The following is a 52,847-nucleotide window of genomic DNA, read 5'->3' as shown; positions in this document are numbered from 1 at the left end:
ATCGGTGAATTTAGTTATGGGAGTTCGAGGCGACAATTCTTCAATTTCCCTTGTCAAAATGTATCGTTCTACCGTTTGTTGCCATGTTTCCTCGGTGTGAAAAAGCCTTGCCACGTTTCCGGACATGCAGAATCCCTCCCATTGAAAGAGAATTCCTTAAAAATGTCAGGGTGGCTTTTGGGGGCTTAAAATTGTAGTGCGATTCTAGAACGACGGCCTACCCCTTTGCACGAGCTTTTCATCTCGAAGGAAATACGGTAAAATATCCCCTAAAAGGTTGCATGAATGCCTGTTCCGTGGTAATATTTCCTCCGTTCAAGATGTGCCAGTAGCTCAGTTGGATAGAGCGTCGGTCTACGGAACCGAAGGTCACGGGTTCGAATCCTGTCTGGCACGCCATTTAGATTCGTCAACCGCTCTTCATATGAAGAGCGGTTTTTTTATTGCAATGGCAGTTTGCCCGTAGATCTACAGAGCTTTCTTCACAGCGTTACGTAAGTTTTTATTGTGATTAAGCAGATTGCGCCCTTCTATCTTACTTCCCCCAATACGTAGTTCTTGCTTCTCAGATGGCAGGCATGGGGTTCTTGCTTGGCAGGCGACTCAGATAATAAGAGCTTTTCCTCATTCTTAAAGTGCCTCTTGTTAATAATATTTCAAAAACATAGTAAAATAGTCCTGCTTGTATGTGCCCATCAGAGTTCAGTGGAGGTGGTGAGGTGAGTAACTACTACGCAGAGAACCTGAGTTCGGCGAAGCTGTTTCAAGTTTACGATACTAATATTGATCGAGTTAAGCAGTATTTGCGGGAAGAAATAGATTTTGTTCGTCGCAATGTACATGGTCATGAGAAAGTATTGGAATTAGGGTGTGGTTATGGGCGAATCATGAAGGAATTGGCTCCTCATGTGGCTTCTATAATGGGAATAGATATATCTCCAGATTCTGTAAGGTTCGGCGAGGAGTATTTAAAAGGTTGCTCGAACTGCGAAATAAAAGTGATGGATGCCCATGTGCTCCAGTTCGGGCCAATTTTTGATGTTGTTCTTTGCCTCCAGAACGGTATTTCCGCCCTAAAAGGGAATGAAAGTAATCTTATTGCCCAGAGCCTTAAAGTTCTTGTTCCAGGAGGAAGAGCTTATTTTAGTACCTATAGCGCTAAATTTTGGAATCATAGACTAGCTTGGTTCCATGAGCAGGCAGATAAAGGGTTGCTCGGCGAGATTGATATGGAAAAAACCAAAGATGGACATATTGTATGTAAAGATGGTTTCGTAGCGCATACTTGTCGCCCGGAGGATTTTAAAGAATTAGCAGAACAGACTAGTTATACATATCTGATCCAAGAAGTAGATGACTCAAGCCTCTTTTTAGTTATAGAGAAAAAGAAAAGGGTTTCTTCATAAAGAACGTTAAAATCTCTTGGGAAGCTTCGGCTTTTATGGTCTGATTTCTCTCTCGTAGACATATTTAACATATTCCATTGGATTGCGTTTTGGAAAGCAGGTCGAACAGAGGGACCTTTCATGCTTCATAATCTTAAGAGGGGGAGTGGTGTTTAAATGTTGTTAACGATTGGTGATGCTCTGATCGTAGTGGATGTGCAGCAAGATTTTTGCGAAGGGGGGAGTCTCGCTGTTCGTGGGGCCAATGCTATAATTTCCGTTATTAATAGTCTTGTACAGCTTGCTCAGAATCGAAAAATTCCAGTTTTCTTCTCTCGCGATTGGCACCCTTCCGATCATATAAGTTTTAAAAAACAGGGTGGTCTTTGGCCTCCCCATTGTGTTCAAGAAGAGAAAGGGGCAGCTTTCCATCCTGGTCTCATTGTTCCCGACACGGCTTTTATTATAGATAAAGGAACATGTTGCGAGAAAGATGCTTATTCCGCTTTTGAGGGTACCGATTTATTGGAAAAACTTCATGCCCAGTCAATCCGGCGAATTTTTGTTTGTGGCTTAGCCACTGATTATTGTGTGAAGAGCACAGCCCTTGATGGCTTATCTCATGGATTTGATGTCTACCTTGTTACTGATGGCATGAAGGGTGTCAATGTAAAGGAAGACGATAGCTGTAAAGCCTTGGAAGAACTAAAAGCAAAGGGTGCACGGCTTGTTACAAGCCATGATGTGGTTGAATCATAATATAATTTTCAACACCTACGCCAATCATTTGCCAATAAGAAGCAATGCGCTTCATTGTTCGTGACCACTTGTGTTTGCTAACCACTTCTAGATAGAAGCGAACGGTTTGCATTCGGGGCGTACTCCCAAATGCAGTTGATTTTGTCTTTAGTCTGGAGCGAAAGGGCCCCTTTAGTAAGGAGCCCTTTCGCTGTGCTGGTTTTGAAGGGGAGGTACTGTATGAAAAAGGTCCTTTATCTACGACAGCCCAAACATACGGCCACCCTGATATATAAGGACAGCCAGTCCGTAAGCTACGATTGTTGTGTAGGCTACTAAGAAAAAGGTCCATTTCCAACTGTTTGTTTTCCTTTTAAAGGCAGCTATAGCTGCTACACATGGGATATAAAGTAATGTCATAACTAAGAATGCGTAAGCACTTAAAGGGGTGAAAAGAGTGGGTAAGACAGCTGCAAGGCCTTCTTCTCCCCCTAAAAGTACTCCAAAGGTCCCTACCACAACTTCCTTAGCAAGGAGGCCGAGGAGGAGCGCGACAGTGGCTTGCCAGAAGCCGAAGCCTGCTGGAGCGAAGAGGGGAGCCATAGCGCGCCCGACATGGCCGATAAGGCTGTTGTAAGAACCATATTCTACGCCGAAGGGAAGGCTGGCCAGAATCCATACAAGCACTACAGCGCTAAAAATTACAGTTCCTGCCTTTTTAAGAAAGAGGCTTGCTCGTTCCCACGCACTTCCCCAAACAGCACGTACCTGTGGCACGTGCTGTTTGGGGGCAACTCCATAACAAATTGGGAAGATTCCCCCTTGAACAGGGTTTTCCCCAAAAGTTTTGCAGATGTAACAGCAACAACAATACCAAGTACATAGAGAGAAAAAACAACAGTCCCGGCATTTCTGCCGAAAAAGGTTCCAGCAAACAAGAGGTAGATAGGGAGCCTGGCAGAACAACTCATAAAGGGTAAGACTAGAAGAGTGATCATTCGGTCTCTTGGGCGCTCTAAAACGCGAGTTGCCATAATAGAAGGAACGTTACACCCGAACCCCATAAGCATAGGGATAAAACTTTTTCCATGGAGGCCTACAGCCCTCATTATTCTGTCCATCACAAAAGCACCTCTGGCCATGTAACCGGAGTCTTCCAAGATGGCTATAAAGGCGAATAGAATGAAGATATGCGGGAAAAACACTATCACCGACCCTACACCGCCGATAACTCCGCCAGAGATAAAACTCCCTACTACTGTTGGGAGCCCCCATTTCTCTATGAATATTGAAGCATACTCACCTAAGATCCCTATCCAATGATCTAGATAGTCAGCAGCAGGGTCTCCTATTGCATAGGTGAGGCGGAACATGCACCATGTAATAAGGAAGAAAATGGGCAGTCCCCATATGCGATGGGTTACAATTCGGTCTACTTTATCTGACAAAGTTACATCTTCTTTTAGAGACAAATCTTTCTTCATTACTTTCCCGGTGAGAGTAGATATATAATTCCACCGTCTCTCTATAACAGCTGTGAGGAGATCATAACCAAGCGACATTTCCAGCTTTTCGTTCTCTTCTTCTAGAATTTTTTGGATAGTTTTGTCGTTATCAAGAGTTTCCAGAAGAGAGAATATAGCGGCATCTCCTTCAGCTATTCGAAGGGCTGCGATATCTTTTGATATTTCTATTTCTCTTGTTACTAATGGATTAACAGCTTCTGCTAACCGTTTCAAAGTGTCTTCTATGTTTTTACCGTAAGGAATAGTTATGCCGTGTTTTTCAACGGGAGTTTCCACGTATTTTTTTACAGCCTTTACTAACTCCTGAATGCCTTTGTTTTCTCGGGCTACGGTAGGAACTACAGGTACGCCAAGCTGTTTTTCCAGTTCCTCCACGTCTATATGAATACCCTTCTTTTGGGCTATGTCAGTCATATTGAGGGCGATAACCACAGGTTGTCCAGCCTCTAACATTTGCAGTACGAGATAAAGACTCCGCTCTAGATTAGAGGCGTCCACTACTGTGATAGTAACTTTTGGCTTTTCCCGCAAAAGAAATTCCGAAGCTACTTGTTCATCAATCGAAGAAGCTCCAAGGCTATAAATACCAGGAAGGTCCACAAGAGAGAACGCCGTGTCCCCCCATTTAAAGTGCCCTTCTTTCCGTTCTACTGTTACACCAGGCCAGTTTCCTACGTGTTGATGAGAGCCTGTAAGTACATTAAAGAGACTTGTTTTCCCTGTGTTAGGATTGCCGGCTAACGCCAGCGTAATACTCCCCATACTTAATGACACCCCCAGCATTTGCTGCACTCTCCATTACATCCACCGCAACTCACTTTTTTTACCATAACCGTTTCTGCCTCATATATGCGAAGGCTCAGTTCATAACCACGAAAAGCCACAGAAATCGGGTCGTTGAGAGGAGCTTTCCGCTGCACTACCAGAGGAGTGCCAGGAACAAGACCCATTTCTAAAACTTTCTTTTTTAATTCTGGATGTCCTTCTATTCGCATAACAATCGCAAGGCTCACTGCCGGTAATTCACTAAGAGGCAGTAATTCGGATTCACTCATATTTTCACCACCTCGAAAAAAATAGTTTGATTCATCAAACTATTTTTTACTAAGAAAAAAAGGAGCGTAGCTCCCAAAAGTGCCGCCTTTATTGATTCTCTATTTCTCGGACAAAAATTCTATCGCCTACTCCTTGCCCAAGGGCAAGGCGGCTTTCTCCTACTTTGAGCAAATAGGGGCCACCTCCCTTATGAAGTACAGTAAAGGACGCGCCAGGCAACAATCCAAGCTCAGCCATCCTTTTCCGGAAGGCTAATCCCCCAGTAAGCCTTTCTATCCTCACTTGCGCCCCTTCTTTAACGAGATGGAGTGGAACCACAAGCGTCATCCTCCTTTACACGCCGAATCCATACGGTGGCAGCCTCGCTTCGGCGCAAAGCCAAACGTGTGCCTCGTATTTCAAACTCAATAGGATCTCCGAGAGGAGAGGTTTGTATGTATGTAATAATAGATCCCGGGACGAGCCCCATTTCCAGTAAACGTTTGCGCAGAGGACCATCAGCAGTAATTCTATTGATAGTTCCCTTCATTCCAGGCCTTAGCATTACAAGAGGGCAGGGTAGTCGAGAAGGATCATCCATTTCTGCTTTCAGATCATTAAACCATGCAGCCCCTTCTCGTTGAGCTTGACAGAAAAAGTCTGTTAAAGCGAGAAGCCGACCATCTGTCTGTTCATCCATTTCGTGTTCCATAATACAAGCGAGAGCCCATGCTTTAGAACGTTCTATTCCTAGAATTTCGGAGAAAAGAAAATTAAGATGGTCATGCCGCCTGTAAACACGCAAGGCCCTCTCTCGCCCATTTTCAGTAAGAGCGACAGCCCCGTATTTTTCATGGTCGAGAAAGCCTGCTTCTACTAATTTTTTAATGGCAGAAACAACTGTCCCTTTTGTCACTTTCAGGCGTTCAGCTAAATCGGTTACAGTTGCTTCTTGTCCATGGATTTCCAAGGCAAAAATGGCCTCTAAGTAATCTTCTATTCGAGCCGATAGAATAGCAATCCCTTCCTTCATTTCCCTTTTTCTCTCTAAGAAAGTTTAGTGTATCAAACTATAGCTGTCAAGATGTTTTTATGGCTCAACACATTATTGTCATGTTGAAAATGATGTTGAATTAGGATACAATGCTTGTGAACGTGATATATATAACGAATATGGAAACTAACTCAAAGGAGTGATGGGTATGGTAAAGGTTCTGTTAGCGTTGATTGCACTTGTGAATGGATTTTACGCCGTACGTTTTGCTCGAGACTTCTTTCGTCACCGTGAAGAGGCGTGGGCTGAACCTGGAAATAATGTCTTTCTAGCTATTTGGGGGGCTATTATTTTCTTTCTTTCGACCTTTGGAATTTCTGATTTTGCTTTATCTACCATCATGTACAGGGCCAAGAAACTTGTAAGTGATACCAAATTACCAGGGACGTTGAATACTCAGTGTGCCATTCCTGTTGCTGTTATGGCGCTGGCATACATATCTGCTATCCATGTGGATCCCATAACGCTGGTAGCCTGCATAGTTGCTCAAATGTTAGGTGCCTATATAGGTCCTCGCTTTGTAGTAAAGCTTCCAGCGAAAACTATCCGTATCTTTATGGGAACAGGGCTTGTAGTTGCCGCCTTTTTTATTTTGGCAGGAAAGCTGAATATTGTTCCTTCTGGCGGAGAAGCAGTGGGTTTGAGTGGAGGGAAGCTCTACGTTGCGCTTGTTCTCCTTTTCATTTATGGAGCTCTTAACAACGTTGGCATAGGTTCATATGCTCCTACAATGGCTACTATTTATGCCTTAGGCGTAAACCCTGCAGTGGCTTTCCCGATCATGATGGGAGCCTGTACTTTTTCCGTTCCTATGGGAGCCATGGAGTTCGTTCGTCTTGGTCAATATGGCCGTAAAATTACGTTTTTCTCCAGTGTCTTTGGAATAGCAGGGGTCCTCGCGGCCGTTTTTATCGTTAAAAGTCTTAATCTCTCTATGCTTCAGTGGGTTATTGCGGCTGTAGTCCTTTATTCTGGAGCGTCCATGCTTTATGAAGAGTTCTTCAAGAGGAAAGCAGTAGCATAAAAATATTTATTAGGGAGGAATTATTATGTTATTAATTTCCAGGGAAGATATATTGAAAATTTTTTCTATGCGAGACGCTATAGAAGCTGATAAAAAAGCTTTTGTAATGCATTATCGAGGGCTAAGCGAGGTTCCTTTGCGTACGAATTTCACACTTCAGACAGGGCAAAGTCTTTTTATGTCGGCCTATGCGAAAGAAATAAATACGTGCGGAGTTAAAATTGTTTCTGTTTTCCCCCATAACCCGGCGAAAGGGTTGCCATCAGTTCCTGCAACAATGATTTTGCTTGATGGGGAGACTGGCGTCGTTTCGGCCATTATAGAAGGAACGACTCTTACACAAATACGCACCGGTGCCATTGCGGGAGCCGCCACAGAACTGCTTTCGAGAAAAGATGCCTCCATTGGCGCATTATTTGGCGCCGGAGGGCAGGCTGCCACTCAGCTGGAAGCTATGTTGACAGTTCGCGATCTAGAAGAAGTGAGGATCTTTGATGTAGATAGAGAACGAGTCCAACGCTTTGTCGAATCCCAAAAGCCCCTTTCCAAAAAATTTAATACGAGGATTATAGCAGCTCAAACTTCTGATGAAGCAGTCGAGGGTGCTCACATAATTACCTCTGTTACCACATCGAGGAAGCCGGTATTTAATGGCAAATTGGTTATGGATGGAGCCCACATAAATGGGGTTGGAGCATATACTCCTGAGATGCAGGAGCTTGATTCGTGTCTCTTAGAAAGAGCGGATAAAGTTTTCGTAGACAATAGAGAAGCTGTTTTGGCAGAGGCAGGAGACTTTATTATCCCTATAAAAGAAGGAAGATTTGCTCCCGAAAAAATTAGCGGAGAGTTGGGAGGTTTGATTGTAGGGGACATAGAGGGACGATCCACAGAAAAAGACGTTACACTGTTTAAAACTGTAGGATTTGCCACTCTCGATGTGGTCGCGGCTTTTACTATATATCAGAAGGCTCGGGAGGCTGGGGTAGGGAAAGAAGTTTCTTTGTAGTTTTTCTATTCCATCGACAGACTCTCTTTTCCTTTTATAGTATTATCTCAGTAGCTTTAAAAAGGCATGATACAATGTGAGGACGGGGTGCTTCCCCGCCCTCATTTATAGGGAGATGGATCAAGTGAAGCGAAAAAAATGCCATCCTTATTTAGTGCCTATTATTGCTATTGTAGAAACTTTAAGTGAAACATTAGGTCCTGACTATGAGGTTGTTCTTCATGACGTTTCCGGCGAAGAGCATCAAATTGTGGCGATGGCTCATGGGGAACTAACGGGACGGACAGAAGACTCTCCTTTAACAGATTTCGGTGAGTACCTGCTTCGTAGTGAAGAGGAATATAAAGGCGTTCATTATATAGCTAACTACCCTTCTTATGCCTCTGACGGGCGACCTTTACGATCAAGCGTAACTCTCTTAAGAGATGGGAACGAAAAGATTATTGGTTTTTTATGTATTAACTACGATATGACCCGAGCTCAAATTTTAAAGGATTTAGGAACAGAATTGACCTGTGTCGTCCCTTTAAAAGCATCTCAGGTTGCCGAAGAAACTTTTGTCCCTTCTTCGGGCTCTCTCTTGCAAAAAATCCTCGAGGAAACGCGCCAACAACGGGGCGGACGCCCTTTACGTTACACTACTAAAAGGGAAAAACTTGAGATTATGTCATTTTTGAAGTCTAAAGGGTTCTTTAGGTTGAAGGGAGCTGTAGAGGCTCTGTGTAAAGAGCTGGGGAAAAGTCGTTATACTGTTTACGGCTATTTAAGAGAGATACGAACTGGCGATAATGACAATAATAATGAAGATTCTTCTCAAGATTAAGGTGTTACATAAAAGGAGACTACTTTGTGCGAAGTGCACCCCAAAAGCTAGACATAAAGTCAAACATTTGGAGGTGCACTTCAGTTTTTCCTTCTTTTATTTTTTTATGCTCTGATCCGCTATGGTTAAGGATCGGGAAAGATTGTTTTTATCTATCTTAAACTGTGCAATCATCTCTCCCAGGCGATGGGCTCCTTCCGAGAGACTCTGTGATTCTACAGCAACTTGTTCACCTGCTTTGGCAGTGTCTTCAGATGCCTGACGTATCGTATCCACTGAGGCTACAACTTGAACGGTCGACTGGGTTACTTGGTCGATTCCAGCTGCCATCTCTTCCGATGATGCTGCTTGCTCTTCTGCTGTGGCGGCTATATTTTGCATAACATCGTTTACGTGCGATATTTCCTCCATGGCTTTTTGCAGCTGTTTTTTAGCTTTCTCTGATCGATTAATAGTTTGTTCTACGATTTCATCGACCTGGCCTATAGACGTCAAAGCGTTTTTAGTCTGGGTTTGTAGATTGTTAATAAGTGTCTCCACTTCACCAGCAGCAACGCCAGATTCTTCAGCAAGTTTTCGTACTTCTTCTGCTACTACAGCAAAGCCTCGACCGGCATCTCCTGCCCGTGCTGCTTCTATAGCGGCGTTTAAAGCCAGAAGATTGGTTTGGTCTGCTATAGTCTGGATGGTTGTTACAAAACGAGTAATAGTTTCAACTGCATTTGCAACAGCTTTCATGCTCTGGGCTGTTTCCTTCGAGCGCTTCCCTACATTTGTGATTTCTTCAACAACTGTAGAAACTTCCAAAGTAGCGGCATTGCTGATTTGCGTGGTTCGAGCAGTTGCTTCGGCACCTTCTGTAGCAGACTTGGCTGCGTTTGTCGCGCTGGAACTTACTTCTTCTACTCCGGCATTCGTCTCTTCTACTGCTGCGCTTGTTGTTTCTGCCAAGGTAGCTACTTGATCTACAGAGGCTTTTATTTCTTCCATGGAAGCTACCGATTCTTCAGAAAGAGCTGCGAGAGATTCAGCGCTGGAGCTGAAACGCTGAGATTCTTCCTGAAGCCCATTTATTATTCCCGAGAGATGTTCTTGTAGATTCAACATGGCATGAAGCATTTGTGCAATCTCGTCTTTTGATTTCATATATTGCTTCATCCATGACAGAGATTGGTTAGAAGAAAAATCAAGATGGGAAAATTGTTGCAACATTTGAGATACGCCATTAATTGGGCGAACAAGAGTGCGGGTGATAAGGATAATGATGAGGCTCAAAATGATAAGCCCAACAAGAGAGGCCGCAATAGTATTGCGAGCCATGATGATGGCGTCTTCTTTTATCTTTGACATGGGAACCTGGATATTGAGGCTCCAGGGGGTTTCCGTATTGCCTAATTGTACAGGAGAATAAATTTTATAGGCTTCCCCGCTGAGGGCATTAGAGAAATCAATAATATTATAAATCTCACCTTTTTGAATATGCGTTAAAATGGTTCCAACATCTTTTAAATCATCAGTACGTTCTGTTAAGTTCTTACCAATAAGCGCTTCATTATCATGATAGATGGTAGTTCCATTATTGGAATAGAGAGAGGCCGTACTTCCTTCCACAACGCTGATGTTTTTCACTATCTCTTGCACTGTAGCTAAATCAATATCTATACCGACGACCCCGGCTATTCCCCCATTTAAAAAAATAGGGGTGCATATACTTGTAATAAACTCAAAATCATCTTTTTGCCCAGAATAATTATAAAGATAGGGGTTCATAACAACAGTTTTTCCAGTTTTTTTAGGAAGGATATAGAAATCTCCTTCCCCATTTTTGCTTAACAAAGATTCTGTTATGTCAAAAGAACGTTGAATATGTCCGTTTTTCTTGACAAAATCTACAATAAAACGGCCAGTTTCCTGATACCCGTCGCGTTCCACATACATAGAATCTTTCCCATCAAATGCGTTTGGTTCAAAGGCGACCCATGCGGTAAAAGCGAGGGGCGTTTCTTTTAAAACATTTTCAAGCATCCCTAACACATTTTGTCGGGCCTGGCTATCTTGTCGGTCTATGCCAGATATGCTTTTGGCGAGAGCTTCTGCGGTAATAAGTCCCTTGTCAATTTCTGAGGCGATAGCGTAGGCTGACGAACGAGCTGTTTCCGTTACAAGAACCTTTGTTGCCTTCAATGTTTTTCCATGCACGGAAAAAGCAATAAAACCAATTAAAAATGCGAGTATGATCGTGACTGTGGAGAGAAAATAGAGGAGCATTTTGCCCTGAAGTTTGAGTTTCAATAGACTACCTCCTTATAGAATAGCGTTATTTAATATTGAACATGTATATTATGCTAGGTATTGTTATTATTGTTAGGAGCGTAGTGCTTAATAAAACATTATTAGTTTTTATTGTTTGGCTATATTTTGAGTGCTATACACAGTTATAAATTAAGCGAATTATTGTATATGAGTATTGAGACTTATTGTTAACTGGGAAATCATCCTTACTTATATGGGGAAATAGGTGCCGTCATTACTATGTCCAGAAAGAAGCATAACTTGTGAAAAAGTGAAATAAATGCTACTCTACTGTTGTTTTTTGGTAATTAAAAAAACGTATTTTTTACTAAAAGAGATCATTTTTAAGGGGGAGGAGGGATATTTTGAGGAGCCCAACGTGGGGTCGCCTTAGTTTATGCCAAGCTATAAATAAGGTTATGGATTTCGTATCAGGTGATAAGAGTAAAACATACCGTTTCATTATCGGGACAGATTCTCAGGTGCATCGCGAGAGGAGAACAGTTTTTGTCTCCACTATTATTGTGCATCGAGTTGGTTACGGTGCAATTTGTTTTTATGAATCTCGAGGAGAGGTGAAGAAGTACTCGCTTCGGGAACGTATGTTTACTGAAGTGTTTTTGAGTCTTGATTTAGCGACCCGTTTTCTTGATGAGCTTAAAGTGAAGGATTATAGTTTCTTTCAACATATGGGGAGTATTGAAATTCATGTTGATGTGGGAGAAAATGGCGCTACGAGAGATTTAGTAAGCGCTGTAACAGGTATGGTCAAAGGGTGCGGCTTTATTTGTAGAACCAAACCAGAAGCGTGCGGCGCCAGTACTGTGGCAGATCGCCTTACTAAAGTTCCTCTTGTTCAGAAAAACAATGTTTTTGAAGTAACAGCGAGTTGATTAAACAGCGGGAGGCGCAGGAGTGAACAATCTTAGTTTGGATGAAAAATATAAAGAAAAAGGTTTCCATTCTTTTTCTAGTGCTTGGTCGGTATTAAAAGATGCAGAAAAATCCCATGTCTTTTCTTTGGCAGAGGAGTATAAGCAATTTTTGGATAAGGGGAAGATAGAACGGGAGTGTGTAGAACAAATAGTGGCGACGGCTCGAATAGCCGGTTTTGTAGATCTGAACAACGTAATAGAAGCAGGAAAAAAGCTTGAGCCAGGTATGAAAGTAATGGCGGTAAACCGAGGAAAGGCCGTGGCGCTTTTTGTTTTAGGCAGTAAATCCCTGTCAGAAGGACTCCGCATAGTCGGCAGTCATATAGATTCTCCCCGCCTGGATTTAAAACCACAGCCTCTTTATGAAGAGGGCGGATTAGCTCTTCTGAAAACTCATTACTACGGTGGTATTAAGAAATATCAATGGGCGACATTGCCTCTTGCTATTCATGGTGTCTTTGTTAAAAAAGACGGAACAGTTGTCTCTGTCAATATAGGGGAGAAAGAGGACGATCCTCTTTTTGTTATTAGCGATATACTGCCTCACCTTGGTAAGGTTCAGGCCGAGAAAAATATGAATGAGGGCATTACAGGTGAAAATCTGAATGTTATTTTAGGCCATATCCCTGTGGAAGACGGGGATATCAAAGAGAAAGTAAAACTTGGCGTATTGCAAATACTGGGGAAAGTTTTTGGCATTGATGAGGCCGATTTTACCTCTGCTGAAGTTGAAATAGTACCTGCAGGAAGAGCTCGTGACGCAGGGCTTGATCGTGGACTTATATTGGGATATGGGCACGACGATCGATCTTGTTCTTTCTCTGCTTTACGGGCATTGTTTGATGTAGAATCCCCCCTTTACACTGCGTCTGCTCTTTTTGTCGATAAGGAAGAAATTGGGAGTATGGGAAGCACCGGCATGGAATCTGTTTTTTATGAGAATGTTGTGGCAGAACTTCTGGCTCTGGAGAACGAGCACTATTCAGAACTCTTGCTCCGCCGTGCTTTTAGTAATAGTAAGGTTCTTTCTGCTGATGTGGACGGAGCTTTCGACCCTACATATCCCGAGCCTTTTGATAAACGAAACGCTTCTTTGATGGGGAATGGCGTAGTTGTGCAGAAATATACAGGAAGTCGGGGAAAATATGGATCTAACGACGCCAGCGCGGAATTTATGGCTCATATTCGTTCCCTTTTCGACGAGAACAATGTTGTGTGGCAAACTGGTGAACTTGGAAAGGTAGATGAAGGCGGCGGCGGAACCATCGCCTATATTTTGGCAAATCGCGGGGCTGACGTTATCGATTGCGGCGTGCCGGTACTTTCTATGCACGCTCCATGGGAGCTTATTAGCAAAGTTGACTTATATATGGCATGGAAAGGGTACAGAGCCTTTCTTCAATCAAGGTAACGTCGGAATATCTTTGGCCATATAAGACAACTTGTTTCGTACAGAGCCTTTCTTCAATATAAAATAAGGTTTTTGAGCCCGGTGAAAAGCCGGGCTTTTTTGTAACCCCTTGATATACCCCAGATAGGTATGTTAAAATTAATATACAATCATTGCGGAGGTGGAGTTATGCTGACATTAAAGAAAAGAGTACTCATTATCGGAGGGGGCCCGGGGGGAAGGTTTTCGTATATAGCACTTCGACGCATGGGTGAAAAGAGCCTTTCCATTGTGATGAACGAGGATCCTACTGTCATTTGCTCGCTTCCTTATAGCGTTGGGAGAAAACTTATTCCAGGCGGTCCCGAAGAAGAAGTTGTTGACTTGGCGAACTCGGATCGCTTGCCTCCTGAGATCGTTGAGGATGCTATTCGTGGCGTTGTAACTGAGCTAGATGCAGAGAATCATATTGCAAGGGGAATGAGCACAGAAGGTCCCTTTGAAATTTATTTTGAAAAAGTATTACTCGCGCCTGGTGCGGTTCCCTGGATCCCTCCCGTAAAGGGTCTTTTATCAGATAAGGAAGGGTATAAACAAGACCTGACGGAAGTTATGGTTGGACGCGAATATGTTTCTAAAGAGAAATTAGCTGAAAATATTTTTGTTATGCGTGGGGCAGACGATGCCCGTGCACTTGATGCTTTTGCAGAAAAGAGTGGGCGAGCCGTTGTAGTAGGCAGTGGGGCTATAGGGCTAGAAGTTGTGGAAGCCCTTCACGATAGAGGGCTCACTGTCACTTTAGTTGAGGCTTTGCCTCATCTTATTGCAGCCATGGATCAAGATATGGCAGAAAAGGTCAACGACCGTCTTTCTGAATGGGGAGTCTCTGTTTATAAAAATATTCAGCTGACAGAAGTCAAACCAGACAGGGTAATCCTCTCTGATGGTAGGGAGATAGAGACTGATGGCGTTGTTTTCGCAACAGGCGTTCGTCCCAACGTTACACTAGCTCAAAGTGCTGGACTCTCTGTTGAGCGAGGTATAGTGGTCAATGAAAGAATGCAGTCATCCCATCCTGATATATATGTTGTTGGCGACGCTGCTCAAATCAGGGATGCTGTTACGGGACGCCCTATTTTGCCTCTTATAGGCACTCTTGCTATGCGTCAGGGACTTGTTGCATCTTTCAATATTATGGGGCAAACCATGTCTTTGCCGCCTGCAACAGTTTGGGGTCTGAGCGCCATCCTCGACCTTCATTGGGGGAGCGTAGGGTGGACGGAGGAATTGGCAAATGCATCAGATATCCAGGCCTTTTCCCTTACATTGCCCTATTATACCCGTGAAAAAGCTATGCCGAACGGGAAGGAGGGGCTCTGGAAAATTATTGTCTCTGCAACTGACGAAAAAGGACTGAAAAAGGGGCAGATTATAGGATTCCAAGTTGTCATTGATGGAGAATCTCCTCTCTTCTTAACGGAACGTTTTATCGATATTATTACGCGAAGGGAAACTGTTTTTGAGTTATTCTCTCATTATTTTGTCCATTCTCCCTACCATAATACTGTTGAAGATCCGTATCTTATGCTTCTCTTTGCAGCGCAGGAAGCAATGACTCATTAAAAAAGAGTATAATACATAATAGTTTGACTTTTAAATAAAGTGAGGGGGATTCACATGCCAATAGTGAACGTGCATATTCTGGAGGGAAGAACAGTAGAGCAAAAACGACGACTTGTGCATGAAATGACCCAGACTATATGTTCATGTCTCGATGTACCGGCCGAAAAGGTTCGTATCATAATAACAGACATGAAGAAATCTGACTTTGCTGTAGCAGGAGTATTGGCCTCAGATAGAGATAAGTAATCTTTAATCAAGCAGAGGTGTCTACAATGTTTAGCGAAGAAGACGAAAGGAAAGGAGAAAATTTTCTTTCGAAAGTTCTTTTTTGGTCAAAAGCTTTTACACATGGAACTTTTGTAAATAAAAGAATGGCAGTGGTTCGAAAAGAGGCTTTCGATGTTAACGACAACCTCATGCTCTTGCTTTTTGGAGATTTTTTGGGAATTCCCAACCCGATTTCATACTACATGTTAGAAGTTCTCCCCTATTTCGCTGAAGATCTAATCCCTTGGGAACGAAGAATGCAAAACCGAAAATTTATTGTCGCGGAGAAAGCGGCTCAATACGATTTTGATTAAGGGGGCTTCTTTTTATGACAGATGTGGTGAAGCGACAGTTCTCCTTTTTTGGAGGGAAAGGTGGAACGGGCAAAACAACATGTGCTGCAGCCTATGCTTTGGCATTATCTCAGCGAGGCATTAAAACATTAGTAGTCTCCACTGATCCTGCCCACTCCCTTGCAGATGCTTTTAACAGGCCTATTGGTTTGGAAGTCGTTCCTATAGGTAAAAACCTTTGGGGCATAGAGATTGATGCTGAAGAAGAAGCTAAAAAGTATATGAAAGCTATTCAAGACAAGATGTTGAATATAGTAAGTGCTGCTATTGTAGATGAAATTAAACGTCAAATAGAGATAGCCTATATGTCGCCAGGTGCGGAAGAAGCGGCAATTTTCGATAAGTTCATCGAACTTATGGAGACCATAGGAAACCCCTACGATGTTATTGTTTTTGATACAGCCCCTACGGGGCACACCCTTCGACTTCTTACTCTCCCGGAAATTCTTGGAATATGGATTGAACATCTCATCCAAAAGCGAGCTCAAGCAATGGAGCTTATGAAAGCTGCTGCACGATACGATAAAGACCTTCAGGAAAAAATAAAAGAAGATCCTATCATAGAAACGCTCCAACTAAGGCGAGACAAATTTGCTCTTGCCCGAAAAATCCTGACAGATCGTGAGCATACAGCCTTTTATTTCGTATTAAACGCAGAAAAGCTACCTATTATCGAAACGAAAAGGGCCATAGAAATACTAAAGAAGCACAACATTACAATCGGAGGTGTTGTTGTAAATAAAATAATACCTCAAGAAGCAGGTTCTTTTTTTGAAAAGCGCAGAAAAAAACAAGAAGAGTACCTCCGCCAGATTAACGAATTATTTGGGGGCCTCGGAGTAACATATATACCGTTACTTGACTCGGATATACAGGGAATAGAGCAATTGGAACAAATAGCGCCTCTTATTTTAAAACTCGACGAGCTAAAATAAATCTTTTGCTGCTTGCCATGAAACGACGCACCGCTCGGCAGTTCATAAAGCAGCGGTTTCAATGAGTATAACTCTTTAGAGCTGACAATGAGCCTCATATTGTGTAAGTGCTAAGTGCTAAGTGCAACAATGTATAAATACAATCATTACTGACAGTCGTTGGCTGTTTCTTTAATGTAGGGAATAATATGGAGAGCCCATGTCTTGTCAATTTCCTCGCTGAAGGAGTCTACGTGAATAACTCGTCCCCAATGATAGGGCTTGTTTGTAGCGGGAAGCATGGGGCCATTGTAAATGATGTAGTCTTGGTAAATGAGCCACGTGAGTTCTTGGGTCTCTATAAAACCCCTGTCAATTACATTGAGATCATCGTCATATTTTTCCCATCTGTAGGGGCCATAAGCGTTTCCGTAAAAAACGAAAGCCGAGTGATCCTGTTTGACGCAGATCATTCCATGTTGAAGTTTGTGATCGATGAAAATATGGTGGATGCCCCAAAAAGGCGGATTAAATATAGTGAGTTTTTTCCCTCGGCTCCATTCTAAAACGTGATTGGCCTCTCGAGAACGTTGCACAATATCAGCAGCAGACAAGGGTACCAGCTTTTTAGGGTGAATCCCAAATATATTTAGTATTTTGGAAAGCACAGATAACGCTCCTTTCCTGCTTTTTTACATAGAGTATTGTATCATTTCCAATATAAGGGCAAAGCAAGCCACCTCTACGCCAGAGTACGAAATTCCACAGCAGAGGTGCGGTCTACACAGCCCAGCAAAGGGAGCCACCTACGCGTTAGAGTACGCTATCATGGTTTGGATTGTATCATTAAATATAACAACGAAGGGAAAGTGGTGAAATTGATATTCGATACTTTGGGGAATGCAAGCACATACTATTGCATGGGGGAGAGGATACGGCGAGCTTTTGAGTTTCTTAAAACCTTTGATCCATCCGCAATGGAGGATGGGAAATATGAAATAGAAGGATCATCTGTTTTTGCTATACTCCAGTCAGCTACTACAAAGCCGAAGGAGGCCCAGGTTTGGGAAGCTCACTGTAAATATATTGATATTCAATGCCTTCTTTCTGGTCAAGAGTGGCTTGGATATGCCCCTCTCGAGAGCATGCATCTTGTCCTTCCCTACGACGAAATCAGAGATTTTGCCCTCTATGATGGACATGAAGGGCTCTACTTCCAGAATTATCCAGGACGTTTCGTTATTTTCTATCCTCAGGACGTCCATAAAGGATGTGTTTCTTGTAGAGAACCTAGCTATATACGAAAGATAGTTATAAAAGTGCAACTGTAGAAAGGGGGAAGGGCTATGTTCCGTGTCGCCTGTGTACAAATGGAGGCAAGGAATGTGAGTCAGTACCTGCAAACAGAGCAAGAAATTTTAGACTCTATTGATACAGTATGCGAAAAGGATGATATAGATCTCATAGTTTTTCCCGAATGCACCTGGCCAGCCTACTATCTGGGGGAAAATCCTGAAGCGGCAGAATTGGCTCATGAAAGAACCCCCCAACTTATGGAGCATATAGGTGAGAAAGCAGCGTTATACGGTGTTTATGTCGCCATGGGGCTTTACCTTTTCCAGGGGAGATCGCTTCGTAATGCTGGAGTTTTATGGAACCCACAAGGCCAGATAGCAGGAAGAGTATATAAGTCTAATTTGTGGCATTTCGACTCTAAATATGTGGCTCCAGGAGAAGAATTCCCTGTAATTGAAACGCCTCTAGGAAAGATAGGGCTCATGATTTGTGCTGATGGCCGTGCCCCTGAAATAGCCAGGATACTGTCCCTTAAAGGGGCGGAGGTCATTATAGATATGACGAATCTCGTAACTTCAGGTTCAGATCCGACCGTATTAAATAACCCCCAGATTGAATACATGCTCCCTGTCAGGGCCTATGAAAATGGTGTGTGGATTATTGTATGCGATAAAATTGGTCTGGAAGCATACACCGTTCTGAACACGGGGCGGAGCTGTATCATTAACCCTTATGGCCACATTGTAGCGGAAGCATCTCCTAATCAAGAGGAAGTAATAACAGCAGCTATAGATACGTCTATAACCCTACCTCCTCACCGTCTGTATCCGGAACACTGCTTTTTCTCCAGACTTGGAAGCTCCTTGGAGTCGCTACCTATTCTTTCTTTTACAAAAGAGCTCACGGCTTTTACAGGTCTGCTTTGTTCGGTAGCACAGTTCTCCTGGTACGACGAAGAGCATTATTTTGCCTCAGCGTCTCGAATGATTCGCATTCTTCAGGATCAGGATTCATCTCTTATCCTTTTACCAGATAGCGGAGAGGCAGAGATTTTGGATCGTCTCGTACATTATTTGCAGCCTCTTCTTTCCTCCGGTACAGTTGTATGTCTTTCAGGTAAAACTCGCTTAAATGGAGAAGAGAGGAAAGCCATGGTCGGTTTCTCGAAAGATAATTTTTACGGGCCTGCCTTGTATCAGGATGATCATGATCCCATGGTTTTTCAAACAGAAGCTGGTCGCTTGGGATTCATAGTAGATGACGAAATGTCTCTTCCCGAAAAAGCCCGTTGTCTTATGCTGGAAGGAGCCCAAGTTTTTCTTTGGTCTGATTCCTTCCCAAAAAGAATTTCTCGAAACGTGGCTCAATGTCGCGGAGCTGAAAATAAGGTTTTCCTCATGCGGAATATTGTGGCGGATGAAGATAGCTCCCTTATTATTTCTCCTTCAGGGGCTATACTCGCCGCCGCTCTGCCCGGGAAAGATCAGTGTATTTCTTCATATATTGTGCCTGTGGAGGCCTATAACAAAACAGTTATACCTGGAACGAATGTTGTGACAGGACGCCAGCCGAATTTCTATAAAAACGCATTGAATGCACTTAAAGAAAGGCAGGATAGAGAGATTGATGGATGAAGATTTATTTTTTATGAAGAAAGCCTTGGATGAAGCTAAAGAGGCTATGGCGAGGGGAGAAGTTCCGGTAGGGGCCATTGTCGTTAAAGCAGGGAAGATTATAGGGCATGGTGGAAATGTAAAAGATACAGACCCTACGGCTCACGCCGAAATTGTAGCTATTCGTCAGGCAGCTTCTCATCTAGGTGCTTGGAACCTGAAAGGGTGTACACTCTATGTTACTCTTGAACCTTGCCCTATGTGTGCTGGCGCCATGGTGTTAGCCCGAATTGATCGTTTGGTTTATGGAGCTTCGGATCCTCGAACAGGTGCGTGTGGAACTCTTTATAACATTGTACAGGACCAGCGGCTCAACCATCGTTGTGAAATAAGAAAAGGGCTTCTTGCCCAAGAAAGCGCTCGACTTCTCTGGGATTTTTTTGAGAAACGCCGATCTTAGCGCTGCGCCTGAGAGACGATAGATTTTATCTCGAGAGCGCTCACAGAGCGGATATTTGCACAGTTCCTGTATCCCAAATAGCCAAGGGAGTGTATCTGCACAATATTAAGGTTCCTTAATACGTTTAAAATCTCAAAAAGCGCTATGATATAATTCTTTACGGTTTCCTTACAGGTGTCGGAATCTAGACATCTATAGTTAAAATGGCTATAATGCTCACGTTTGCTTATTCGGAGGGGTGGCCGAGTGGTCGAAGGCGGTCGACTCGAAATCGATTAGGCGGCTCATACCCGTCTCGTGGGTTCAAATCCCACCCTCTCCGCCATTTGATAGCCTAGCCGGTTACAAGGAAGTCTAAAAACCCGCTCATGAAGCGGGTTTTTCTTCTTTTGACAGTCCAGCCCAGACCATCTACAATTAAGGGAAGCTAAGTACTAACCGTGCACATAACAGTACACAGGCATAAAAAGCGACCGTACACAAAGGAGTGGCTGGCAATGCTTACAGATACTGGGATTCGGAGGGCTAGGGCAAAAGAGAAGAGATATATGATTTCAGATGGCAATGGACTTTATATCGAGGTCATGCCTTCTGGGAAAAAATATTGGAGACTTCGATATTGGCTTAATAAAAAAGAATATAAAAAATCTCTGGGACCGTACCCTGAGATCTCGCTGAAAGAGGCCCGAGATCTTCGAGATCAAATAAAAAGATCTATAGTGCGCACTGGCCAACCTGTCATTGCTACGAATACCTTTGAAGCTGTTGCCAACGAATGGCTTGAGAAACAGGTATTACCCATCAGAACGCAAAGACATATTGAAACCGTTACTTCGAGACTGCGAAGATTTGTTTTCCCTCATATCGGGCAAAAACCTATTGGTGACATAACCCCTCCTGAGATACTCGCACTCCTGAGAGAAATGGAAGACAGAGAAATATATGAAAGCGCGCATAGGGTAAGGCAAATTATTGGCCAGGTTTTTCGATATGGCATTGCCACTGGTGTAACAGAGCGCGATATTACCGCAGACCTCAAAGGAGCTCTCATCCCTGTAAATTCCAATAGATACCCTACCATTACTGATCCTGTTGAAATAGGTGCCCTTATGCGAGCTATAGAGAGCCTTGACACTCTTGTTGTGCGTTGTGCTTTACTGTTACAAGCGTACACGTTTGTGAGGCCAGGGGAGCTGAGAAAAGCCGAGTGGGTGGAATTTGATCTGCAGGGGCAAGAGTGGAGAATACCTGGCGAGAAAATGAAGATGAAGAGGCTGCATATCGTTCCATTGTCAGATCAGGCTATCAGTGTCTTAAAAGAAATTTATCCGGTTACGGGCTTGCGTTCGAAGTACGTTTTTCCTACAGTGAGAGACCCTAATCGGCCTATGAGTGACGCAACTGCAAATGCTGCTTTGCGACGGCTTGGATACGAAAAAGAGAAATTTACAGGGCATGGATTTCGCAGCATGGCATCCACGATTCTCAACGAGCACGGGTGGCCGGCAGATGTTATAGAAAGACAGCTGGCCCATATAGAACGGAATGCGGTGCGGGCCGCGTACAATCATGCCGAGTACTTGGATCAGCGCCGAGAAATGATGGGCTGGTGGGGGAGTTGGCTGGAGGGGTTGAAGTAGAAAAGAAGCGAAGGAATGATTAAATAATTCGATGAGTTTTCAAATGAATGGACGAAGGGTATAGCCGTTTGATTCTTTGATAGTGCTATTTTATGACATTAATGTTAATAGCTTGTTTCCCTTTTTTCGTTTCTTTAACCTCAAATCGTATTTTAGCGCCATCATATAATTCTCCATGGTTAGATTTAGAAGTATGGACAAAAATACGTTGATGGTTTATGTAAACAAAGCCAAACCCCTTTTTGTTGTTATATTGGACAATCGTGCCAGTGTAAAAGGAAGCACTATTAATATTTTCAAGGGAAGCAATGAGTTGAGTATCTTCAACATATCCAGGAGGAACAACGGAAATAATTTGTTCACGTAGTTCCACGCATTCTCTATAACTACTATTGTATTTTTTCTTTTTTAAGCTTTCAGCTTTGACTATCGCTTCGAGTGCTTTTTTTAGCAGTCCAAGTTTGAAATAAGTTTGGGCAAGCACGTAATAGTTTTTATGATTTTTAGCATCATACGCTACAGCTTTTTGAACATATTGATACGCCTCTAGGTAATTCCCGGTTTCTAATTTTATATAGGCTACAAAGCAAAGGAGATAATCCTTGGGCCTTTTTTGCAACAATTTTAAAGCTATCGCTAATGATTCTTCAATGTTGCCCAATTTATGTTCAATATATGCAGAAAGTTCCACTACGTAATATTTTTGGCTATCAGGAAGTACTTGTTTGGCTTGTACATACTGCTTGTCATAATAAAGAGCTTTAGCAAGATTATACTGACAATTAGGATCGTCCTTCAAAGCCAATGCTTGTTTAAATAGCCGAATTGCTTCGCTATTATGATTGGGGATTGACATTAATGCTTTTCCATGGAGAAAGTTAATATCATAATAAGTACTCTTTTGGGTATTTTTCTTTTCCGATGAAGATGACTCCCAAATCTGATGTGCTTTCTTTAGGTATCCTATTGCTTTCCAGTATTCTGATTTGGTAAGTTTAAGAAAATCACCGGCCAATTGTAAATAAGCATATGCGATTCTATAAAGAACAATAAAATATTCAGGATTATATTTTAAGGCTTTTTCAAAATATGTTACAGCTTCTGCCCAATTCTTCTCTATATAAAATTGATAACCATACAGATATAACCATCTGGGATTTTGGGGGTCTTTTTCAATCAATTTGGCACATTCGGCTTTGGCTGCTTCGAAATCGTTATTTCTGGAATAACACCATGCTAACTTTGAAATTACAGCCAATGTAGGGGTTTGGTCATATATTTGCTTATAAGCAGCTATTGCGAAAGGCCAGTCACACTTATTTTCATATTCAGCTGCATTATCCATCAATTCTTTATATGTCAAATTACACAACCCGCTAAAATCAAGGAGATTTGTTTTGGTGAAAGGATCGAATTATCAAGCAAACCTTTATCCCTTTTTAACTCAGAAGAAGTTAATTGGTGGTAGAAGTGGTCTGCTCTTACATTTTGGGCAGAAGTTAAAACAAAAGTACCATCGTCAATGTTTATCGACAGAAAACGATTTTTTCCGTTTCCTGAGATTAATAATTGATCGATCAATACTTTTCCTTTTCGAATGCCTTTGCTATTAAGCTCATCTTGTAAAGCATCAATATAGGTGAAAATGCTTTCATAAGATAAGCAGACCACCAGACAATCATAAACTCCTGAAGACAAATAATAAGTTTTATAATAATTGATTGCATTTTCCATTTTTGACCACCCTTAATATACCGTATTGTTTATTAATTCCAACGTGTCACGTATTATAGTATTTATCTCATCTTTAGATGTTATCATCATAGTGTTGTCTGTATCCTTGAATACGTCGCCGAAGTGAAAAATTTGATGCCGAGTTTTATTGTAGAAATTATAACATTTCTCAATGTTTGTACTATATGGGGCGGGAATCCCAATTTCTCCGTTTAATACATAACCTCTTGTAGGGTTGCCGTCAAATTGTTCAAAACGTTTGGTTATACGAATGTTATATTTCGCAAACAAGTATTTGAGATGTCCCTCTAGTGCTCTTAATGCAGGAAAAGCATACTGCCCATATTCCTCAGCTTCAAACCATCCATTTAGATTAATAATGGCTTGTCTAATTAACGTTTTTATATTATCGTTATAGCCACTTGGAATGTTGGGGCATAACTGACCATAGTGGAAATTCACTATGTCTGGGTCGACTTTAATTCTATAAGCTTGTTTGACAAGCGGAATGATTTTTTTCTCGCCTAGCAATTCGGAAATATACGTTAAAACAATTTGATATGCCATATTGGGTTTACCTTGGACAAGTAATCTTTTGTTATTGTACATTTTTATCATAACAGACTCATGCTCAATGCTGAGCTTGATCTGCTTACCACCTAAAATGTCTTTTCGTTCGCTTTGAATCCCTTCGTTCTCCTCTTCGATAAGTTGTATTATTGATTCCAAATCGCCCTTTTCGAAATTGAGGACTGAAAAGGAATTTGCACCTTTGATTATTTCACGTTTGCCTTTTAACGCATTGGAAGCTAACGTATCAGCCTTTTCATTATATGGGTTATTGCTATGAGCTTTCACTTTTATAAATTCATACTTTATATATTCTTTAAATTGTTTTTCCAACTTTGATACATAGAATTTTGCTATTTTGCTCTTGGCATCGTATTCACCAGTAGCCCATTTCCCGATGTTTTCAAGATCATAATAAATTTTAATTTTATCGTAACCATTTGATACTGCCCAATCCAGGGCTGTAATAACGGCAAATACTTCGCCTGCGATATTACGACTAGCTGCAAAGTCTTTATAGCCAATCTTGTTACACAAAGCTATCTCGTTACATTCATGATCAAAGATACATACACCGTACGCATAATTATTACTTGCCTCATCGTAACTACCGTCAGTGTAAGCTACAACATATCCGTTGGCTAAATCATCTTTAATCTGTTCTAGGTATATATCCTCATCAGCCAAATAAGCTAAAGCTTCTTTTTCGGTTTGAAATCCTTTATAGTCTGGACTTGAATATCCTTCGACAGCTACCTTGCATTCTGGCCAAGAAGTAAATATTCCAGTTTCATGCCCAGTTTTAACCGCATAAAAGTTGTTCTTTGCCATAATACTCGCCTCCAATAAATATTTTGAATGTTGCGTAGTAATACGCAATTTAAATTTGACTTCCAATAGACTTTATTGTGCCTCAATCTATGTATTTATTCCAAGTGATTAATTTTTTCGATGCATTCTGGATATATATTTAACAAAACACATTATTCTCTCTATCCAATATAGAGCTTCTTCGTCTGTAATAGTCGATTCTTTAGGGTTGCCATGTCTAACATCAGGGTAAGTTTTATGCATGAGTTCCCAAATCGAAAGACCATCATTTACTATCTTGCCTTGTCCCCATATTCCTTCGCTCAGCATTTTTTTTGTTGCATCGCCGATATTGTTTTTATTTGCCAGTTTTTTTAATAGTGTTTCCATGGCAGATAAACAATCTCTTATCGCATCCTTGTCATCCCGGGAACTACCTTTGTTCAGCAGATGTTCTTGTGCTTGTTTCAAATGGTCAAGTGTTTGAGAACAAATATCTTTTACAAGAGGTAACACCGTTTCAATACTTTCTGTGTTAGAAGAAACTTCCTCGCGTATTTCCCAAATAAAATTTTTACTATAGAAACTAGAACCTTCCAACGTTAGGGTATAGCCAAATTTGAGCTCATCAAATAACGCATTTAAACTGTCTATGGAGAAATTAAGTTCTTGAGATGAGCAAATGCTAGTAAAGAAATCCATTACCTTATGTAAAGGTAAATTACATAGTTTGTTCGTGCGGCAGGGTAATTCATCACAAAGGAAATCCCACCCCCAGTTGGTGGTTAGATCGTCTAGAGTGAAGCTTGCTATTTCGTTAATAGCCATCTTAAGAAGTTTTTCGTTACGTTTGCTTTGAGTTAGAATATATCCTTGAAGTGCAGAGCCCATGTTAGGGGGTAGTTCAGAAACATAAAAATCAGAACTGCTGTAACCTTTGTAATTTGGATGTTGAGATATGAAATCCATTACAATCCCCTTCCTTTTCTATGTGAAGATTCTTTTTCACCTTGGCGGACGGCACCTTGAGCATGGCGTATGGCCAACCGTTTATAAGGGAGCCGAAGAGAAGTAGGGCGGGGATGAGTGGGAGGAGATATCGTTGCCTCATTAAGACCACCAGCCTGAAGAGTACAGCTTTTCTTTAGGTGTTTTAAACCACCACCAAGAGAAAATAACAAGGGATATAACTTGAGCGATATAGCAAAAGGGGTGGGCTTCGCTTGTAGGGTAATGTGTATTAGCGCCAGAAGCCATTAAAAAAACTGGGGTTATATCTAATATAATCCAAATTATTGACAGGACGATAGGTATGATTTTCTTTCCTAGCGGTATCGTCCTCCCTATGGAGTACATCACAAAAACAGCGTTAACTAAAAAGCTAAGATTGTAACTTAACCCGTTGTCGTTTTGAAAGGTTACAAAAAAACCAAAAAGAACGAGACGGATAAAGGTTACAGGCAAGAATAAAATCCATCGTAAAAAGCTACTAAGTTCTTGGTAGCCACCGTCTATCCATTTTTCTGAAAAATATAGCAAAATCCCGGATAGGATTCGTCCTCCCACCATTATTGCTGTCGTTAACATAGGTTAAATCCCTCCTAGAATACAGGTTCTTTATCCCAGTCGTAACGTAACACTGCCTCAGATGGGAAGTTCTTATTGATTTCTAAAGCATCAATGTCAATAATTCCATTAGCTAATTCAAAATAACCAGGAAGTCTATCACGATTTACTGTGATAGTTTGAGGACTAGCATTCCTCTGTCGGGAATCTATCACTAAAAAAAGAATGTCCTCCGTGTTGGGGTTATATCCTTCGTAGGTTATTACTATTACCTTGGCATTTTTTTGCCAAACTACCGTTTTTCGTTTATCAAATTTAAAGAATTCACTTTCTTTAAAGGCTCTTGTCCATATAGTGTACATTCCACCGTTATAATTGGAATTGTCCACAAACCACCCGAATCCATCCGTTTCGGGGTCACGGAAAAAACCTACCGTGTCGCCTTTGCAAATAACACTGATGCCTGTAAAAGTAGCTTTTGCTACTCCTTCAGGGGGAAGATATATTTCTACCCCATCTTGGTCATATGCGTAATTAAAAGAACATGGCTCTGTAAATTCAAACCAGAAATGAACCCCCAGGGAACCTGGTAGAGTGCTCTTAAAGGGAGCCTTAAGCTTGTATGAATAGGTGTCTTTACAATCCCCTGCCCTGTAGAGGATGTCTCCCTTTACAGCACTAAGGTATATTTTGGGAGCTTCTTTCCGTTTTGCAAGCTCTATGTCACGGTCTGTTTTATTAGGGCGTGTTTTTAAAAATTCTATGATTGCAGTTTTGGTGAGCGCAAAATTCAGGTTTTGCGCTTGAGTCATTTGTGCTGTAACTATTCCTATGACCTGTCCGTTTTTATCGAATAGAGGACTGCCGCTAGAACCAGGAGAAACAGGTGCTGTAAATTGGACAATATCTCTATCTTTTCCCCTTTTTACTGAAGATAAGATGCCATTAGAGAGCGTATGGGAAAATCCTTCAGGGGTTCCTATAGTAACAATTTCTGAACCAGTTGGGGGGACGCTAGGAGCGAATGAAACGGGAACAATCTTGTTAGATGGGGTGGCTGTACCTAAGAGAGCAAGGTCTTTTTCAGCATCCTGGGCTATAATTGCCCGAACTATGTAGAACTCGCCATCTTCTGTTTCGACAGCTATTTCTTGAGAGTCATGAATTACATGATAGTTAGTGAGAAGAAGCCCGCTTTTTTCTAGGAAAAAGCCACTGCCTTGGTGAATTTTTTCTCCGTTATCTAAAGAATACACTGTTGCTACAGACTTCGAATATTTTTGAAATATCTCTATTGGTGTTAATGCTTCCGCCCTCTGTGCTACGAACACTAAGAGAAATATGAGCCATAATAATTTTATGTTCCTTCTCATGGCTCTTTGTCCCCCCCTTGTTTTAGGACTGTGAGCGATTAGAACCTCCCATGCCCCGGCCTGCTATGGATTGCGATTACTTTTCCTCTAATTTCAAAGAGTCCACCATCAAACTCTTCTTTGGAAATTTCCCGATTGTCGTCTTCCAAATCAGAAAAAATCTCGAAACTTCCATCTGGTTTAAAAATAATTTTTTTGATGGCTAGCCGGCCATAATAGCAGATCAGACAAATATCAAAGGAATTCAATTCCTCCCGTGGATTAATGAAAACGATAGAACCGCTAGGGATGCCAAACCCTTCCATAGAAATTCCGTCTGTATGAATCGCATAGGGCGGGCAACTGGGATCGTATTCCCCAAGTTCCCGCCTGGATAAGACAAGAATTTTTTCAGGTTCATAAGTAGTGTCCATATCAATTAGTCCCGCTCCACAACAAGCCGTTTGTTCTGGGGAGATCAAAGCAACAGGGATTAAGTCGTAGTCTTTAAAAATGTTGTCTTTTCCTATTTGGATTGGATTGTCTGTTTCCCCCATAAGGTACGCAAGGGATGTCCCAAGAATAGAGGCTAAGCGTTTTTTGTCTTCATCAGATGGAGTGTTCATGTCGGCTTCCCAACGATACATAGTATTCTCAGAAATGCCGAGAACTTTTGCTAAATCTCTTTGTTTAAAGCCTCTTGCCTTCCTCAGGGCCTTTAATCTTTTCCCTAACGACATTTTAATCACCCACATTACTCTACACACAATTAAGGCAAACTTCAATCTGACTAAAGTTCATGCCAAAGAAGCAGGAACCATTAATATATTGTAGATATAGGGCTTTTGTCCTGTTGGTTAATAATTATATTAAGTGTAATATCTGCACTATGTTAAGGGTATGAAGAAAATTAAAGAGGGGGGCGATCCTTTGAAAGGTATCTCAGTTCAAAGAAAAAAGAAAAAAATGACGCAGATTCAGCTTGCTGCAGCTATGGGCGTTACAGAAAACACGATTTATAGATGGGAATCCGATAATCTTGCACATGAAGTAGACCCAGGAATTAAGAATCTCAAAAAAATGGCAGATTTATTTAACTGCACCGTCGACGAACTGATAAACCCTACTCAGCCCCGGCGAGAGGAGACTCAGGCCGGGGAAACGGAGACTATCTAGAAGAAGCCAGCAGGGTTGTAGAAATACTAAAAGAAGCCGCTAAAAGATACGACCCAGAGGGCGTGAAAGAAATCATGAAAGATATTGGCGACAACGGCAGGGCAGATGATCCAGATCTCAGAAATTTCTTTTCAGAGATTGCTAGAGCTGCAACAGAAGCACTGATGTAACAGCGAGGCGTAAAGAAAGGAGGCGACAACGTGGAAGGAGATGTAACTATGCCCGAGTTCGGATTCTTGCGGTTGCCAGACGTACTTAAAATCATTCCGGTCTCGTCAGCCACTTGGTACAACGGAATTCGTGACGGACGATTCCCGAAGGGCATACGGATCACAGGCAACACAGTAGGGTGGCGGGTTCAGGATATTAAGGCTCTCGTAAGAAAAATAGAAGAGGAGGCATCTGAAAATGCTTAAAAAGATAGGGCAATCGCTCGCGAGGTTGCTCGCGCAGAACGGGGCAGTCCGCGGGCCCTATTACGGGCGAGGCTTCTGGATGGTGAAAACGGAACTCAGGTCTTATCGGGACAGCCTTTGCGGTGCCGACGAGCGGTCGAGGCTCGATCCACGGTACAGCCACGAGGTGTCTGTGGGTGAGATGGAACGTCTCTCCGCCAGAAAAACGAAGCGGCTCTTGTTATGGTGTTCAGCACCTCTAGATGTTGGATTCCTCGTCCAACTTTCGGGGTGTATTCCATGGCAAGAGCCGCTTTTTCATTAGAGAGTTTGTTTTTTATGATCAAGTCTATAGAGGATGGGAAATATCTTTCTTGCCTGGTAATAAAATACATATAGTAGGTTTTGACAAGATAAGCAAGGCTTATTACTGTTACTTTCCGGAACGTAATAAAATATACATGGCAGATCTTGACGGATATATGGAAAAATGGTAATCTTCCATACCATGAAGAACAGAGAGAAAATTCATGAAATACTAAAGAGCCAGCTGATTGTTCAGCAGGCAACGAATAGAGACGGTTTCTTTTATTTTTATTTTAGCGTGGGTCCCTCTCCTGGGATCGACGCCTAGTTGCGTTGATCTTTTAGGGCGGGGCCCCTTTCCTTACACGGGAGGGGCTCCGCCTTTTTTTATACCTTTAGAGCGAGAAAGAGGTGACGGGTATATAGCTCTTATTAGCACTTTAATAATATAAGATGACCGTACCTGAGACGGCTCCCGGGACAGAATGTAGCTTTTTTAATAAGTTATTACTGAAAAGGATGGTGAGAAAGATGAAAGAGGATGCCCAGAAGGGAACTATCCTTTCGCAACTTCTTGATATCACGCAGGTTAAATGGTTTAGCCGATGGCTCATGATTGGTTTTTTATGTCAATCTGTGCTTATTGGCGGAGGTTATGCTACGGGACGAGAACTCGTCGAGTTTTTTATGATGCATGGACTGTTACAGGGATTATATGGTATGGCAGTTTCCACATTCTGCTTTGCCCTTATAGGTATCCTGACTTTTGATTACGCTCGTCAATTTCATCTTTATAACTATCGCAGCTTTTTCCAAAGCTTGCTTCCAGGTTCTAGTTGGCTTGTTTTTGAAGTTGGTTATATTTTCCTTGTGGTGCTTGTAGGTGGTATTTTGTCTTCTGCTGCAGGCACTATTCTTCAACAGTGGTTTGGCGTTTCTTATTGGGTAGGGGTAACGATTCTTCTTGTGGGGACTTCTGCGCTTCTTTTCGCTGGTGGAAAAGCGATTTCCACTATTCTTTCATATTGGTCTTTCTATCTCTATGCAGTAATGTTTATTTTTCTCGCTGTTGCAATTCGTCATTTTGGAATGGACGGGGTCTTTGGAAATATGCTTCGAAATCACGACATTACAGAAAACACCAATTGGGTTATGGGAGGCATAAAATATACACTTTATAACATGGTGTCTTTTTTGCTTGTCCTTTATGCGTTGAAAGATACAATTAAAACGAGGCGCGATGCTGTTATAAATGGCATTGTTTCGTCCATCGTAATGATGATTCCTGCCAGTATTGAGTATCTAGCTATGGTTCCTGCCTATCCTTCAATTTTACAGGATCCGGTTCCTGTCTTCAGCATCCTCAAAAATGATCTTGGTGGAGGCGTTCTTCTTTCTGCCTATGTATTAATGCTTTTCGGAACGAGCATAGAAACAATTACAGGCTTCGTACATGGCCTCAACGAGCGTATCAATTCGGTCTATCAGGAGAAAGGTCGGGAAATGTCTCCTCGAAAGAGAGGCCTTGTGGGTTTTTTCGTATTAGTTGTATGTTTTATCAGTGCTAAGGTTGGGCTCGTGGCACTTATTGCGCGTGGATATTCCTTTATGGCCTGGTACTTTCTTTTTGTTATGGTTTTGCCTCTGGTGACAGTTGGTCTTATGCGTTTGAGAGGAAAAGAAATAGCACCTGTATCTATTTCCCAAAACCTAGAGGAGGTGAAGGTTCATGTGGAGCCCTAAAGTTCGGCATCATTTAAGAGATTTTGAACGTGGAAGCTACATTCATGAAGACGGAGTGCATTCTATAAAATTGAATTGCAATGGTCTTGAATCGACGTTGCCACACGCTCCTGAAGTTGAAGCGTTTATCCGTGGCTACGATTGGATAACAAACATGTGGGAAACGGGGGATACTTCGTATAAAGCTTTGTCAGAAGAAATTTGTCGCTACTGGAAAGAGTATGCAGATATCAAAGAAGAGCAGGTAAAAATTGGTTGCGGATCAATGCAAGTTCTGGAAAGAATCAATAAAATCTTTCTTGATGAAAGCGCGACTGTTTTAGGGTATACGCCGCAGTTCGTTGAATATATTACAGAGGTTCGAGTGTCTGGGGCTCGTTTTGAAGCTGTTCCGATGAAACGAGAAGAGAACTTCCTTTTCCACGTGAACTCTTTACTTGATGCACTAAAAAAGGAACAGACCTTACTTTACATAGATAACCCTAATAATCCGACGGGGCAGCTTATTCCTCTTGATCAAATAGAAGCACTTGTAGCTCGAGCTCGTGACCTTGGGGTTGTGGTGGTAGTCGACGAAGCCTATGGAGATTATGCTCCTAAAGATGCTTCAGCCATGCAACTTATATCAAAATATAAAAATCTCATTGTAACCAGAACCCTTACAAAAGGCTTCCATTTTGCAGGAACTCGTGTCGGTTATGGAGTTTTTAGTGAGGACCTCTGGAAATACTACGATAAAGTGAACCTCCCTTTCCCTGTCTCTTCTGTAAGCACCCTTTTAGCGAGGGAAGCCTTGCGAGGTGGAGCTGTCTTGGAGCAAGTCCGAAAGTTGGTAGGAGAGGAGAAGGTGAAGCTGATTGCAGGACTTAAAGAGAGAGGATATTCTGTGGCAAACACGTATAATCATTGCCCCATATTGCTCGTGTCTCTGAATTCCCCCTGCATACATCTGGCTTCCTCTCTCGCTATGAAAGGAATTGGTGTACGATCAGGGGAAGATTATCCCAATTTGGGGAAAAACTATGTACGAATAGCAACGCCGTCAAAGGCCTCAGACTTCTTTGAATGTCTTGATAGAGGGAATCACTAATGTCACTAATATAACAATGTTCTGTTCAACTATCTTTAATTTGATAGAAGTTTCTTTCTGTTTTGTCCTTTACAAAAACTCGAAGCTTTGATAACATCGCGAACCAATACAATGTAAATACAAATCTACACAAAGAGGAGGGACCATATGTAAAATGTTGATGCTAATTGTATTTCTTCTACACGTCGGTCCTACCCTCAAGTGGTAGCGTAATAACTCTATAAGTAGAGCGGCCGAGACCTTGTATAGGGTTTCGGCTTTTTTATATCTGAATATCCAAAGCAGGTAAAGCGTTCCAGAACACGATAGGAGGTGACCATTGTTCCAAATCCTGGATGAGCTATAGGCGACATAACATATACGCAGCGCTGGACTTACTTTATACATATCTTGCTTTTCAGCATAAGGAGGATTTTAAATGTATTCATACGCCATGAATTATGGGAAGAAAAGTGTGGAATTTTCTATTCCCTCCAACAATCTACTCGGAGTAATAGATAGCGAATCACTTGCCTCAGAGGGCTCCGAAGAGGAAATTATACGTCGTGCCCTCGAAAATCCTATTGGCTCACCCCGATTGGGAGAACTGGTAAAACCTGGCGATTCAGTATGCATAATAGTGTCAGATATAACCAGGGCGTGGCAGCGAATGTGGGTCTATTTGCCTTTTATAGTTGATGAACTGAACAAAGCAGGGATACGAGACGAAGATATTCTCTTTCTAAGTGCTACGGGAACTCATAGAGAACAAACGCCTGAAGAGCATAGCCAGCTTTTGGGGGAAGAATTGTCAAAAAGATTTACTGTAGTGGATCATAAATGTCTTGCACATGAAGACATGGTTTATATTGGGACTACATCCTACGGTACGCCTGTTAAAGTCAATAAAAAAGCTCTTGAATGTGACCACATTGTTATAACGGGAGCTATCGGGTATCACTTTATGGCGGGATGGGGAGGTGGCCGTAAAGGAATTTTGCCGGGTATTTCTTCCTATGAAACTGTCATGTCGAACCATGCTCGAGTTTTAGATCCTGAACCTGGGAAGGGGCGCAACATGGACTGTCGGCCTGGGAATTTTGAGAATAACTACATACATTTGGATATGCTGGAAGCAGCAGAGATGGTGAAGCCCACTTTCTTGTTCAATGTTATACCAGGAAACGACGGGAAAATAGCTTTTGCCATAGCTGGAGATTGGAAACAAGCTTTTTATGAGGGAACCAAAATCGTTGATCGGAAAGATGGCGTCATTATTCCAGAGCTAGGTGAGCTTGTTATTGCCACAGCAGGAGGCTACCCGAAAGACATTAACTTCTATCAATCATCAAAAGTGATTGTTAACGCTATGGAAGCGGCTCCCCACGGTGGCTCGCTTGTCATATTAAGTGCTTGTAATGAAGGGTATGGCAACGATGAAGTCCAATATATGCTTCAACAATTCCCGAACACAGTAGAGCGGGAAAAAGAGATACGCCGCGAGTTTACGATCGCTAAATATATAGGGTACATAGTTGGATATGTGGCAGAGAACTGGGATTTCTATTTAGTCACAGAAATGTCCCCTGACGATTTCAAGGGAACGGGCATTACGGTAGTGAAAAACCTCGATGAGGCCTTAAAGATGGTTTACCAAAAAAAGGGGACTCAGCTGAAAACATGGCTTATGCCCCATGGTGCTAATACATTACCTAAACTAAAAAAATAGGAGGGCGAAAGCCCTCCTAAATATTATCGCGCCAGAGGGGCATAGTGGAACATCGAGGTCCGCCGCCGCCTTTAACAAGTTCGTCGGCCTCAATAGTAACCACATCAATACCGCCTTTTTCCAGAGCTTTTATTGTGGCCACATTGCGATCCCAAATACAGAGTTTCCCTGGCTCTAAATTGAAAGTGTTCCCTCCTGACCCCGCTCTTTGCTCTGCAAATGCAATGGCTTCACTTTCGTCTCCACCTACTTTTATAATTCGCAAAGAGTCTAACTTCAGCACTTTCTTAATAGCCCCAAAGAGGGAATTTTCTCTCTTAATCCGAAGGCGTCCCTGCTTCCCCCGGGTAATATGAAGCACAGTGAGCTTCTTTTCTATGTAGGGGAAGAAAAGAAATGCATCGTGATCGATCATGTTCAGGAACATATCCACGTGTACAGAAAGCCCAATAGAATCGGTAGAGCTGAGCCGCGGATTTTCGAACATAAGTGCTAGAACATCTGTAATCTCGCCATTTTGCATTGTCCTTTGGGCAATTTTTTCTATAGAAGCTGGATGGGTACGTTCATTGATGCCGATAATAAAAACGTTTCGGCTATAGCAGTGAATATTCCCACCCTCCACAGGTGTAGTATCTCCTTGGTCTTCTCCATACCATACTTTATAATCGAGATCTTTAAAATCTGGATGATTCCTAAGAATAGATCGAATGCAATAGGGCTCCTTAATGCGATCCCGATTGAACATTTTACAGAAAACGACGCCATCCCCCAGCACGGCAGCAGAATCTCGGGAATAAAGGATATTTGACATAGGGAATAGGCTCCACATGTGTGTTCCCATATCCACGAGATCTACAAGAGAAACTTCGTGAGTCGCCTTATTCAGTTCTTCTTTTGTCATTCCAAAGAAAAGTTGATCTACTAGCTTTGCGGGAGGAAGGCTCAACAAATATTCTTGCAGTACACTCATCGTTTGCTGCGTTATAAAAGATTGTTCGGTTTTAACTATCTGAGCAATGAGGTCTTTTTTCACGGCTGGGATAGCAAGAACATCTCGAAGCAAATCCTCGAAAAGGTAAACTTTGGCTCCAAAGCGTTCTACTACTTCTACCCACTTCTGATGCTCTTCTGCGGCTTTATGAGGACTTGGTACAGAATCCCAGGCCAAAGATCCTATATTAAGAGGGGTACATCGTTCAATGCCCTTACCGGGAGATTGCATCATCACCGCTCTGAGCTTTCCAATTTCTGAATTCACTTGAATTTTCATCCGAGATATCTCCATCCCTTCCTGTAGTCAAAAAATAATCCGGGGAAAGACTATCACCCTTTGCCTTTTTCAGCAATCTGAATTTTGGGTCTAACAAATTATTTTTTTATTCTCTTTCTTCTTAGACATAATACGAATAAAACATGTGTATGAAATAATGTCCTCCATCTGCTAATCGGAAGAAACGAGCGGTCTCTCTGCCCCAAGAAGAAGCTTACAGCCAATTGCGCGTTTCCACCAGTCGGAAACGAACGGTACCTCTGTCTCACGAAGAAGCTTACAGTAAATAACATATCAGTAAGATTCCTTGCAGCATCATGTCCCCCATCTCCTCAATAAAAGGAGGTCTTTGTAGTGAGATTCTTTATAACAGTGCGCATAAAGTTTAGGTATACTTAATTGCAAAATTGAATATATTTGATCTATAATAAAGTCACACGAAGGGAGGGGATGAGAGTATGAAAAAAGCGTTAGTAGCAATTGACCAGAGTCAGAATAGTCAGCTCCTCATTAGTTATGCCTTTCGTTTTGCAGAGAAAAACAGTATTGAGCGTTTAGATTTTATTCACGTGTTAACCCGTATAGACCTTACGATACCTGGATATGTTGATTATCCACCTCACTATAATGAAGAATCCATACGGCAATCTTTTTTGAACATGATAGAAAAAGGGTTAAGAGACGCTGGAGTTTCAGCAACGCCTTTTGAATTTGTTCTCACTACAGGCACTCCGTACGAAGAGATTTTAAAAATGGCAGAAAAGAATAAATATGAACTTATTCTTATCGGCCATAGAGGATTGAGCAACCTGGAGCGCTTCTTTATTGGAAGCGTTGCCGCCAAAGTTGTACGTCACGCACCATGCACAATTCTAGTACATCTGCCAAAAAGTGAAGAGGCGCCTAAAACATGATCATTCGATCAAGCCAAATAGAGGGGCTTGAAAGCCATCCTTTATTTGGAGTCCTCGAAGGAGTGGAAAGCCGCTCTATTCATCCAGATGATTTCTACGAGGAGAGTATGTTTCATGAAATAAGCTGGGTGGAAATGGAACCTGGCGCATCTATTCCTATCCATGAACACGAAGGATGCGAAGAGGTAAAAATTATTGTGTATGGTATTGGCATGTACACGGAAGGGAGACAGAAAGAAAGAATAGGTGCAGGAGATGTAATTTTGACAGAGCGAGGTCTAGAGCATTCTCTTGAGAACATAGGAAGCTACCCCTTAGTTTATATAGCCATTACGTCCCGTTGTAATAAATAAGACTTTTATGGGTTTTTCTTAAGAAAGGGGTGGCAAAAATCTAGGGAAGTTGTTATAATACCCAGCGTTGCTGGTAAGGAGAAGTGGCCGAGTGGTCGAAGGCGGGCGCTTGGAGAGCGTCTGAACCGAGAGGTTCCGTGAGTTCGAATCTCACCTTCTCCGCCATGAATATATAAGGTTGCCTCATAAGGGCAACCTTTTTTGTTCTTGCCAAGCAGTAACAATCTTTTCTTTAAGATAATGCATTCTCAAGCCAATATATTCCAACGTTACCACGATATTTGGTCTTTCCCTAAATTCTTCGCATTGTAAAGAAGAATATCTGCTTTATGTATAAATGCCTCGAGGGTATCTTCACCATTAAATTTTACGATCCCCCCACTGACGGAAATAGACGTATAGGTTCCTTGGCTGTTTGGTGTCGTTAAAACTTGTCGAAATCTTTCTGCGGCAATGACGGCATCTTCCACCTCTGTTTCTGGGAATATAACAAGAAATTCATCCCCTCCATACCTTCCAATGAGGTCGGTATCTCGAAAGGTTTCTCTCATCTGCTGTGCTACGTAAATAAGAATAGCGTCACCTTCTTGATGACCATGAGTGTCGTTAACGTTTTTAAAACCATCGAGGTCAAAGATCCCGATGGAGAGGGGGGTTTTATATCGCTTGGTACGCCGTATTTCCTCTTCCAGCCGCGTACAGATGTAATTGTGATTAAAAAGGCCGGTCATCCCATCTTTTATGGAAATTTCTCTCAGTGCTTCCATTTGCTCTTCAATAGTTTTACTATTTATAAACGCTGCCATTTTCTGATTATACGTAAGCCTGGAAATGAAAAAAGCGAGGCAGAGGGCCGCCGTTGAATTGACAACGTGGTCCTGAAGAAGTAGGTAGTGGGAATGTATATGAAGCAGAGTGTAAACAAAGAAAAGATGCGAACCAATAAATATGAACAGTGACGGTAAAAAGGGGATATAAAAAAAAGAAGCAAGGCTAAACATTACAATAATGTATTCAGAAATAGCGCCTGTATAGTATTGGTTCATAATGCTGAGAAAAGAGGCATAGATAAGGATAGCGAAAAGAAAAAAACATCCAAACACATTCCCCCCACGAGGCATAAAATCCATTCTTCTTTTATTCAGGTATATTAAAAGGGGAATGATTCCAAGAGCTGCGAGAAAAAGAGTGATGTAAAAAGGAAAGTAGCGAGTCAATTTAGCTTTTAAAACATAACCAAAGGCCATACTTTCTATAAAAAGCCCTATAGAACTAAAAACAAGAGAATGATGAATATTTTGGTTCCAGAGAAAGTGTTTGAATTCTTCTTGCTTCATTCTTAAATCGATTCCACGTATAAAATTCATATTCTACCTCGCTGGCGCGAATATCCGAAACCTAGCCGGCCTCCGATACTGCTTATATATTTCATATCCTACACACTCCCTTATAAATATGAAATATATTGTTATTTCCTTAATATTATTCTACACGATTATTTGAAGAAAGCCTACAGAATGAAGGCACATTCATTTACGTGTTTTCCCCCTTGACCGCTTAATAAAATCCTTTATAATGACTCAAGTTGACTATCAAGTCATTTTTTTGGCCTCAGAGTCAAATGTATTGGGGGAATTTAATGTCTCGACTTCATTCTAAGAAAAAGGCAGTAGTAGGAGAATTAATGCGTGACCTCTTATACAGATCTGCGCGAAAAGTTTTAGAAGATTACGGTTGGAAAGGCACGACTATGGATAGGGTAGCCCAGCAGGCTGGCGTTGCCAAAGGAACTGTCTATAACTACTTTAAAAATAAGCGCGAGCTTATGGCTTTTGTGCTAGACAAGAATGTAGAACCTCTAAACCAGAAAGTGGCTTCTGTAATAGACGATTCGCCGTCAAGTATGAAAGAAGCACTAGCTGATATTATACAAACCGTCTTAAACGGCATGAAACAAAATCGTAAAATAAATTCAGCAATGATATTGGCTTTTCATGAGGATGTAGAGCTCCGCCGCAGCTATAACCCAGAAGAGCATCCGCTTCAGTTTATACGAAATGGTGTTCGTCAAATTATTGCGGAGGGAATTTCTAGCGGCGAGTTTCGCCTCGTTAATCCACTTCTTGCTGAAGCCATGATCCATTCCCTTATTACTGGTCTCTCACGACAAATAGCTTTTGGCTATCTCGATATAACGGAAAAAAATATGGACAATGATATAGTTTCTATTATTTTAGATGGATTAGCAGCTCCAATTAGAGGAGGAAACCTATGAAAGTTACCGATATTTCTTTACGAAGACCTGTTACTGTTTTAATTGGAACTTTTGCTCTTATTTTCTTTGGTCTTTTGGCCATGAGAAATATGGGTATGGAGCGAATTCCAGACGTAGATTTCCCATTAGTCGTGGTTTCTACCACAATGGAGGGTGCTAGCCCTACCGTTATGGATAATGACGTAACAGATGTGTTGGAGGAACAGCTCAACACCATTTCTGGAATAGAGAGTATTCGCTCTAGCAGCTATGAAGGGCGTTCTCTTGTAATAGTGGAATTCGAGCTTGGTCGAGACATAGACGCGGCAGCGGCAGATGTTCGGGATAAGGTAAATTTGGCCATTGCTGATTTGCCGGTAGAAGCTGATACTCCCATTGTTCAGAAGTTCTCAGCTGCCGATAGTCCGGTTATCACTTTAGGTGTTGTAGGGACAGCTCCTTATCGGGTCATGTCTCACTATGCTGATAAAGTTGTAAAAGAGCGGCTCCAGGCCGTTAATGGAGTAGGAAATGTAGACACTATCGGTCTGCGAAATAGGGAGATACGTGTGTGGCTGAATCCAGCACTTCTTGAGGCCCGAAATTTAACGGTACAGGATGTTCGGGACGCCATTAAAGATAAACACGTAGAACTCCCTGCCGGGCGCCTTGAATCTGAACGCCGAGAACTCAGTATCAGGCTTGAAGGAGAATATGGCTCTGTTGCAGAACTCAAGAGCCTCCCTATTGTTTCTCGGGACGGCGCCGTTATACGCCTTCAAGACGTGGCGAAGGTAGAAGACGGCTTCGAAGATGTTCGGTCTGTGGCCACCTATAATGGAGAGCCGGTTATCCTTCTCGATATTTTGAAGCAACGTGGAGCTAACGAAGTTTCATTGGCAGATGATGTAATGAAGCAACTCGACGGCCTAAAGAAATTGGCTCCAGAAGGTGTAAAGCTTCTGGTACTTTCAGATACTTCTGACTTCGTTCGAAAATCGATGACTGGTGTAGGGTGGGATATGCTTGCCGGAATCGGGCTTTGTTCTTTGATCATGCTCTTTTTCCTTCAAACATTCCGAGCGACCTTCGTAACGGTAGTAACAATCCCTGTCTGTCTTTTAGGGAGCCTGATCGTATTGCGAGGTTTGGGAATAACCATTAACAACTTGAGCATGATGGGCCTTTCTCTGGCGGTAGGCATGGTTGTTGACGCAACTACAGTGGTTCTTGAGAATATCCATCGCCACATGGAACAAGGGAAAACGGCATTTCTGGCAGCATCTGAAGGCACAAGCGAAGTAGGTTTCTCCGTTATAGCCGGAGCTGCAACTACAGTATGTGTTTTTGCTCCAGTGGCATCTATGGGTGGAATTATTGGGCGATTTTTCTATGCCTTTGGAATAACAGTCGTTATGACGATCATTATTTCTTTGGTTCTTTCTGTCACTTTATCTCCTTTCCTTTGCTCTCGAATTCTGAAGAGAGATAACCCAGGGAGAATAGCTTCTAAAATCGAGAATTTTCTTAGAGGAATGGAAAACTCTTATAAGAAGGCATTACATGTCTGTCTGCGTCATCGCTTTCTCGTTCTCGGAGCGGCGAGCGTTTTCTTTATAGTAGGTCTTATCATCGCCAGCAGATTGGGAACGGGCTTTTTCCCTAACGAGGACCGGGGAGACTTTACCATTAGCTTTGAGCTTCCAGCAGGAACGTCTCTTGAAGAGTCGAAACAATTCCTTCTCGAGCTAGGTGAATCTGTTCGTTTATATCCTGAAGTGGCTTATACCTACGCCACCATCGGTTCTGGTATGGGGAAGGAAGTGAATAAAGGTAAGCTGAATGTAACCCTCATTCCTCGTAAACAGCGGGCCCCTTCGAAGGCTATTATGGGACAGATGAGAAAACAGTTTTCTTCGTACAAAGATGCGGAACTTACCTTTGGAACGTGGGGCTCCGACATTACTCTGACCCTTGTTGGTCAAGACACGGAGCAGCTTTCCCGTATAGGAGAAGCGATGAAAAAGGATCTTGAGAAAGATGATCGTCTAGCTGACATTACCACAGACGTACGTCTCGATAGCCCCCGAATAAATGTGAGTATTAATCGTGGATTGGCCGATGAAATGGATATTAACGTACGAGATCTTTCCAAAGATATTCAGGCGTATTTTGGTGGTGTCAAGGCTGGAGTTTTCAAAGACGGCGGATATCGATATGACATTAGAGTGAAGGCCGAGGAAGGATATCGCCGAAGTTTGGCAGATATAGAAAGTCTTACTTTCAAAGATGGGAGCAAGAAATTAGTGAAGGCCCCCGGACTCATTAACGTAGAGGAAGGGCGCGGACCAACTCTGGTAAAACGCTATAATCGACAGCGCTCCCTTACTGTAAGTGCCAATACTGCCGGAATATCTTCAGGAGAGGGAATGGCCCTTGTTATGAATGCCTTTAAGCAGAATGCTCCGGTAGATGGCAGTGTACGGCTTATACCAACCGGCTCATCGAAACATATGCAAGAGAACTTCAGAGAACTCTTAATGGCCTTAGCTATTGCTATCGTTCTGGTCTATATGGTTATGGCTGTCCAGTTTGAATCATTCCTCTATCCTTTGATGGTCATGTTCTCGTTACCTCTTGCGACATCAGGTGTGTTTTTTATTTTGTTGTTAACAGGAATGGAAATAGATATGATGAGCATGATGGGAATTATCCTTCTTGTCGGAATAGTTGTTAACAACGCTATTATCCTGGTGGACTTCGCCAACCAACGTCGCGCGGCAGGATATGACGGGCTCACTGCTATGGAAGAATCAGCTCCCCTTCGGTTACGGCCTATATTAATGACGGCCCTATCCACAGTTATTGCAGCTGTTCCTATAGCGTTGGGGCTGAGCGAAGGCGGCGAAATTCGGCAGCCCATGTCTACTGCCGTTATTGGTGGAATGCTGACCTCGACTTTCTTGACCCTCTTCGTTATCCCTGCAGTTTACGTTATTCTTGGAGATGGGAAGGAAAAAGTAAAGGCGTTGTTCTTTCGCATCAGAGGAGGAGAAAAAACAGTAGTTCAGGCTGGCAATCCTGGTACGAGTATGGGTGGAGGGGAAAAATGAGGAGAATAAGAAAAACCATATACAGTGTTGCTGTTTTATGTGGGGTGCTCTGGGGGTGTGCGGGAACATATTCCAGTGCTCTTGCTTCTGATGAAAAGCCATTAACTCTCAAAATGGCACTGGAACTGTCAGAAGAGAGAAACCTGGATATCCTTTCTGCCAGAGAAGAACTTGTTCGAGCCAAGGGAAAGATAGTTGAAGCTGATGCAGAAGGTCTTCCCACCTTCAATGCTGGAGCCAGCTATACACGCCGTGAGGCAGGGAAAGAAGACATCCTTGAAGAAGATGTTTATAGTGCTGGCGTGACCCTCACTCAGCCTCTTTACAAAGGGGGACAAATCAGGGCGGGGAAGCGGCAAGCCTCCTATGGCCTTTTACAAGCCGAAAACTTTTACAAGGAAACCAGAGAACAAATAGCTCTTGATGTTTATAATCGTTTCTATGCTGTTTTGCTGGAAAAAGAAAATGTAGCTACTGCTGAAGACGCGTTAGCTTTTGCAGAAAAATATCTGGAAGAAGTTAAGAAAAAACGGGTGCTGGGCCTGGCTACAGGGCTTGAAATTACCCGCGCTGAGAAACAACTTGCAGAAAATAGATCGGCATTGATCAGGGCAACGAATAACCTTAAAACTGCCCACCTTGATCTTTTTGAACTATTGAATCTTGCTCCTGACGCTTCGTATATGATACAGGGGAAAATAGCGTATGTTCCTATAGATGGAGGAGATCCGGCTCTCTCTTTAGCGAAGGCGCTTGAACTCCGCCCAGAATTGTTGAGAGCTAAAAACCTGGTTAAGGAGCGGGAGCAGTCGGTAGAGATAGCTAAAAGTGGATTAAGGCCTTCTGTATCTGTGTCAGGATCGTATCGTTACGATGATCCGAACCAGACAGGATACGATAAAAAAGATACGTGGCTCGCTCGTCTAAATGTAGATATTCCCATTATTGATAGCGGTGCCACCCATGGGCGAGTGGTTCAGCAAACAGCCTTGTTGGAACAGGCAAAAAGAGGGGTAGAAAAAAAAGAAGAGGCTATTCGAACAGAAGTACAGTCTGTATATTTAGATTTAGATACGGCTGCTCAAGTTTTAAAAGAGGCTAAAGTGAATTTGGATTTGGCAAAAGAAACCCTTCGTCTTGCGGAAGTTGGATATAGGGAGGGCGTGGGTATTCAGCTTGATGTTTTAAATGCCCGGGCCTCGTTAACCCAAGCTATGCAGGAACACTCTGCAGCCCTTCGAAACTATGCGTATACAATTGTCCGTCTCAAAAAGGCGGAAGGAAATTTAGTAGACGAACCAGTTCTTTCTTCCATAGAGGAGTGATGGCGTAGTGAAATTCAAAAAGAAAATTATTATTCCTTTCATCTTTGTAGTCGCTGCACTTGCATGGCTTATCTGGGGGCCATTAAAAGACAAACCGGAAGCTTCACAGAACGTTCCTTCTCATCTTCCGGAAGTGGCCAAAGTTGTTGCTGTACCTGTAAAGGAAATGCCACTGCTACGCCAGGGGTTTGAGGAGACATGTTCTATTGAAGCTATAGAGCGTGTTACCCTCTACCCAAAAGTAACGGGGCGTCTTGAGGAACTCCGAGCCCATCAGGGCGATAAAGTTCAAAAAGGGCACGTCATAGCCGTTCTTGATCATCGGGACATAGATGCCCAAATTGCTTCATTAAAGGCGGGTATTGTTGTATCTGAAGCTCAGGTAGCGGAAGCGCGAGCAGCTCTTAACAACGCGAAGGTAGAGTGGGAACGCTATCAGCGCCTCGTTAAAGAGGGGTATGCAACGCAACAGCAACTAGACAACAAAGAGACCGCCTATCTCCAGGCTGAAGCTCGCTCTCAACTGGCGAAGGCTTCGGTAGATCAGACACGGGCGCAGCTTCAAAACTTGGAAGTTTCCTTGTCTGAGTACTCCATAAAGGCCTCTATTAATGGAATTGTATTGAACGACTATGCTCATACGGTAGGCACAATGATGACACCCTCTACTGCCGTTGCCGAGATCGCGAATGTAGATACTCTTAAGGCTGTGGTTCGGGTTCCTGAATCGAGAGCTTTCTCTCTCTCTAAAGGTATGGTGGGCCTTATAAAAGCAGATGGGCTGGGAGATGGGGTTTTTGAGGGCAAAATAGCACGAATGAGCCCCTTCGTAAAAGAGGACACTCGCACTGTTCAAGTGGAGTTCTTCATTGATAACAGAAAGAGCGGCTATCAATTGCGTCCAGGAATGTTTGCGAGGGTTTTCATGGTTCAAGAGGAGCGGCCTGAAGCCCTTGTTGTTCCTCCAGAGGCTCTTTTTACGAACAGTGAAAGTCCATCTGTCCTCTTAGTTGAGGATGGGAAAGTAAAACATACACCAGTCACCTTGGGATTAAAAACTGACACGGCGGTACAGATTACGGAGGGAGTAAAAGAAGGAGATCTCGTTGTTATCTCTGGTGGAAACCACCTCCAGACTGGGAACTCGGTAGAGGTCTCTGTCCGGAAATAACCACATCCCTTGAAACATGTTCGTTCATTACTGTACACATAGGTTTCTTCTCCCTGGAGAGGGCTTCCTCCTTTTCAGGGAGTTTTTTATGGTAATGTATATGAATCATGATTCTATTGGAGGCAAAAAATATACAATGAAGCGCATTCTTGCAATATGTATTTTATGTACTCTTGCGTTCGGCTGGATAGCTGTTTCCCCTTCAAGAGCAGAAGTGACCCTCCATGAGGAGAAAAAATACGACCCTATGGAAGTGGTGCAAGCCCTGAATTACTGCACCTATTCGTTAAGTAAAATAGTTTCGTACAACGACAAGGTAGTACTTACCTTCGAGTATGACAACATCATTAATAATCTTAATCTCAATGCTATTCCTGATGAGGAGATTGTTAAACTTCTTGCGAAGTTAATGGACACATTGAAAGATGAGATTATCTCTGATCGGAAAAGGGAACGCCTGCAGAGAAGTTATCAAAAGAAGATGGAGCGCACTTTTTTTAATCTGTTAGCAGGGGTAAAAGTTTCTCCCTCTGATGTGGTTTCAGCGGCAGTAACCGCGGTCTCTTCTATGGGCTCCATGTATGTCAACTATCAACGGCAGCTTGAAGAATATAAGACAGAAAATGAACTTATGATCGAGTCGCTTGATGACGAAAAACTCAACTCTCTCAACGTCATTCGCAAAGATCTTCTAACGGCCTCCTGGTCTATTATCAAGAAGTACAATCTTGACGATCACTATCGTCTAACTGAAAAACAAATTAATGAATTTGTAGAGAGCGTAAAGGCAGGGAACTCTGATATTCAGCACCGTAGGTTAGAGCGTCTGCTTCGCGATAACACGGCTTTTGAAGCATTTCCGCCTTTTTGGTATCACTTTGCTCTCTCTAAGCAAAATGATGCCGATTTTGTGCACTCATGCCTCGATAAATTTCTATCGACACATCGTCCCATTTTCCGTAAAGATCCTCTGTGGGCGAGTGTATTAATGGAAAAAATCCGCCTCAATGAAACCCGTGACCATCAACAAGTTCTTTCGGACCTTGAAGAAATTATTCGACAGTCACACAATGCAGACTGGCAAAATTTCCTGTTTGCAGGTGTAACCTACGCTCAGCTCAATAAGATGGACGAGGCAAAAGATTGTTTGCAGAGAAATATAGATAACGGATACGAAGTCTCCCTTAATAGCAGAATTCTTGCGGAAACTTTGTATGAAGGGGGAGCACAAAGTGAGTTTGAAAATATTTTGAAAAAAGCTATTACCGATAATCGGATAAGCAATAGTGATAAGCTCTACCTTATCGGACGCTGTAAAAACGTAACGTACCTGAATCGTTTCCGCGAGGAAATTGGCGAAATTCGCTTGATTGCCATGAATGAAGCGGGAGTTACTGAAATTATGAGCCCGACATATTTGCTTACAATCCCAATTAAATGGCTTATAGAAGATGCCCCCTTCGATGTGCGGCTCTTCAACGAAACCATCGATCGCTCCCATCACTTCGAGTCTTTAGATGATAAAGATTTAGTGGTAAGCGAGAAAAAAAAGAGGGTAGCCATTAAATTTCCAGAACCTGACCACACTGTGGCTCGTAAACCTGAAAAGGTTTTATCTGTAAATATACGGCACCCTATGATCGATATGACCCTCTGCTATGCGCTGGAAAAGAAAGATATTGGTAGGGCGGCTAAAACAACTTTGGAAGCCTTTATCCCTTTCTACTCTGAAGTTTTAGGAACGTACCGCCTCACAGAAGTTCTCTTTATGGGGGATCGATATATTTTTACTCAAAAGGGATTTACTCTGGAACAGAGTGACGGAACGCAAGACAAAACAACGCAGGAGAAAGGAACTCAAAATCAGTAGACATCCCTTCCAATCGGAATAATAAAGATGATGATCAACAGAGCTGTTTTTTAGAGCAGCTCTGTTTTTTGTTGCAATTGACAAAAGAGATTGAAGATTCTATTATTGATGAAGGAAAAACTTCATAAAAATAGAATATAAGTAGCGTATACTTCTTTTTGTGCACAACGAAATTATTCTTCAGCTTTCTCTCCGTTTTTTCCACTTTAAGGCTTTTTCTCTGTAAGTTCCGGCCAGGTTGTTACAGAGAGAGTATGTTATCAAAATACAGAGAGGGGATGATTTGTGTGCCGGAGTATGGAGCTATGATTCCTCGTAGTTATAAAACGGCTTTAAAAAAGGCGGTCAGGGGGGAAGGAATTTATATTTTTGATGAAGATAAGAAGCCCTATATTGACGGTTGTAGCGGGGCCTTACTTTCCAGTGTGGGGCATGGGAACAAAGAGATAGCTGATGCTATCTATAAACAGCTTACAACTCTTGAATTTGCTCACCCTTCGCGATGGTATAACGAAGCAACTATGGAAGCGTCAAAAGAAGTGGCATCCATGTCCCCAGAGGAACTGAACTACGTATGGCTTGTAAGTGGCGGGAGCGAGGCCATAGAATCGGCTCTCAAGCTGGCCAGACAGTACTTTGTAGAACGAGATGGGGTTAGTTCCGCTAAATATGTAATGATTGCGCGATGGAACTCCTATCATGGAAGCACAATTGGTACCATGGGCTTAGCCGGCAGTATGGCTCGGCGGCGAACCTTCTATCCTCTCTATCAAGATTATCCTAAAATAGCTTCTCATTATTGTTACCGTTGTCCCTTCGGATTATCGTATCCTTCCTGTGATATTCGTTGTGCCTATGATCTCGAACATGAAATTCGGAAAATCGGTGCTCAATATATTGCTGCCTTTGTAGCTGAACCGATTGTTGGTTCTACTGTTGGAGGACTCCATCCACCTAAGGAATATTGGCCGATAGTACGGGATATTTGCTCAAAATATGATGTGCTTCTCATTGCTGATGAAATCATGACAGGCATTGGTCGAACAGGGAAAAACTTTTGTTTGAACCATTGGAACGTTGTGCCCGATATGATTTGTTCAGCAAAAGCTCTGTCTGGTGGCTATTCTCCAGTAGGTGCTCTCATCGTGAAGGATGAAATTATTGAAACTCTAAAGGAAGGTAGCGGAGCTTTTCAGCATGGTCACACGTATAACGCAAATCCAGTAACTGCCGCAGCTGTTACGGCAACTCTCCGATTAATCAAACGAGAAGGATTGGTAGAAAATGCTTATATTCAAGGAGAGAGACTTGGTAAAAAACTACAGAGCCTCTACGAGATACCTATTGTAGGTGATGTTCGGGGAATGGGGCTCATGAGGGGTATTGAAATAGTAGCGGATCCTGCCACTCGCCAAGCCTTCCCATCTCCAGTCAATGCTGCAGGTGTGGTAACAAACGAATGCTTAAAGCAAGGGCTTGTTGTTTACCCCGGTCGAGGCCAAATAGATGGCATAGAGGGAGATCAGTTTTTAGTAGCGCCTCCCTTAATAGTAACAGAGCAAGATGTAGACGAAATCTTTACTCGTTTAGAGAAAGGGCTGAGGGCAGCGAGAGACATATTGCTGCCTAGACAATAAGAGTAGGGTAACTCGCAAAAGGAGGGTCTAAGTATGAAGAAAAAATGGATAGCCCTGATAGCGGTTCTAGCTCTCATTGCTTTGGGCGCTACAGCAGCAGCCGTAACCTTTATCACCATAGGGTCTGGTGGGGTTGGCGGAACCTACTATCCCTTGGGTGGAGCTATGGCAGAGATACTCACCAAAGCGGATATTGGCGTGAAAGCTACTTCGCGCTCAACAGCTGCCTCGAAAGAAAATTGTCGTCTTGTAGCATCTGGAAAAGCCCAGATAGGAATGTCTATGGGGTCTACTTTGTACCAAGCTTATACAGGTACCGAAGCCTTTGAACAAGATGGAAAACTGCCGTTGAGAATTCTTATGCATATGTACCCTGCCCCCCAGCATCTTGTAACTACAACAAAAACAGGCATTAAATCTTTTGGAGATATTAAAGGTAAAAAGGTGTCTGTGGGAGCCCCTGGCGGAGGAGATCAAATATTAAGCAATATTATCCTTAATGCTGCTGGAATTGATCCGGATAAAGACATTCAAAAACAGCAACTTACACAGCCTGAGGGCGTTATGGCTCTGAAAGATGGCAATATAGACGCCGTATTTTGGAACTTTGCAGCTCCAGGGTCGGCAGTACTGGAGGTAGCGGCTGTTCGGGATATAGTATTGATTCCTCTCCCTCAAGATGTAGTGAATAACATCGTGGAGAAAAATCCATTCCTCTTCTCGTACAACATAGCGAAAGGGACATATCCAGGTATTGACGAAGACATCCTCACTGTCGCCGATGGCAACTTTCTTGTTGTGCGCGAAGATATGCCAGAAGAGCTTGGATATAACCTCGTAAAAACAATTATTGAAAAAGCGAAAGCTTTTATGGATGTAACCCAGCAGGCATCTCATTTTGTCCCCAAAGAAGCGAGTGTAGGAATAATCCCCTTTACGTCAGGATCCATTAAATATTTTAAAGAACAAGGCATAGATATGAAATAAGTCTCCCTTTATTAAGCGGGAGAGCTCAGACTCTCCCGCTTAAGGGGGGATTAGACTGGGGGGAAGCTCAATGACAGATCCTTCAACACTTTCACCGAAGGATGTACAGCCAGTAGAAGTGGAAATGGATTCAAAAAAACGGGATCTCCACGGTTGGCGATATTTGGTAGTAGCTTTCCTAGCCTTATCTGCATCTATTTTTCATCTTTATACAGCTGTATCCGGATTGCGTTCGGCTATGTATCAGCGAAGCATACATTGGCTCTTTATGGGGGCTCTTATGTTTCTTCTTTATCCCGTGTCGAGAAAAAGGCCTAAAAACAGTATTGATTGGTGGGATTGGATATTAGCAGGGCTCCTTATAGCGGGATGTCTCAATATTATTCTTAATTGGGAAGCAATTACCATACGGGAAGGGGCACCTATCCCCTCCGATATTTATTGGGGCACAGTCATGGTTCTTCTCGTTCTAGAAGGAACACGAAGATCTATGGGGCTTCCTTTGCCTATTATGGCTACTATAGCCCTGCTGTACGCCTTTTTAGGGCCCTACTTCCCTGGTATTCTAGCCCATGGAGGTTTTGCCCTTGAAGAAATAGCACCTTTCCAATATTTGCGTACAGACGGCATATTTGGAGTCCCCTTGGGAGTTTCTGCCTCCTTTATATTTCTATTCGTCTTGTTCGGAGCGGTTCTTAACGTTTCTGGAGCGGGACAATTTTTTATCGATCTCTCCATAGCTTTAACAGGAAAAAGTCGCGGCGGTCCCGCAAAAGCGGCGGTTGTTGCCAGTGCCCTTATGGGAACTGTCTCTGGTAGTTCTGTGGCGAATACAGTTACGACAGGGGCTTTTACAATCCCTCTTATGAAAAGTGCGGGGTACAAATCTGAATTTGCCGGTGCTGTTGTAGCGGCAGCCTCTACAGGCGGGCAGGTTATGCCACCTGTAATGGGGGCGGCAGCTTTTATTATGGCCCAGTTTTTAGGAATCTCTTATTGGGACATTGTTGTAGCGGCCGCTATTCCAGCAGCCCTGTATTTCTTTTCCATATGGGCCATGGTTCATTTCAGGGCCGGGAAGAGGGGTATTCGCGCCATGACAAACGAAGAAGTGCCTAAAATCGGCCCAGTACTCCGAGAGGGATGGCATCTTTTAATACCTATCATTACTCTTATTGCTTTTCTTGCTACGGGATATTCGGCTGTAAAAGCGGTCTTTTGGTCGATCCTTTGTCTTATAGGGGCATCGTGGTTGGGAGAGAAGAAATATCGGATGACGCCCCAACGCGTCCTCGACGCTCTTATTAATGGAGCTATTGGCGCTGTAGATGTGGCAGCGGCATGTGCCTGTTCCGGCATCGTTATTGGCATTATCGGCATTACTGGCGTTGGCCTTGCTTTCTCTTCTTTTGTCATGAGCCTTTCTTACGGAATCCTCCCCTTAGCTCTTGTTTTGACCATGATCGGATCTATTATCCTCGGCATGGGAGTCCCTACCACAGCTCAATATATCATTACGTCTACACTGGCAGCGCCAGCGCTGGCTCAGATGGGAGTCCCCATGATGTCCGCCCATCTTTTTTGCCTTTACTTTGGCGTTTTAGCAGACGTAACCCCCCCTGTGGCACTCGCTACCTACGCAGCAGCCGGAATAGCTCGTTCTAACGCAATGAAAACTGGATTTACAGCGTTAGTGGTTGCTGTGGCAGGGTTTATTGTCCCCTACATGTTTGTGTACAACAGCTACCTCCTATTTCAAGGCAGCATCGTCAAAATTATTATCGGATGTGTCACTGCATTCCTGGGGATTATTGGACTGGCAGCAGGAGTTCAGGGCTATTTTGTTACCCATCTCCCTCTCTGGGGAAGGGCTGCATTACTTGCAGTTCCTTTTTTGCTCATCCACCCAGCCCTTATATCTAATTGCATAGCCGTGGGAATCATTGGGTCTATGTACTTTATTCAGAGACGAAGAGCTTCTCGTATCGTCTCTCCTGTATTTGAAAAGACAGAACAACAATAAAAGGGAGGTTCTGCATATGCCCAAAAAAACTATTAAACCAGTTATGTCGGCAGAAGAGGCAGTGCGATACGTTAAGCCTGGAGCCTCGTTGATGGTAGGTGGTTTTAATTACGGTGGGGTTCCCTACACCCTGGTAGACGCATTAGCTTCTACTGACATCAATAACTTGCATCTTATTGCGAATGACACTGTATATGCGAATGAAAAATATCCCAAAGGGGTTGGTCATGGGAAGCTCGTTGTAAATGGGCAGATTCGTAAGGTAACAGCCTCTCATATCGGTCTGAATAAAGAGACTCAGCGTTTGTTCAACGAAAGCAAACTTGAGCTTGAACTTGTTCCTCAGGGCAGCTTTGTTGAACGTATTCGGGCCGGAGGCTTTGGGTTAGGAGGAATTTTAACGCCCACTGGCGTTGGTACGTGTTATGAGGAAGGAAAACAAATTATAGAGGTTGAGGGGGAAAGATATATTTTAGAGCTACCGTTACGGGCAGATGTAGCCTTCATTCGTGCCTATCGAGCCGATCGGTGTGGAAACTTAACTTACTTTGGAACCAACAGAAACTTCAATCCCATAATGGCTACTGCAGCCGATATTGTTATCGCCGAAGTAGACTCCATTCTTAGAGAGGGAGAAATAGATCCCAACGACGTTGTAACTCCTGGAATTCTTGTGGATATTCTTGTTCTGAAAGGAGATGGATACTATGCTTCCAGAACTTGATGAAAAGATTGTTCGGGAAAGAATAGCCAAGAGAATAGCTCTTGATTTCGATAACGGGTCTGTTGTGAACTTAGGCATAGGGATCCCTACTCTTGTGTCAGATTTCATCCCCCCAAACGTTCAAGTCATTATGCAAACGGAAAATGGAGTCGTTGGAGCAGGCCCATCCCCTGAAGAGGCGGATCTTCGTTTTATTGGAGCAGGTGGCCGAGGCCTCAGTCTCCTCCCCGGCTCCTCCATAGTATCAAGCGACATGAGCTTCGGGCTTATTCGAGGGGGCCATCTTGACGCCACAGTACTGGGAGCCTTGGAAGTGGACGAGGAGGGTAATTTAGCGAATTGGTGGATCCCCGGCAAACTTGTGCCAGGAATGGGGGGGGCCATGGATCTTGTTACCGGAGCAAAAGCGGTGTATGTAGCTACCACCCATTTAGACAAAAAAGGGCGTCCAAAACTCGTAAAGAAATGCACCTTGCCTCTTACAGGGGCAGGCATAGTCTCCACTATAGTTACTGAATATTGCGTTATAAGGAAACAGAACGGTCACATGGTTTTAACAGAAATAGCTCCAGGTATTGAGCTTGAAGATCTTCAGTCTAATACAGGAATAAATTTTGAAGTCAGTAAAGATCTTTGCATCATGCAAGGGACGGAAGAATATCTTTGCGAGGGGGTTGCGAAATGACCAAGGCCGTTATTCTGAGCGCTTGTCGAACTCCAGGGGGGAAATATGGCGGTTCCCTGAAGTCTTTCCAAGCTCCCGACCTCGGCGGTGTTGCCATAGCGGAAGCTATAAAACGTTCAGGTATAAACCCGGAAGATGTTGAAGAAGTTATTATGGGAAACGGATGGCAAGCCGGTGTAGGTGCTAACCCTGCTCGAATTGCCATGGTCAAAGGGGATGTCCCTCAGGATGTTCCGGCTTTCACTGTAAACAAGCGGTGTGGATCTGGCCTGAGAACAGTTATGCTTCTTGCCGATCGAGTCCGTCTTGGGGATATTAGCGTTGGTGTGGCGGGAGGAATGGAAAGCGCCACGAACACGCCCTATCTTCTTCCAGAAGCTCGGTGGGGACATCGCATGGGAGAAAAAAAGGCTCTCGATGTTTTACATCAAGATGGATTTATGTGTCCGGTAGCAGGAGCCTTAATGGGGGCCATTACAGAACGTTTAGTGGAGGAACACCACATTTCCAGGCAAGAACAAGATGAATTTGCCTTAGCGAGCCATCAGAAAGCAGTGAGGGCAATGGAGGAGGGGCTCTTTGCCGAAGAGACAGTCCCTCTCTTTATTCATGATCGAAAAAAAGGCGATATTGCTATTGATAGCGAGGAAATTCCGAGGAAGGATACAACTCTTGAAGCTTTAGGACGTCT

The 52,847-nt window shown here is 42.8% G+C and carries 50 protein-coding genes and 3 tRNA genes; 37 read left to right on the top strand and 16 right to left on the bottom strand.

Annotation, left to right across the window (positions count from 1 at the left end; translation table 11 throughout):
* The first annotated feature begins 322 nt into the window (after positions 1–322).
* From B3L97_RS07455 to pncA, 3 genes are all read left to right on the top strand, one after another.
* A tRNA-Arg gene (locus tag B3L97_RS07455) sits at positions 323–399 on the top strand.
* A gap of 320 nt (positions 400–719) precedes the next feature.
* Entirely contained in the window at positions 720–1,406 is a 687-nt protein-coding gene (locus B3L97_RS07450; RefSeq protein WP_286934709.1) for a class I SAM-dependent methyltransferase, read from the top strand.
* Between the two features lie 156 nt (positions 1,407–1,562).
* Positions 1,563–2,144 carry a bifunctional nicotinamidase/pyrazinamidase gene (pncA, locus tag B3L97_RS07445; RefSeq protein WP_286934708.1) on the top strand — a complete coding sequence of 194 codons (582 nt, stop codon included), beginning with the start codon at positions 1,563–1,565 and terminating at the stop codon, positions 2,142–2,144.
* 237 nt (positions 2,145–2,381) lie between these two features.
* Here the strand turns inward: pncA and B3L97_RS07440 are convergent, their stop codons facing one another.
* The 5 genes from B3L97_RS07440 to B3L97_RS07420 form a co-directional block, all read right to left on the bottom strand.
* Positions 2,382–2,900, bottom strand: a complete 519-nt coding sequence (locus B3L97_RS07440) for a nucleoside recognition domain-containing protein (RefSeq protein ID WP_286934706.1) — start codon at positions 2,898–2,900, stop codon at positions 2,382–2,384.
* Positions 2,825–4,411, bottom strand: a complete 1,587-nt coding sequence (feoB, locus tag B3L97_RS07435; protein ID WP_286934705.1) for a ferrous iron transport protein B — start codon at positions 4,409–4,411, stop codon at positions 2,825–2,827. Before feoB ends, B3L97_RS07440 begins: the two co-directional genes overlap by 76 nt.
* Before the next feature lie 2 nt (positions 4,412–4,413).
* The gene (locus tag B3L97_RS07430) at positions 4,414–4,704 is read right to left on the bottom strand and encodes a FeoA family protein (RefSeq protein WP_286934704.1); all 291 of its coding nucleotides are present in this window, start codon (positions 4,702–4,704) and stop codon (positions 4,414–4,416) included.
* Positions 4,705–4,792: 88 nt separating this feature from the next.
* Positions 4,793–5,023 (bottom strand): FeoA family protein, encoded by a 231-nt coding sequence (locus B3L97_RS07425; RefSeq protein ID WP_024821997.1) that lies wholly within the window; start codon positions 5,021–5,023, stop codon positions 4,793–4,795.
* Entirely contained in the window at positions 5,001–5,717 is a 717-nt protein-coding gene (locus B3L97_RS07420; protein ID WP_024821998.1) for a DtxR family transcriptional regulator, read from the bottom strand. The genes B3L97_RS07425 and B3L97_RS07420 overlap by 23 nt, the downstream gene beginning before the upstream one ends.
* Positions 5,718–5,886: 169 nt before the next feature.
* Between B3L97_RS07420 and B3L97_RS07415 the strand changes: the two genes are divergently transcribed.
* The 3 genes from B3L97_RS07415 (at position 5,887) to B3L97_RS07405 (ending at position 8,594) form a co-directional block, all read left to right on the top strand.
* Complete coding sequence (locus B3L97_RS07415) at positions 5,887–6,762, top strand: sulfite exporter TauE/SafE family protein (RefSeq protein ID WP_286934703.1); 876 nt, start codon at positions 5,887–5,889, stop codon at positions 6,760–6,762.
* A gap of 25 nt (positions 6,763–6,787) precedes the next feature.
* On the top strand, positions 6,788–7,771 hold the full coding sequence (locus B3L97_RS07410; RefSeq protein WP_024822000.1) for an ornithine cyclodeaminase family protein: 984 nt from the start codon (positions 6,788–6,790) through the stop codon (positions 7,769–7,771).
* Positions 7,772–7,895: 124 nt separating this feature from the next.
* Positions 7,896–8,594 carry a helix-turn-helix transcriptional regulator gene (locus B3L97_RS07405; protein ID WP_286846828.1) on the top strand — a complete coding sequence of 233 codons (699 nt, stop codon included), beginning with the start codon at positions 7,896–7,898 and terminating at the stop codon, positions 8,592–8,594.
* A gap of 96 nt (positions 8,595–8,690) precedes the next feature.
* On the opposite strand, the gene B3L97_RS07400 is transcribed toward B3L97_RS07405, so the two are convergent.
* On the bottom strand, positions 8,691–10,886 hold the full coding sequence (locus tag B3L97_RS07400; RefSeq protein WP_286934702.1) for a methyl-accepting chemotaxis protein: 2,196 nt from the start codon (positions 10,884–10,886) through the stop codon (positions 8,691–8,693).
* A gap of 365 nt (positions 10,887–11,251) precedes the next feature.
* Between B3L97_RS07400 and B3L97_RS07395 the strand changes: the two genes are divergently transcribed.
* From B3L97_RS07395 to B3L97_RS07370, 6 genes are all read left to right on the top strand, one after another.
* Positions 11,252–11,779, top strand: a complete 528-nt coding sequence (locus tag B3L97_RS07395) for a ribonuclease H-like YkuK family protein (protein WP_024822003.1) — start codon at positions 11,252–11,254, stop codon at positions 11,777–11,779.
* A 22-nt stretch (positions 11,780–11,801) separates the two neighbouring features.
* Complete coding sequence (locus B3L97_RS07390; RefSeq protein WP_286934701.1) at positions 11,802–13,232, top strand: aminopeptidase; 1,431 nt, start codon at positions 11,802–11,804, stop codon at positions 13,230–13,232.
* A 168-nt stretch (positions 13,233–13,400) separates the two neighbouring features.
* On the top strand, positions 13,401–14,834 hold the full coding sequence (locus B3L97_RS07385; protein WP_286934700.1) for an NAD(P)/FAD-dependent oxidoreductase: 1,434 nt from the start codon (positions 13,401–13,403) through the stop codon (positions 14,832–14,834).
* A gap of 54 nt (positions 14,835–14,888) precedes the next feature.
* The gene (locus tag B3L97_RS07380; protein ID WP_024822006.1) at positions 14,889–15,080 is read left to right on the top strand and encodes a 2-hydroxymuconate tautomerase; all 192 of its coding nucleotides are present in this window, start codon (positions 14,889–14,891) and stop codon (positions 15,078–15,080) included.
* A 26-nt stretch (positions 15,081–15,106) separates the two neighbouring features.
* Positions 15,107–15,415 (top strand): hypothetical protein, encoded by a 309-nt coding sequence (locus B3L97_RS07375; RefSeq protein ID WP_024822007.1) that lies wholly within the window; start codon positions 15,107–15,109, stop codon positions 15,413–15,415.
* Between the two features lie 14 nt (positions 15,416–15,429).
* On the top strand, positions 15,430–16,389 hold the full coding sequence (locus B3L97_RS07370) for an ArsA family ATPase (protein ID WP_286846821.1): 960 nt from the start codon (positions 15,430–15,432) through the stop codon (positions 16,387–16,389).
* 146 nt (positions 16,390–16,535) lie between these two features.
* Here B3L97_RS07370 and B3L97_RS07365 read toward each other — a convergent pair whose 3' ends face one another.
* Complete coding sequence (locus B3L97_RS07365; protein WP_286846820.1) at positions 16,536–17,036, bottom strand: hypothetical protein; 501 nt, start codon at positions 17,034–17,036, stop codon at positions 16,536–16,538.
* A 204-nt stretch (positions 17,037–17,240) separates the two neighbouring features.
* Here B3L97_RS07365 and B3L97_RS07360 point away from each other — a divergent pair, with 204 nt between their 5' ends.
* From B3L97_RS07360 to B3L97_RS07340, 5 genes are all read left to right on the top strand, one after another.
* A complete protein-coding gene (locus B3L97_RS07360) occupies positions 17,241–17,699 on the top strand; it encodes a YhcH/YjgK/YiaL family protein (protein ID WP_156923343.1) in 459 nt (152 codons plus the stop codon).
* 15 nt (positions 17,700–17,714) lie between these two features.
* Entirely contained in the window at positions 17,715–19,298 is a 1,584-nt protein-coding gene (locus tag B3L97_RS07355; RefSeq protein WP_286846817.1) for a nitrilase-related carbon-nitrogen hydrolase, read from the top strand.
* A complete protein-coding gene (tadA, locus tag B3L97_RS07350; RefSeq protein WP_286934927.1) occupies positions 19,291–19,737 on the top strand; it encodes a tRNA adenosine(34) deaminase TadA in 447 nt (148 codons plus the stop codon). The genes B3L97_RS07355 and tadA overlap by 8 nt, the downstream gene beginning before the upstream one ends.
* Positions 19,738–19,969: 232 nt before the next feature.
* Positions 19,970–20,062, top strand: a tRNA-Ser gene (locus tag B3L97_RS07345).
* Between the two features lie 172 nt (positions 20,063–20,234).
* Positions 20,235–21,377 (top strand): tyrosine-type recombinase/integrase, encoded by a 1,143-nt coding sequence (locus tag B3L97_RS07340; protein WP_286934699.1) that lies wholly within the window; start codon positions 20,235–20,237, stop codon positions 21,375–21,377.
* 85 nt (positions 21,378–21,462) lie between these two features.
* On the opposite strand, the gene B3L97_RS07335 is transcribed toward B3L97_RS07340, so the two are convergent.
* From B3L97_RS07335 to B3L97_RS07305, 7 genes are all read right to left on the bottom strand, one after another.
* Complete coding sequence (locus tag B3L97_RS07335) at positions 21,463–22,740, bottom strand: tetratricopeptide repeat protein (protein WP_286934698.1); 1,278 nt, start codon at positions 22,738–22,740, stop codon at positions 21,463–21,465.
* Entirely contained in the window at positions 22,737–23,111 is a 375-nt protein-coding gene (locus B3L97_RS07330) for a type II toxin-antitoxin system RnlB family antitoxin (protein ID WP_286934697.1), read from the bottom strand. Before B3L97_RS07330 ends, B3L97_RS07335 begins: the two co-directional genes overlap by 4 nt.
* Positions 23,112–23,123: 12 nt before the next feature.
* Entirely contained in the window at positions 23,124–24,512 is a 1,389-nt protein-coding gene (locus B3L97_RS07325; RefSeq protein ID WP_286934696.1) for a viroplasmin family protein, read from the bottom strand.
* A 108-nt stretch (positions 24,513–24,620) separates the two neighbouring features.
* The gene (locus B3L97_RS07320; RefSeq protein ID WP_286934695.1) at positions 24,621–25,460 is read right to left on the bottom strand and encodes a hypothetical protein; all 840 of its coding nucleotides are present in this window, start codon (positions 25,458–25,460) and stop codon (positions 24,621–24,623) included.
* 141 nt (positions 25,461–25,601) lie between these two features.
* Positions 25,602–26,078 (bottom strand): hypothetical protein, encoded by a 477-nt coding sequence (locus B3L97_RS07315; protein WP_286934693.1) that lies wholly within the window; start codon positions 26,076–26,078, stop codon positions 25,602–25,604.
* Positions 26,079–26,092: 14 nt separating this feature from the next.
* A complete protein-coding gene (locus tag B3L97_RS07310) occupies positions 26,093–27,430 on the bottom strand; it encodes a S1C family serine protease (protein ID WP_286934691.1) in 1,338 nt (445 codons plus the stop codon).
* A gap of 38 nt (positions 27,431–27,468) precedes the next feature.
* The gene (locus B3L97_RS07305) at positions 27,469–28,149 is read right to left on the bottom strand and encodes an XRE family transcriptional regulator (protein WP_286934926.1); all 681 of its coding nucleotides are present in this window, start codon (positions 28,147–28,149) and stop codon (positions 27,469–27,471) included.
* A gap of 190 nt (positions 28,150–28,339) precedes the next feature.
* Between B3L97_RS07305 and B3L97_RS07300 the strand changes: the two genes are divergently transcribed.
* The 6 genes from B3L97_RS07300 (at position 28,340) to larA (ending at position 33,827) form a co-directional block, all read left to right on the top strand.
* Positions 28,340–28,585 carry a helix-turn-helix domain-containing protein gene (locus B3L97_RS07300; RefSeq protein WP_286934690.1) on the top strand — a complete coding sequence of 82 codons (246 nt, stop codon included), beginning with the start codon at positions 28,340–28,342 and terminating at the stop codon, positions 28,583–28,585.
* 200 nt (positions 28,586–28,785) lie between these two features.
* On the top strand, positions 28,786–29,001 hold the full coding sequence (locus tag B3L97_RS07295) for a helix-turn-helix transcriptional regulator (RefSeq protein ID WP_286934689.1): 216 nt from the start codon (positions 28,786–28,788) through the stop codon (positions 28,999–29,001).
* 79 nt (positions 29,002–29,080) lie between these two features.
* Positions 29,081–29,305, top strand: a complete 225-nt coding sequence (locus B3L97_RS07290) for a hypothetical protein (protein ID WP_286934688.1) — start codon at positions 29,081–29,083, stop codon at positions 29,303–29,305.
* 512 nt (positions 29,306–29,817) lie between these two features.
* Positions 29,818–31,029, top strand: coding sequence for a hypothetical protein (locus B3L97_RS07285; RefSeq protein WP_286934686.1), 1,212 nt, complete (start codon positions 29,818–29,820; stop codon positions 31,027–31,029).
* Entirely contained in the window at positions 31,016–32,119 is a 1,104-nt protein-coding gene (locus B3L97_RS07280) for a pyridoxal phosphate-dependent aminotransferase (protein WP_024822015.1), read from the top strand. The genes B3L97_RS07285 and B3L97_RS07280 overlap by 14 nt, the downstream gene beginning before the upstream one ends.
* Before the next feature lie 418 nt (positions 32,120–32,537).
* Positions 32,538–33,827 carry a nickel-dependent lactate racemase gene (larA, locus tag B3L97_RS07275; protein WP_024822016.1) on the top strand — a complete coding sequence of 430 codons (1,290 nt, stop codon included), beginning with the start codon at positions 32,538–32,540 and terminating at the stop codon, positions 33,825–33,827.
* Between the two features lie 16 nt (positions 33,828–33,843).
* Here the strand turns inward: larA and B3L97_RS07270 are convergent, their stop codons facing one another.
* Positions 33,844–35,100 (bottom strand): arginine deiminase family protein, encoded by a 1,257-nt coding sequence (locus tag B3L97_RS07270; protein ID WP_024822017.1) that lies wholly within the window; start codon positions 35,098–35,100, stop codon positions 33,844–33,846.
* A gap of 458 nt (positions 35,101–35,558) precedes the next feature.
* On the opposite strand from B3L97_RS07270, the gene B3L97_RS07265 reads away from it, so the two are divergent.
* The 3 genes from B3L97_RS07265 to B3L97_RS07255 all read left to right on the top strand — a co-directional run bounded on the left by B3L97_RS07265 (position 35,559) and on the right by B3L97_RS07255 (position 36,532).
* Positions 35,559–36,014 carry a universal stress protein gene (locus B3L97_RS07265; protein ID WP_024822018.1) on the top strand — a complete coding sequence of 152 codons (456 nt, stop codon included), beginning with the start codon at positions 35,559–35,561 and terminating at the stop codon, positions 36,012–36,014.
* Entirely contained in the window at positions 36,011–36,367 is a 357-nt protein-coding gene (locus B3L97_RS07260; protein WP_024822019.1) for a cupin domain-containing protein, read from the top strand. The genes B3L97_RS07265 and B3L97_RS07260 overlap by 4 nt, the downstream gene beginning before the upstream one ends.
* Before the next feature lie 77 nt (positions 36,368–36,444).
* Positions 36,445–36,532, top strand: a tRNA-Ser gene (locus tag B3L97_RS07255).
* Positions 36,533–36,636: 104 nt separating this feature from the next.
* Here B3L97_RS07255 and B3L97_RS07250 read toward each other — a convergent pair.
* Entirely contained in the window at positions 36,637–37,734 is a 1,098-nt protein-coding gene (locus B3L97_RS07250; protein ID WP_286846803.1) for a GGDEF domain-containing protein, read from the bottom strand.
* Positions 37,735–38,006: 272 nt separating this feature from the next.
* On the opposite strand from B3L97_RS07250, the gene B3L97_RS07245 reads away from it, so the two are divergent.
* The 11 genes from B3L97_RS07245 to B3L97_RS07195 form a co-directional block, all read left to right on the top strand.
* On the top strand, positions 38,007–38,642 hold the full coding sequence (locus B3L97_RS07245) for a TetR/AcrR family transcriptional regulator (RefSeq protein ID WP_286934684.1): 636 nt from the start codon (positions 38,007–38,009) through the stop codon (positions 38,640–38,642).
* Positions 38,639–41,734, top strand: coding sequence for an efflux RND transporter permease subunit (locus tag B3L97_RS07240; protein WP_286846798.1), 3,096 nt, complete (start codon positions 38,639–38,641; stop codon positions 41,732–41,734). Before B3L97_RS07245 ends, B3L97_RS07240 begins: the two co-directional genes overlap by 4 nt.
* Entirely contained in the window at positions 41,731–43,059 is a 1,329-nt protein-coding gene (locus B3L97_RS07235; RefSeq protein ID WP_286934682.1) for a TolC family protein, read from the top strand. The genes B3L97_RS07240 and B3L97_RS07235 overlap by 4 nt, the downstream gene beginning before the upstream one ends.
* Positions 43,060–43,066: 7 nt before the next feature.
* Positions 43,067–44,230, top strand: coding sequence for an efflux RND transporter periplasmic adaptor subunit (locus B3L97_RS07230; RefSeq protein WP_286846794.1), 1,164 nt, complete (start codon positions 43,067–43,069; stop codon positions 44,228–44,230).
* A gap of 136 nt (positions 44,231–44,366) precedes the next feature.
* The gene (locus B3L97_RS07225; RefSeq protein ID WP_286846792.1) at positions 44,367–46,100 is read left to right on the top strand and encodes a hypothetical protein; all 1,734 of its coding nucleotides are present in this window, start codon (positions 44,367–44,369) and stop codon (positions 46,098–46,100) included.
* Between the two features lie 278 nt (positions 46,101–46,378).
* Positions 46,379–47,737, top strand: a complete 1,359-nt coding sequence (locus B3L97_RS07220) for an aspartate aminotransferase family protein (protein ID WP_286846790.1) — start codon at positions 46,379–46,381, stop codon at positions 47,735–47,737.
* Between the two features lie 33 nt (positions 47,738–47,770).
* On the top strand, positions 47,771–48,724 hold the full coding sequence (locus B3L97_RS07215; protein WP_024822031.1) for a TAXI family TRAP transporter solute-binding subunit: 954 nt from the start codon (positions 47,771–47,773) through the stop codon (positions 48,722–48,724).
* Positions 48,725–48,794: 70 nt separating this feature from the next.
* Positions 48,795–50,747: a TRAP transporter permease gene (locus tag B3L97_RS07210; RefSeq protein ID WP_286934680.1), complete on the top strand. Its 1,953-nt coding sequence runs from the start codon at positions 48,795–48,797 to the stop codon at positions 50,745–50,747.
* 16 nt (positions 50,748–50,763) lie between these two features.
* Positions 50,764–51,471 carry a CoA transferase subunit A gene (locus B3L97_RS07205; RefSeq protein WP_024822033.1) on the top strand — a complete coding sequence of 236 codons (708 nt, stop codon included), beginning with the start codon at positions 50,764–50,766 and terminating at the stop codon, positions 51,469–51,471.
* Positions 51,455–52,156 carry a 3-oxoacid CoA-transferase subunit B gene (locus B3L97_RS07200; RefSeq protein ID WP_024822034.1) on the top strand — a complete coding sequence of 234 codons (702 nt, stop codon included), beginning with the start codon at positions 51,455–51,457 and terminating at the stop codon, positions 52,154–52,156. The genes B3L97_RS07205 and B3L97_RS07200 overlap by 17 nt, the downstream gene beginning before the upstream one ends.
* Positions 52,153–52,847 (top strand): thiolase family protein (locus tag B3L97_RS07195; RefSeq protein ID WP_414631807.1); only part of this gene is annotated, 695 nt, incomplete at its 3' end. The genes B3L97_RS07200 and B3L97_RS07195, both read left to right, overlap by 4 nt.

The organism is Aminobacterium sp. UBA4834 (assembly GCF_002400205.1).
Classification (GTDB): Bacteria; Synergistota; Synergistia; order Synergistales; family Aminobacteriaceae; genus Aminobacterium; species Aminobacterium mobile.
Note: the sequence above shows the minus strand (reverse complement) of the source record. Positions and strands in the feature narration are given on the sequence as shown.

What these genes read in the sequence shown, in the direction of transcription:
- pncA (WP_286934708.1), top strand. Translation starts at nt 1,563, where the DNA reads ATGTTGTTAACGATTGGTGATGCTCTGATCGTAGTGGATGTGCAGCAA.
- feoB (WP_286934705.1), bottom strand. Translation starts at nt 4,411, where the DNA reads ATGGGGAGTATTACGCTGGCGTTAGCCGGCAATCCTAACACAGGGAAA.
- B3L97_RS07430 (WP_286934704.1), bottom strand. Translation starts at nt 4,704, where the DNA reads ATGAGTGAATCCGAATTACTGCCTCTTAGTGAATTACCGGCAGTGAGC.
- B3L97_RS07420 (WP_024821998.1), bottom strand. Translation starts at nt 5,717, where the DNA reads ATGAAGGAAGGGATTGCTATTCTATCGGCTCGAATAGAAGATTACTTA.
- B3L97_RS07415 (WP_286934703.1), top strand. Translation starts at nt 5,887, where the DNA reads ATGGTAAAGGTTCTGTTAGCGTTGATTGCACTTGTGAATGGATTTTAC.
- B3L97_RS07410 (WP_024822000.1), top strand. Translation starts at nt 6,788, where the DNA reads ATGTTATTAATTTCCAGGGAAGATATATTGAAAATTTTTTCTATGCGA.
- B3L97_RS07385 (WP_286934700.1), top strand. Translation starts at nt 13,401, where the DNA reads ATGCTGACATTAAAGAAAAGAGTACTCATTATCGGAGGGGGCCCGGGG.
- B3L97_RS07380 (WP_024822006.1), top strand. Translation starts at nt 14,889, where the DNA reads ATGCCAATAGTGAACGTGCATATTCTGGAGGGAAGAACAGTAGAGCAA.
- B3L97_RS07375 (WP_024822007.1), top strand. Translation starts at nt 15,107, where the DNA reads ATGTTTAGCGAAGAAGACGAAAGGAAAGGAGAAAATTTTCTTTCGAAA.
- B3L97_RS07370 (WP_286846821.1), top strand. Translation starts at nt 15,430, where the DNA reads ATGACAGATGTGGTGAAGCGACAGTTCTCCTTTTTTGGAGGGAAAGGT.
- B3L97_RS07355 (WP_286846817.1), top strand. Translation starts at nt 17,715, where the DNA reads ATGTTCCGTGTCGCCTGTGTACAAATGGAGGCAAGGAATGTGAGTCAG.
- tadA (WP_286934927.1), top strand. Translation starts at nt 19,291, where the DNA reads ATGGATGAAGATTTATTTTTTATGAAGAAAGCCTTGGATGAAGCTAAA.
- B3L97_RS07340 (WP_286934699.1), top strand. Translation starts at nt 20,235, where the DNA reads ATGCTTACAGATACTGGGATTCGGAGGGCTAGGGCAAAAGAGAAGAGA.
- B3L97_RS07330 (WP_286934697.1), bottom strand. Translation starts at nt 23,111, where the DNA reads ATGGAAAATGCAATCAATTATTATAAAACTTATTATTTGTCTTCAGGA.
- B3L97_RS07325 (WP_286934696.1), bottom strand. Translation starts at nt 24,512, where the DNA reads ATGGCAAAGAACAACTTTTATGCGGTTAAAACTGGGCATGAAACTGGA.
- B3L97_RS07320 (WP_286934695.1), bottom strand. Translation starts at nt 25,460, where the DNA reads ATGGATTTCATATCTCAACATCCAAATTACAAAGGTTACAGCAGTTCT.
- B3L97_RS07315 (WP_286934693.1), bottom strand. Translation starts at nt 26,078, where the DNA reads ATGTTAACGACAGCAATAATGGTGGGAGGACGAATCCTATCCGGGATT.
- B3L97_RS07310 (WP_286934691.1), bottom strand. Translation starts at nt 27,430, where the DNA reads ATGAGAAGGAACATAAAATTATTATGGCTCATATTTCTCTTAGTGTTC.
- B3L97_RS07305 (WP_286934926.1), bottom strand. Translation starts at nt 28,149, where the DNA reads ATGTCGTTAGGGAAAAGATTAAAGGCCCTGAGGAAGGCAAGAGGCTTT.
- B3L97_RS07290 (WP_286934688.1), top strand. Translation starts at nt 29,081, where the DNA reads ATGGTGAAAACGGAACTCAGGTCTTATCGGGACAGCCTTTGCGGTGCC.
- B3L97_RS07285 (WP_286934686.1), top strand. Translation starts at nt 29,818, where the DNA reads ATGAAAGAGGATGCCCAGAAGGGAACTATCCTTTCGCAACTTCTTGAT.
- B3L97_RS07280 (WP_024822015.1), top strand. Translation starts at nt 31,016, where the DNA reads ATGTGGAGCCCTAAAGTTCGGCATCATTTAAGAGATTTTGAACGTGGA.
- larA (WP_024822016.1), top strand. Translation starts at nt 32,538, where the DNA reads ATGTATTCATACGCCATGAATTATGGGAAGAAAAGTGTGGAATTTTCT.
- B3L97_RS07270 (WP_024822017.1), bottom strand. Translation starts at nt 35,100, where the DNA reads ATGAAAATTCAAGTGAATTCAGAAATTGGAAAGCTCAGAGCGGTGATG.
- B3L97_RS07265 (WP_024822018.1), top strand. Translation starts at nt 35,559, where the DNA reads ATGAAAAAAGCGTTAGTAGCAATTGACCAGAGTCAGAATAGTCAGCTC.
- B3L97_RS07260 (WP_024822019.1), top strand. Translation starts at nt 36,011, where the DNA reads ATGATCATTCGATCAAGCCAAATAGAGGGGCTTGAAAGCCATCCTTTA.
- B3L97_RS07250 (WP_286846803.1), bottom strand. Translation starts at nt 37,734, where the DNA reads ATGAATTTTATACGTGGAATCGATTTAAGAATGAAGCAAGAAGAATTC.
- B3L97_RS07245 (WP_286934684.1), top strand. Translation starts at nt 38,007, where the DNA reads ATGTCTCGACTTCATTCTAAGAAAAAGGCAGTAGTAGGAGAATTAATG.
- B3L97_RS07240 (WP_286846798.1), top strand. Translation starts at nt 38,639, where the DNA reads ATGAAAGTTACCGATATTTCTTTACGAAGACCTGTTACTGTTTTAATT.
- B3L97_RS07235 (WP_286934682.1), top strand. Translation starts at nt 41,731, where the DNA reads ATGAGGAGAATAAGAAAAACCATATACAGTGTTGCTGTTTTATGTGGG.
- B3L97_RS07225 (WP_286846792.1), top strand. Translation starts at nt 44,367, where the DNA reads ATGAAGCGCATTCTTGCAATATGTATTTTATGTACTCTTGCGTTCGGC.
- B3L97_RS07220 (WP_286846790.1), top strand. Translation starts at nt 46,379, where the DNA reads ATGATTTGTGTGCCGGAGTATGGAGCTATGATTCCTCGTAGTTATAAA.
- B3L97_RS07215 (WP_024822031.1), top strand. Translation starts at nt 47,771, where the DNA reads ATGAAGAAAAAATGGATAGCCCTGATAGCGGTTCTAGCTCTCATTGCT.
- B3L97_RS07210 (WP_286934680.1), top strand. Translation starts at nt 48,795, where the DNA reads ATGACAGATCCTTCAACACTTTCACCGAAGGATGTACAGCCAGTAGAA.
- B3L97_RS07205 (WP_024822033.1), top strand. Translation starts at nt 50,764, where the DNA reads ATGCCCAAAAAAACTATTAAACCAGTTATGTCGGCAGAAGAGGCAGTG.
- B3L97_RS07200 (WP_024822034.1), top strand. Translation starts at nt 51,455, where the DNA reads ATGCTTCCAGAACTTGATGAAAAGATTGTTCGGGAAAGAATAGCCAAG.